We start from the raw sequence: 57671 nt of genomic DNA, 5'->3' as shown, positions 1-57671 counted from the left end.
GACCGGGGTCACCCGAACGGGCTGTGCCCGGCACCCATCGGCGCCGGGCACAACCCGTCGGTCATTCGCGTCGCAGCGGCTCACTCAGGCGGCGCGGGCTCCTTCCGGTTCCCTTCCGACGGTCCTCTTGTCCTTGCCCTTACCCTTGTCCTTCGGCTTGACCTTGCCGCTGGTGGTGCAGCGGGGGTCGTCGCTGTCCGACGGGCAGTTGTTGCCGGGGGTGTCGGAGACCACGGTGTTGATCAGCTTCAGGTCGCCGAACGTACGGCTGTAGACGGTGACGGAGAAGGTGATCGTCGCGGTCTGGCCGGGAGCGAGTGCGCCGCTCCAGCTGAGGACGGGTTCGTTGTAGGTGACGGTCCCTCGGTTGGCGGCGGCGTCACCGTTGTAGGCGGCGTCGTCCAGCAGACCGCTCAGGTCGTCGGTGAAGGACGCCGGATCCGCGGCGGTGTAGGCGACGGTGCCGGTGTTGGTCACCGTGATGGTGTAGTCGACGGTGTCTCCGGGCCGCACGGTCGAGGGGCCGTTCTGCCTCTTGGTGATGGTCAGCTCCGGGCGACCGTTGACGGGGGTGTTGGTGGTGTCGGTGTTGTTGCCGGGGTCCGGGTCGGGGTCGTCGCCGTCCACGGTGACGGTGTTGGCGATGGAGCCGGTGGCGTCGGCCGCCACCGTGCCGGACACCGTCACCGTCACACTCGCGCCCACGGCCAGCGGTCCGCCCGTGCAGGTGAGCCGTCCGGACCCGATGCCGCATCCGTCACTGGTGGTGGACGGGTTCTGGATCTGGGTGGGCAGGGTGTCGGTGACCGTCCAGCCGGTGGAGGCGTCCGGCCCGTTGTTCGTGATGGTGATGGTGTACGAGATCCGCCCGCCCGCGTCCACGGACGCCGGCCCGGTCTTGGTGACGGCGAGGTCGGCCGAGATGACGACGGGGGTGACGGTCGTGGTCGTCGAGTCCCGGTTGTTGTCGGGGTTCGGGTCGGGGTCGTCGCCGTCGACCGTGGCGGTGTTGGTGATGCTGGTGGCGTTCGGCGATGCCGTGCCGGTGAGGGTGATGGTGGTGCTGTCACCCGCCGCGAGTGCACCGCCGGTGCAGGTCAGCGTCCCGGCGCTGACGGAGCAGCCGGCCGTGGTGGTGGCCGCGTTCGTCAGCCCCGCCGGAATCGGGTCGGTCAGGGTCCAGCCCGTCGAATCGTCCGGCCCGTTGTTCGTGACCGTGATCGTGTAACTGACCGTGCCACCGGCCGACACCGATGCCGGGCCGGTCTTGGCGACCGCCAGGTCCACTTCCACGGGCAGCGGCGTCACCGTCGTGTTGGTGGTGTCGCTGTTGTTGCCGGGGTCCGGGTCGGGGTCGTTCCCGTCGACCGTGGCGGTGTTGGTAATGCTGGTGGCGTTCGGCGATGCCGTGCCCGTAAGGGTGATGGTGGTGCTACCGCCCACGGCCAGTGCGCCGCCCGTGCAGGTCAGCGTCCCGGCACTGACGGAGCAGCCGGCCGTGGTGGTGGCCGCGTTCGTCAACCCCGCCGGGATCGGGTCGGTGACCGTCCAGCCCGTCGAATCGTCCGGCCCGTTGTTCGTGACCGTGATCGTGTACGAGACCTGACCGCCCGCCGACACCGACGCCGGGCCGGACTTGGTGACCGCCAGGTCCACGGACCGGCCCACCGTGGTGGTGGTCGAGTCCTGGTTGTTGTTCGGGTCGGGGTCCGGGTCGTCGCCGTCGACGATGGCGGTGTTCACGATGCTGCCCGCGTTCGGAGCGGCGGTCCCGGTGAGGGTGATGGTGGTACTGCCGCCCACGGCGAGTGCGCCGCCGGTGCAGGTCAGCGTCCCGCCACTGATGGAGCAACCCGCCGTGGTGGTGGCCGCGTTCGTCAACCCCGCCGGAATCGCGTCGGTCAGGGTCCAGCCCGTCGAATCGTCCGGCCCGTTGTTCGTGACCGTGATCGTGTACGAGACCTGACCGCCCGCCGACACCGACGCCGGGCCGGACTTGGTGACCGCCAGGTCGACCTCCGGCACGGGCAGCGGCGTCACCGTCGTGTTGGTGGTGTCGCTGTTGTTGCCGGGGTCCGGGTCGGGGTCGTTTCCGTCGACCGTGGCGGTGTTGGTGATCGTGCCCGCGTTCGGCGCTGTGCCGGTGAGGGCGATGGTGGTGCTGTCACCCACGGCGAGCGGGCCGCCGGTGCAGGTCAGCGTCCCTGCGGCGATGGAACAGCCGGGGGTGGTGGTGGCCGCGTTCGTCAGCCCCGCCGGGATCGGGTCGGTGACCGTCCAGCCGGTGGAGTCGGAGGGACCGTTGTTCGTCACGACGATCGCGTACGACACCGTGCCGCCGACGGTTACCGCGCTGGGGCCGGTCTTGTTCAGGGCCAGATCGGCCGACGGGTTGACCGTGGTGTTGGTGGTGTCGGTGTTGTTGTTCGGGTTGGGGTCCGGGTCGTCGCCGTCCACGGTGGCGGTGTTGGTGATGCTGGTGGCGTTCGGCGATGCCGTGCCCGTAAGGCTGATCGTGGTGCTGTCGCCCGCCGCGAGTGCGCCGCCGGTGCAGGTCAGCGTCCCGGCGGCGATGGAACAGCCCGCCGTGGTGGTGGCCGCGTTCGTCAGCCCCGCCGGAATCGCGTCGACCACCGTCCAGCCCGTCGAGTCCGACGGTCCGTTGTTGGTGACGGTGATGGTGTACGTGACCTCGCCACCGGCTGTGACCGACGCGGGGCCGGTCTTGTTCAGGGCCAGATCGACGGACAGGTTGACCGTGGTGTTGGTGGTGTCGGTGTTGTTGTTCGGGTTCGGATCCGGGTCGTCGCCGTCCACGGTGGCCGTGTTCACGATGCTGGTGGCGTTCACGTCGGCGGTGCCGGTGAGGGCGATGGTGGTACTGCCGCCGACGGCGAGCGCACCGCCGGTGCAGGTCAGCGTTCCGGCACTGATGGAACAGCCGGGGGTGGTGGTGGCCGCGTTCGTCAGCCCCGCCGGAATCGGGTCGGTGACCGTCCAGCCGGTGGAGGCGTCCGGCCCGTTGTTCGTCACGGTGATCGTGTACGAGACCTGACCGCCCGCCGTCACGGATGCCGGGCCGGTCTTCGTCAGCGCGAGGTCCACCGAGGCCGGGGTGACGGTCGTGGTCGTGGTGTCGGTGTTGTTGTCCGGGTTCGGATCGTTGTCGTCGCCGGTGACCGTCGCCGTGTTGGTGACGCCGGTGGCTCCGGGAGCCGCCGTCCCGGTGAGGGCGATGGTGGTGCTGTCTCCCACGGCGAGTGCGCCACCGGTGCAGGTCAGCGTCCCGGCGGTGATGGAACAGCCGGGGGTGGTGGTGGCCGCGTTGGCCAGTCCGGCGGGGATCGGGTCGGTGACCGTCCAGCCGCTGGAGTCGTCCGGTCCGTTGTTGGTCACCGTCAGCTCGTAGTCGATCTCCCCGCCGGGGTTGACGGCCGCGGGGCCGGTCTTCGTCAGCGCGAGATCGGCCTCGGGGGCGACGAACGGGATGGTGACCGTGTTGCTGGTGTCCCTGGCCAGCTCGCCGTCCGGGGCCGTGCCCGTGGCCTGGGCCGTGTCCGTGACGCTTCCCGCCGTGACATCGGCTGCCGTGGTCGTATAAATGGCGGTGCAGTTGACCGTGGAACCGGGGGGCAGCGGGGCGCTCGGGCAGCTGACCGCGGGGCTGCCGGGGCCGTTGTCGATGACGTTGAGGTTGGTGAGCGGGACCTGGCCGGTGTTGGTCACCTGGAAGACGTAGGAGATGGTCTGCCCGGCCGCGGTGAACTGGTCGCGGTCGGCGGACTTGGTGACCGTCAGGGCGCGGAGCGGGATGACCACCTCGTTGCTGGTCCCGTTGACCGTGTTGCCGTTGACGGTGCCCGTCACGGACGCGGTGTCGGTGATCGTCCCGGTCGCCGCGTCCGATGCCGTGGCCGTGTAGGTCGCCGTACAGGTCATGAAGGCGCCGGCGGCCAGGGTGGTGGAGGGGCAGGAGACGCTGGGGGTGCCCGGACCGTTGTCGGTGACCTGGATGCCGGAGAGCGGGGCCTGGGCGGTGTTGGTCACGACGAACGAGTACATGATGGCGTCACCGGTCGCGAAGGTCTCCGCGTCCGCCGACTTCGTGATCGTCGGCGAGCCCGGGACCGTGACGATCAGTGTGGCCGGCCCCGGCGGGTTGACTCCTGAGGGGGTCACGTTCGCCGGCTGGTTCACATAGGTGCCGGGAGTGTTGGACGTGACGTCGACCGTGAAGGTGCAGGACTGCGTACCGGCGGCGAGGACACCGCCGGACAGGCCGACCACTCCGGTGCCGGGCACCGCCGTCAGCGAGGCGGAGCCGCAGGTCGTGGCCGCGTTCGGGACGGCTGCCACCGTCACTCCGGACGGCAGGTTGTCGGAGAACGAGAAGCCGTTCTTCTCCGCCAGCTCGGAGGTGTTGGTGACGGTGAAGGTCAGGGTGGAGATGCCGCCCTGCGGGACCGACGCGGGGTTGAATCCCTTGTCGAGCTGGGGGGTGACGTCCAGGATCCGGAGGTTGTCGTAGGCGTGGTCGTTGCCCAGCCCGCTGCCGTTGGCGTTCGTCATCTTGATGCCGACGGCCGACCCCGTGAAGAACACGGACGAGTCGGAGGCGAAGGAGCCGGCCTGGATGGGACGCGCTCCCACGTTGTAGGTGCTGGAGCGCGGGTCGGTGCACGGGTTGATCGCCTGGTCATTGGCGGGGATGTCCGGCCCCGAGCCGGTGAGGAAGAAGTTCAGCAGGGGCGCCGACACATTGCAGTTCACGGCCGCCACATCCACCGAGAAGGTGATGAAGCGGTTCGACGTGGACAGCGGAACCGGATTGACCGTCTGGATCTCGACCTTGTTCGCCCCCGGGTTCGCCCCGTCGGTATAGGCGGAGACGGCGTGGTTGTTCGCGGGCGTCGCCGAGCCCGCCACCTGGCCCAGGACATTGGCCATGGCCTTCAGCTCGGCCATCGCGGTGGCGCTCTGGTTCTGGCAGGCCGCGTTGTTCGCCCCCGACTGGTCGAGGATGATCCCGTTGCAGTTGGCCGCGCTGATCCACGCGGGTGCCGCCGTGTACTTGGCGCTGACCGGAGGAGCGCCCGTGTACGCGCTCAGCAGGATCGGTGTCTGGCCGGTCCCGTTCTCGAAGCCCTCGGCATAGACCACGGGCGGGCCCTGCGGCAGGCCGGGAGCGCCGGGGGCCGCGGCGGCATGGGCGGCGCCCGCTGCCGGAAGGGCGACGCCCAGGGCCACCAGGTGGGCCCCGAGGACGAAGCCCGCGGAGAAGAGGGCGCCGAAGCGGCGCCCTCTCCGGGGGGAACCATGCATATCGAAATGCACTCCTTATTCGATTCACGGCCCCCCAACGGCACACGAATACCTCACGCGGGCGGTGACCACGCGAAAATTCGAGGCCAGGGCGGTGAACCTCACTCCAGAGGCGTCGACACCATCAGCTACCCGGCGCATCCACCGCACCCGTTCGGATGCGCGTCCCCTGGCTGCCAACCAGGTCACGGCGCCGAGCACAGCCCGGCGCCGAACGTACGCACGGCGGTGGTCCCCGGGACATCGCCCCGGAAATGCGAAAAACCCCAGGTCACGGCGAGTGAGTCCTGGGGTCCTTCAGAGCCGCCTTCGGGATTCGAACCCGAGACCTACGCATTACGAGTGCGTTGCTCTGGCCAACTGAGCTAAGGCGGCAAGCTGCGGATGGCCCGTACGTCCGATACGGCGTTCGGATCAGCAGCGGCGCTAAGTCTACAGGGTGGATCAGGATGCCCCGAACCACCTGCGGATCAGTGGAGGGAGAGGCCTCGACTTGCGGGGCACAGGGTGAGGGCATCAATACTGGGCGAAATGCATTAAAGCGATCATTCGGGACTCCGACCGCGAAGGGACGGGGCTGTGGGCCGAGCGGGGAGTGCCGAAGCGCCGGGTGCCGGAGCAGGGGGTGCCGGAGCAGGGGGTGCCGGAGCAGGGGGTGCCGGAGCCGGGGGTGCCGGAGCCGGGCGGTGGGGGATGCTGGCCGTCCTCTGCGCCAGCCTGCTGCTCGTCGCGATGGACGCCACCATCCTCAATGTGGCGCTCCCCTCGCTCATCGAGGATCTCCAGCCCGGCGCCATCGCCCAGCTGTGGATCATCGATGTCTACGGTCTGGTGCTCGGCGGGCTCCTGGTCACCACGGGGGCCATCGGCGACCGGTACGGACGGAAGCGGCTGTTCCTCTGGGGGATCGTGGTCTTCGGCCTGGCCTCCGTGGTCGCCGCGACCTCGGCGACGACCTGGCAGCTCATCGCGGGGCGGGTGCTCCTCGGCATCGGCGGCGCCATGATCATGCCGTCCACGCTCTCGCTGATCCGGAACATCTTCACCGACGCCCGCGAGCGGGCCCGCGCGATCGGGATCTGGGCCGCCGTCGCCGGCGCCGGCGCCGCCATCGGGCCGCTGGTCGGCGGGGTACTGGTGGAGGAGTACGGCTGGTCCGCCGCCTTCTGGGTCAATCTGCCGGTCGTCGTCGTGACCGTGGCCGCCGGGCTCTGGCTGCTGCCCGAGGTCAAGGACCTGGGGCACGACCGTCTCGACTGGTTCGGAGCGGTGCTCTCCGTCGTCGGCATCGTGGCGCTCGCCTGGGGTATCAAGCACGTCGCCAAGGGCAGCCCCACCGCGGTGGACTTCCTGGTGCTGATCGGCGGACTGCTGGTGCTCGCCCTGTTCGCGCGCCGCCAGCTCGGGCTGCGGGACCCCCTCCTGGACGTACGGCTCTTCCGGAACCGCGCCTTCACCGCCGCCGCCCTCGCGATCCTGATGGCCATGCTCGCGATCGGCGCGGCGCTCTTCCTGCTCTCGCTCTGGCTCCAGTACGTCCACGGCTACTCGCCCTCCGAAGCCGGGCTGCGCACCCTGCCCGCCGCCCTCGCCATGCTCGCCGGAGCGCTGCTGGCGCCCTGGCTGATGGAGCGGATCGGCGTGCGCGCGATCATGGCCCTCGGGCTCGGCGGTGTCGTCACCGGCTTCCTGGTGCTCGCGCTGTCGCCGGAGCCCACCACGTACGGCTATGTGGCCGTCGTCCTCGTCACCCTCGGTCTCGGCGACGGGGTCGCGATCACCACGGCCTCCTCCGTGCTGGTCTCCTCCGTACCCGCCGAACGCGCGGGCCAGGCCGGGGCCGTCTCCGAGACCAGTTACGAACTCGGGGTCGGCCTCGGGGTCGCGCTGCTCGGCTCCGTCCACGGCGCGGTGTACGCGAGCCACATGGCCGGGCAGCCGGCGCAGGCCGGGGAGTCGATCGGTGGCGCGTACGAGCTGGCGCAGGCGGTCGGCGGCAGCACGGGCCGTGCGGTGCTCGCCGCCGGGCGGGCCGCCTTCGACAGTGCGCTGACCACGACCGCGTACGTCTCGGTCGGCATCGTCGCCGTCGTGACCCTGCTGGTCGTCGCGCTCGTGCCGCGCGGATTCCACGCCACCGGCGGCCAGCACTGAACAATCGGCTGGTACGGAGACGGCCGGTGCTGAGACGGCCGGTGCTGAATCAGGCGGCACTGAATCGGCCGGCACTGCGACGGCCCGCCGCGCGTTCAGCGGCAGCGCGTGCCCTCGCGCGGAACCGTGCCCTCCAGCAGATAGCGGTTGACCGCCGTGTCGACGCAGTCGCTCCCCCGCCCGTACGCGGTGTGCCCGTCGCCCTCATAGGTGAGCAGCGTCCCCGACGCCAGCTGTCCGGCCAGCGCCCGCGCCCACTTGTACGGGGTCGCCGGATCGCGGGTGGTGCCCACGACCAGGATCGGAGGGGCCCCCTCCGCCGTGATGCGGTGCGGGGTGCCGGTCGCCCGCGCCGGCCAGTACGCGCAGTTCATCGCGGCCCAGGCGAAGCCCCGGCCGAAGACCGGCGACGCCTTCTCGAAGGCGTCGGACGCCTTTTCCACCGCCGCCGGACCCGTGAAGGCGGGCGGCAGGTCCAGGCAGTTCACGGCGGCGTTGGCGAACATGAGGTTCGAGTACGAGCCGTCCCCCGCGCGCTCGTAGTAGCTGTCCGCGAGGGCGAGCAGCGGCGCCCCGTCGCCCCGCAGCGCACCGGTCAGGGCCTCGCGCAGCTGCGGCCAGGCCCCCTCGTCGTACATCGCGGCCAGGACCCCGGTGGTCGCCAGCGCCTCCCCCAGCCGCCGGGGCTCCCCGGTGGGCAGCGGCCGGGCGTCGAGCCGCGCGAAGAGATCCGTGAGCCGGGCGCCCGCCGCCGCCGGGGAACCGCTGCCCAGCGGGCATCCCGCCCGCCGGACGCAGTCCGCCGCGAACGACCGGAACGCGGTGTCGAAACCGGCCGTCTGGTCCCGGTTGACCTCGCGCGCCGGCAGGGACGGGTCGAGCGCCCCGTCCAGCACCAGCCGCCCGGTGCGGCGCGGGAACAGCTCCGCGTAGGTCGCGCCCAGGAAGGTCCCGTACGAGGCACCCGCGTACGTCAGCCGCTCGTCGCCGAGCACCGCCCGCACCACGTCCATGTCCCGGGCCGCGTCCACGGTCGAGACATGGGGCAGCACGGCCGCCGAACGCCGCTCGCAGCCCTTCGCGAAGCCCCGGAAGGCGGCGGCGAGCCGGCGCTCCTCGGCCACGTCGTCGGGGGTCTGGTCGATCTGCGTGTACGTGTCCATCTCCGGGCCGCTGAGACAGGTCACGGGCTCGCTGCCGGCCACGCCCCGGGGGTCGACGGCCACCATGTCGTAGCGGGCGCGGACCGGGGCCGGGTATCCGGTGCCCGCGAACAGCTCCAGGTACTCGATGGCCGAGCCCCCCGGACCACCCGGGTTGACCAGCAGCGAACCGAGCCGCTTCCCCGGGCCGGTGGCCTTCTTCCGCGCGAGGGCCAGCTCGATCGTCCGCCCGTCGCCCGGCCGCTCGTAGTCCAGCGGCACGGTGAGCCGCGCGCACTGGAAGCCGGGGGTGTCGCACGCCCGCCAGCGCGGCTTCTGCGCGTAGTACGGGCGCAGTTCGGCGGCGGGCGCGGCGGGCCCGGCGTCCGGGGACTTCCCCGCGGCGGACCCCCGGGCCGGAGGTCCCTCGCCCCCGCCCGCACAGCCCGAGGCCACCAGGCCGGTGACCACCACCAGCGCGAGAACGGAACTGCGGAGCATCCGCCGTGGGTCCATTCCCGGAGCGTAGGGGAGGACGCCCGAAAGATTCCCGTCCGGGCACGAACGAGTGAATCGCTCCGGGAATGTCCCCCGATGGGCCTGGTCCACCGCTCATGGCGGCCACACCAGGGGCAGCGGGGGGGGCAGACTCCGTCAGCCCGCGCGCAGGGCCATCGCCATCGCCTCCACCGCCAGCAGCGGAGCGACATTCGCGTCCAGCGCCTCCCGGCAGGCGATCACCGCGTCGATCCGGCGCAGGGTGTGCTCCGGGGTCGAGGCGCGGGCGACCCGGTCGAGGGCGTCCCGCACGTCCTCGTTGGCGATGGCGATGCCGGAGCCCAGCTGGAGCGCCAGGACATCGCGGTAGAACCCGGTGAGATCGCTGAGCGCGACTTCCAGACTGTCCCGCTGGGTACGGGTACGGCGGCGCTTCTGGCGGTCCTCCAGGTCCTTCATCACCCCGGCCGTGCCGCGCGGCATCCGACCGCCCTGGACCGCGCCCAGCGCCGCCTTCAGCTCCTCGGTCTCCTTGGTGTCGATCTCCTCGGCGACCTGCTTGGCGTCCTCGCCCGCGGCGTCGATCAGCTCCTGCGCGCCCCTGAGGGCGGCCCCGATGTCGTCGACGCGCAGCGGCAGCTTGAGGACGGCGGCCCGCCGCTGCCGGGCGCCCTGGTCCGTGGCGAGGCGCCGGGCCCGTTCGATGTGGCCCTGGGTGGCACGGGCGGCGGCAGCGGCGGCGGCCGGTTCGACACCGTCCCGGCGGACGAGGAAGTCGGCGACCGCCCCCACCGGCGGGGTGCGCAGCGTCAGATGGCGGCAGCGGGAGCGGATCGTCGGCAGGACGTCCTCGATGGAGGGCGCGCAGAGCAGCCAGACCGTACGCGGCGCGGGCTCCTCGACCGCCTTCAGCACCGCGTTGGCCGACTTCTCGTTCAGCCGCTCGGCGTCCTCGACGAGGATCACCTGCCAGCGCCCGTTCGCGGGCGACGTGAACGACTTGCGGACGGTGTCCCGCATGTCGTCCGCGAGGATCTGGGCGCCGATCGCGGCGACCGAGGTGATGTCCGCGTGCGTCCCCGCGAGGACGGTGTGGCAGCCGTCGCAGAAGCCACAGCCGGGAACGCCGCCCAGGGCCCGGTCGGGGCTGACGCACTGGAGCGCGGCGGCGAAGGCACGGGCGGTGGTGACCCGTCCGGCTCCCGGCGGGCCGGTGAACAGCCAGGCGTGCGTCATCTTCGACGCCTCGGGCGGGCTGCCGCCCTGCCCGACGGCGGTCACGAAGGCGTCGGCGTCCCGGGCGGCGGCGGTGAGCTGCTCCGCCACCCGCTCCTGACCCACGAGGTCGTCCCACACGGCCATTGCCGTCACCTGTCCCAACGTCCCTGGCCGACGGGCCTGCGCCCGGCCCGCCGCCTGTGTCCTGCCCTGCTGTGTTGCTCTGCTGCTGTGCTTGCTGGTTACTGATTACTGGTTGCTGCCTGCTGTGTGCGGTGCCGCCGTGCCGTGCCGTCCTGTGCCCGGCCGGGACCCCGGCTCCCATTGTGGGGCAGGGGTACGACAACGCCTCCCGCCCAGCGGACCCGGCGCCCGGACTCGGCCGGTCCCTGCGCCCCGGCGCCACGCTCCCGCCGCATCCGGCAGCCCTGCCGGCCACCCGGCTCAGACCTGGACGAGCGACCCACGGGCGGCGCCACCGGTCACGGTCCGGGCCGGTCCAGGCCCGCCGGGCCCCCGCGCCGCGCTCCCGCCCGACCGGTGCGGACCCTCCTCGCCGGTTTCGCTGTTCCGGACGGAAGACCGTACGGCCTCTCCTTCGGACCTCGCCGGGCTCACATACCTCACTCCGCCGGGCCGACGCCTCGGGTGGTCGGGCGCCCCCGGCGAAACCTGGGACGTAGAACCTCCGCCGCCCGAGCCGTCCCGCTCGGTCCCGAGGGACGGATCACAAAGCGGAGGATGGGCCGCCCCCGCACGGGTCGCCAGGCCCCGGCGGAGTACGACACCAGGGCACGCGAACCCCGCACGATCGGGAACAGGGCGCTTGGGGTCTTTCGTTTGGATCAGGCTGGGTGAGGGAGCAGGTCTGGTGCAGGGAGTCTCCCCAGGCCCGCAGTGGACGAGGGGTGGGGTCTCCCCAGGCCCGCAGTGGACGAGGAGTGGGGTCTCCCCAGGCCCCCAGGGCCGAGGGGACGGATCGCAAGCCCGGAGGATGGGAGCACCTCCCGGGCCGCCAGGCCCAGGGGGAGAGTCCCTGCGGTGAGAGGTACTCCCCCTGGCTCCGCCGGGGGCACCCCACCCGGACCGCCGGCCCCAGCGGGAGCGCGGCAGGGCACGCGAGCCCCGGCAAGATCCAGACGAGAGGCCTCAGCCCCTGCCCTCCGGGCCCTTGCCCCGGCCGGAGCCGTCGTCGTACCCGCCGAGCAGTTCGTCGGCGAGCGTCGGCAGATCGTCCAGCGGTGTCTCCTCCGCCCACGCCGGGCGGCGGCGCGGACGGCCGGTCTCCGCGTCGAGCTGCGGCAGTTCCCGCGTACGGTCCTCGCCCCGGGATCCGCCGTCGACGGAACCGGACGCAGACCCACCGGACGCAGACCCACCGGACCCACCCGACCGGCCGGCCGGACCGGACTGCCCCGGCTCGTCACGGAAGAAGCCCGGCGGCACCTTGTCCACCGGCCGCTCGTCCCACTCGTCCCGCCCGTCCCAGTGCCCCCGGGGGCCCCGGTCGGTACGCGGGTCGTCCCCGTCGCGCACGGCCGGCAGCACGGCCGTCTCGTCCGCCGCACCCCCGCCCCCGCCTCCGTCCCTGTCCTCGTCCTCGTCCTCGTCCCGGATCGGCCGCAGCACCGCCGTCTCGTCCATCGCGCCCGCCGGACCGCCGGGCGCCGTCCTCGGCACCTCCTGCGTCTCGTCGTCGAGCCGCACCACCGGCGTGACGACGGTGATCTCGTCGTCATCCGCACCACCGGCCCCGGAACCGGCCGACGGCGGCAGCGGCGTCTCCACGGTCTCCTCACGCGCGGACGCCTCAGCGGCACGGGCCGCCGCAGCTGCGGCGGCCGCCGCCTCAGCAGCCCGCTGTTCCTCGGCAGCGCGCCGGGCCTCCTCGGCCCGCAGCAGCGCCTCCTCCGCCTTGCGCTGCCGCTCCAGACGGCGTTCCTCCGCCTCCGCCCGGAGCCTGGCCTGCTCCGCCGCGAGCGCGCGCAGCCGCTCCTGCTCCTCGCGGCGTGCCCGCTCCTCGGCCTCGCGCTTGAGGCGCTCCTCCTCGGCGAGCCGGCGGGCTTCCTCGGCGCGCTGCCGGGCCTCCTCCGCGAGCCGTTCGGCCTCGCGCCGCCTGGCCTCCTCTTCCTCCGCCGCCCGGCGGGCCTCCTCCTCGGCGCGCAGCCGGGCGAGCTGCTCCTGGCGCTCGCGCTCCAGCCGCTCTTCCTCGGCCTTGCGGGCGGCTTCCTCCTCCGCCTTGAGCCGGGCCTCCTCCGCGATCCGCTCGGCCTCCCGCCGCCGGGCCTCCTCGCGGGCCTGCACCTCGGCCTCCGACAGCGGCAGCATCCGGTCGAGCCGGTGGCGTACCACCGTGGTGACGGCCTCCGGCTCCTGGCCGGCGTCCACCACCAGATAGCGCGCCGGGTCCCCGGCGGCCAGCGTCAGGAAGCCGGACCGCACCCGCTGGTGGAACTCGGCGGGCTCCGACTCCAGCCGGTCCGGGGCCTCCGTGAACCGCTCCCGCGCGGTCTCCGGCGAGACGTCCAGCAGCACGGTGAGATTCGGAACGAGGCCGTCCGTGGCCCAGCGCGAGATCCGGGCGATCTCCGTCGGGGACAGATCGCGGCCCGCGCCCTGGTAGGCGACGGACGAGTCGATGTACCGGTCCGTGATCACTACGGCGCCGCGCTCCAGGGCGGGCCGGACGACCGAGTCGACGTGCTCGGCACGGTCCGCCGCGTACAGCAGCGCCTCGGCGCGGTTCGACAGACCGGCGGAGGCCACGTCGAGGAGGATCGACCGCAGCCGCTTCCCGATCGGGGTGGCACCCGGCTCGCGGGTGACGACGACCTCGTGGCCCTTGTTGCGGATCCACTCGGCCAGCGCCTGGACCTGGGTCGACTTCCCGGCGCCGTCGCCGCCCTCCAGGGCGATGAAGAAACCGGTGGGGGCGGTGGCCTGGGCCGGGTCCGCGCCGCCGCGCAGCGCCTCGCCCAGGTCGCGCCGGAGCGGGACGCCGGCCCGGTCGTCGGTCCGGGCGAGCACCACGGCCGCGACGGGCAGCAGCAGCGCGCCCACGAGCATCAGGACGAAGGCGGCGCCGCCGTCGGCGAGCACCGCGTCCCCGATGGCCAGCTGGTGGGGGCCGATCGCGGCGGCCAGCAGCGGGGCGGCGATCGCTCCCAGGCCCACGGCGACGCGGGCGGACGCCTGGAGGTGCTCGGTCATCCGGGCCCGCCGGGGGGCCTCCGACTCCTGGTCGAGCAGGTCGTGGCCGATGCCCGCCACCACGCCCGCGGAGAACCCGGCGCCGATGGCGAGGAAGAAGACGGTCGCGGTGTCCGGAACGAGCCCCATCGCCAGCAGCGCGAGCCCGGTCAGGGTGAGCGCGAGGGGGAGCAGCCGCCGCCGCGAGAGCGTGGGCAGGACGGACCGGCCGCCCCGGATGCCGAGGAGGGTCCCGCCGGTCAGGGCGAGCACCAGCAGCGCGAAGGCGGTGGGGCCGCCGCCGAGGTCGACGGCGTGCAGAACGGAGACGGAGGCGGCCGCGGCGATCGCGCCGGCGACAGCCGTACAGGCCAGGACGAGATACGGAACGGCTCCGGTGCGCCCCCGGTCCGGACCGGGCTCAGCGACAGCGGCAGCGGCAGCGGCAGCGGCAGCGTCGGCGGCACCAGCGCCGGCCGCGTCCGGCGACCCGTCGGCCGCCCCCGCCCTCGCCGTCTGCGCAGTCTTCGCCGAGTCGTTCTTCGCCGCCGGGTTCTCCGCGGACGGGGTGGTCTTCGCAGACGGGGTGGTCTTCGCCGCAGCGGCGGACCTCGGCGCCCGCAGCGGCCGCCGCAGCCCTTCCAGCGGCGAACGCGGCCGCTCCGTCCGGCCCCCGGGCAGCGTCAGGAACCAGAGCAGCACGGCGGACGCCGCGAACAGCCCGGCGGCGACATACGAGCCCAGGGCCGCCTGGTGCGCCGAGAACCAGTCGATGCCGACCCCCAGCGCCCGGCCGATCAGGGTCGCGACGAGCAGCACCGCCGCACCCGCCGGAACGGCCGCGAACGACGTACGCAGCCACAGCCGCCGCAGCGCGCCGAGGTGGTCGGGGAGCGGCCGTACCGCGGTCCCTTCCAGCGGCGCGGCGGGCAGCAGCGCGGGCGCGGCCCCGTCCCGGGCGATGGTCCACAGGCGTTCGGCGGCGCCGCTGACGAAGACGGTGCCGAGCAGGATCCCGAGCGCCGCGGCAGGCGTCCAGTCGAGCCACAGCGGCGCGAGCACGAGCAGGACGATCCGTACGCCGTCCGCACCGATCATGGTCCAGCGCCGGTCGAGCGGCCCCTTGGAGCCGGTGAGCGTGGTCAGCGGTCCCAGCAGCACCGCTCCGAACACCACGGTCGCCAGGGCACGCGCGCCGAGCACGGCGGCCACGGAGAGGGCGGCGCCCCGGTAGCCGTCGCCGAAGGTGCCCTCCGTGACGGCGGCCTGGAGGGTGAGGAGCAGCAGGACGAGGACGGTGAGCACATCGCCGACGCCGCCGAGCGCCTGCGCGTTCCACATCCCGCGGAGCGTGGGTACGCGCAGGAGGGCGCGCAGTGCCCGCTCGCGGGATTCCGCGGCGAGGGCGTCGGAGTCGTCGGGACCGGGGGCGGTACCGGAGACGGGGCCCACCGCCGCCTGCTGCTCGGCCGGCTGCTCGGATCGCGTCATCCGCCCAGCCTATCCGGACAGCACAACTCCTCGCGGAGTCCGGTCGAACCTGTGGACGACGGGAGCGGGACGGTACGGACCCTCCGTGTCCGGTACGCGACAGGGGGCAGCGCCACCGTCTCCGGGCGGGTCCCCCGGGTACGGCCATGGCCTGGGCGAATGCCCCCGGCGGGTCCGGCCGGCCGGACCCGGGACCGCCTCGGAAGCCTCCCGTCCACCACCGGAACATTTGTACGACAAAGCGCTCCGGAGCCCACCCGCACCCCGCCTGCCACCACAACCGGAGCCGACGCCTGAGCCGGGTCGAACACCGAAGCCGGACACCGACGCCCGCGCCGAAGCCGGACGCCGACTCCGGCCGGAGCGCTCCTAGTCCTCGGCGCCCGGAGCGGCGGCCGTGGTCTTCTTCGCCGCCGTCCTGGCCGTGGCCGTGGCCGTCTTCTTCGCCGCGGTCTTCGCCGTCGTCGTCTTCTTCGCGGCCGTCTTGGCCGCCGTCGCCGTCGTCTTCTTGGCCGCCGTGGCCTTCTTCGTCGCCGTCGCCTTCTTGGCCGGTGCCTTCTTGGCGGGCGCCTTCTTCGCCGTCTTCTTGGCAGGGCCCTTGGCGCGCTTCTCCGCGAGCAGCTCGTAACCGCGTTCCGGAGTGATCGTCTCCACGCTGTCGTCGGTCCGCAGGGTCGCGTTGGTCTCGCCGTCGGTGACGTACGGACCGAACCGGCCGTCCTTGACGACCACCGGACGCTCGCTGACCGGGTCCGTGCCCAGCTCCTTCAGCGGCGGCTTGGCCGCGGCCCGCCCCCGCTGCTTGGGCTGCGCGTAGATGGCCAGCGCCTCGTCCAGGGTGATCGAGAAGAGCTGCTCCTCGTTCTCCAGGGACCGCGAGTCGGTGCCCTTCTTCAGATACGGGCCGTACCGGCCGTTCTGCGCGGTGATCTCCACCCCTTCGGCGTCGGTGCCGACGACCCGGGGCAGGGACATCAGCCGGAGCGCGTCCGCCAGGGTGACCGTGTCCAGCGACATGGACTTGAAGAGGGAGGCCGTGCGCGGCTTGACGGCGTTCTTGCCGGTCTTCGGGGTGCCCTCGGGCAGCACCTCGGTGACGTACGGGCCGTAGCGGCCGTCCTTGGCGACGATCTCGTGGCCGGAGTCCGGGTCGGTGCCCAGCATGAAGTCGCCGCTCGGCTTGGCCAGCAGCTCCTCCGCGTGCTCCACGGTCAGCTCGTCGGGCGCGAGATCGTCGGGGACGTCCGCGCGCTGGTGGCCCTCGGTGTCCTTCTCGCCGCGCTCGATGTACGGGCCGTAGCGGCCGACGCGCAGCACGATGCCGTTGCCGACGGGGAAGCTGGAGATCTCCCGGGCGTCGATCGCGCCGAGGTCGGTCACCAGCGCCTTCAGCCCGCCGAGGTGGTCACCGGCGGCGCCCTCGCCGAAGTAGAACCGCTTCAGCCACGGCACGGCCTGGGCCTCGCCGCGGGCGATGCAGTCGAGGTCGTCCTCCATCTTCGCGGTGAAGTCGTAGTCGACGAGCTGCCCGAAGTGCTTCTCCAGCAGATTGACCACGGCGAAGCTCAGGAAGGACGGCACGAGCGCCGTCCCCTTCTTGAAGACATAGCCGCGGTCGAGGATGGTGCCGATGATCGAGGCGTACGTGGAGGGGCGGCCGATCTCCCGCTCCTCCAGCTCCTTGACGAGGGACGCCTCGGTGTAGCGGGCGGGCGGCTTCGTGGCGTGCCCGTCGACCGAGATCTCCTCGGCGGCGAGCCTGTCGCCCTCGCTGACCTGCGGCAGCCTGCGCTCCCGGTCGTCCAGCTCCGCGTTGGGGTCGTCGGCCCCCTCCACATACGCCTTCATGAAGCCGTGGAACGTGATCGTCTTGCCGGAGGCGGTGAACTCGGCGTCCCGGCCGTCGGAGGCGGTGCCACCGATCCGCACGGTGACGGAGTTCCCGGTCGCGTCCTTCATCTGGGAGGCGACGGTCCGCTTCCAGATCAGCTCGTAGAGCCGGAACTGGTCACCGGTGAGCCCGGTCTCCGCCGGAGTGCGGAAACGATCACCCGAGGGGCGGATCGCCTCGTGCGCCTCCTGCGCGTTCTTGACCTTCCCCGCGTAGACCCGGGGCTTGTCGGGCAGATAGCTCGCGCCGTAGAGCTGGGTCACCTGCGCCCGCGCCGCCGTCACGGCGGTCTCGGAGAGCGTGGTGGAGTCCGTACGCATATAGGTGATGAAGCCGTTCTCGTACAGCTTCTGCGCCACCTGCATGGTCGCCTTGGCCCCGAAGCCCAGCTTCCGGGACGCCTCCTGCTGGAGCGTGGTGGTACGGAACGGCGCGTACGGGGAGCGGCGGTACGGCTTCGACTCGACCGCGCGCACCGCGAACACCGTGTGCTCCAGGGCGGCGGCCAGGGCGCGGGCGTTCGCCTCGTCCAGGTGCAGCACCTGGCTCTGGGCGGACTTCAGCCGGCCGTCGGAGCCGAAGTCGCGGCCCTGGGCGACGCGCTGTCCCGCGACGGTGTTCAGCCGGGCGGTGAAGGAGGACGGGTCGGAGGAGTCCCCGGCCCGGCCGGTGGAGAACGTGCCCGTCAGATCCCAGTACTCGGCCGAGGTGAAGGCGCGGCGCTCGCGCTCCCGCTCGACCACCAGCCGGGTGGCGACGGACTGGACCCGGCCCGCCGAGAGCCGGGGCATGACCTTCTTCCACAGGACCGGCGAGACCTCGTAGCCGTAGAGACGGTCGAGGATGCGGCGGGTCTCCTGGGCGTCGACCATCCGCTGGTTCAGCTCGCGCGGATTGGCGACAGCGTCCCGGATCGCGTCCTTGGTGATCTCGTGGAAGACCATCCGGTGGACGGGGACCTTGGGCTTGAGGACTTCGAGCAGATGCCAGGCAATGGCCTCGCCCTCGCGGTCCTCATCGGTGGCGAGGTACAGCTCGTCCGACTCGGCGAGCTGCTCCTTGAGCTTGCGGACCTGCGCCTTCTTGTCCGCGTTGACGACGTAGACCGGCTGGAAGTCGTGCTCGACGTCGACACCGAGACGGCGCACCTCGCCGGTGTACTTCTCCGGCACCTCCGCCGCGCCGTTCGGGAGGTCGCGGATGTGCCCGACGCTCGCCTCGACGACATAGCCGGGGCCGAGGTAACCCTTGATCGTCTTCGCCTTGGCTGGCGACTCGACGATCACGAGGCGTCGGCCGCCCTGTGCGGTCTCGCTGGTCGGGGACAACTTCGCTCTTCTCTCCGGTCGGCACTCGGGTGGGCGGTCACGGCGTCCGGCCCGGTGGCCCGGCCGCTGTGGCGCTGGCGTGCTGCTGCATGGTCCTGCGTGGCGCTGCTGCCGCTGCGGAGTGTGACGGTACAACCCGCCCCCGTGTCAAACGGCGAAAGCCCGCAACGGCCACTCGAACGGTAACCCGAGTCCGGCCATTCCTGCCGCCCGGACCGGCACGACGGTGTCCGATGGCTGTCTCCGACCCTGCCAGGACCCGGCCCGGACCCGGCCCGGATCCGACTCAGATCCGGCTCAGATCCGGCTCAGATCCGGCCGAAGCACCACACCCCGAGCAGCAGACAGACCGCGCCGGAGACGGCGGTCAGCACGGCGGCACGGCCCGGACGCACCCCGTGGGCGACCGGCGCCCCCTGCCCCACCCTTACCCCGGTCCACAGCAGCAGACCCGTCCCGAACAGCGCGAACGCCGTTCCGGCAAAGATCGCCGGCCCGCTTTCCATGCCCGTACCCCGATTCCTGTCCCGTCCTGCCCCGATGCCGGGGCGACGCCCGGATGGTCCGGGGGACGTCCCCGGGGGCCATCGGGCACCACCGGGCCGAGGCTGACACTTTCGGACATCGACGGCGCGAATTCGGGGTGAACGACGCGTGGGTTCACCCGCGCGGGGGCCGGTCCCGGGCCGATTCCACCCGGCGGACCGGGGCACCGGGGGATCTCCCCGGGACGCTCCCGGGGAGATCGGCGGGGGTCGCTGCGCACCATGAGCTGTGCACCATTACAGGACAGGAATCGAGGTACTGGCCTGTATGCATCGGTACGGGTCGGTACCCCGGTGCGCCGGTGCGCCGGTACGGGTCGGTACGGCCGGGCCCGCGCCTCGCCCGCCGACCGGTCGGGTGGTCGGGGTGTTCCGGGTGGCCGGGTGGTCAGCCGGCCGGGGAGTGCTCCGGCCCGCCGGCCGCACCGGCCGCCGGCTCCAGGAACCCCTCCTCCACCAGCAGCCGGAGTGCCTGCGGGGTACGGTCCCGCAGCAGCACCGGGTCCTCGCCGATGAGGTGGGCGATCGCGTCCAGGATCCGGCCCGCGCTCAGTGTGCCGTCGCACGACCCCGCGAAACCCGCGCCGACCGTGTCGACCTTGGTGGCCCGGCGCATCCCCCGGTTCTGCCGCAGCACCAGATGCTCGGGGTGCTCGTCGCCGGGCAGCCCGGTCTGCTCCTGGACGACCTCGGGGACCAGCCGGAAACGGTCCGCGAGCAGCGCCGCGTCGTCGTGCGTCCGCAGATAGTCCTGCCGGTCGAAGTGGGCCCGCACGGCCTCGCCGAGGGGCTGCTCGACCGGGTGCGGCCACTCCTCGGCCACCACGGAGGGGCGCTCGGAGCCCGATTTGCGCAGGGTGATCCAGCCGAAGCCGACGGCCCGGGTGCCGCGCGCGTCGAACTCGTCCAGCCACTCCTCGTACCGGCGGCGATAGCGTTCCGGATCGCCCCGGTGATCACCGCTGTCCCGCAGCCACAGCTCCGCGTACTGCGCGACGTCCTGCACCTCGCGCTGCACGATCCAGGCATCGCAGCCGCTCGGTACCCAGGAGCGCAGCCGCTCCTGCCACTGCTCCCCGTCGACATGCTGCCAATTGGCGAGGAACTGCGCGTACCCCCCGTCGTTCAGCCGGTCGCCGGCCTGCTGGACCAGGGAGCGGCAGAGGTCGTCCCCGGCCATGCCGCCGTCGCGGTAGGTCAGCCGGGCCCCGGGGGAGATCACGAACGGCGGGTTGGACACGATGAGGTCGAAGGTGTCCTGGGCGACCGGCTCGAAGAGCGAGCCCTCGCGCAGATCGGCGGCGGGCGCGGCGGAGAGCGCCAGGGTGAGCCGGGTGAAGTGGAGGGCTCGCGGGTTGAGGTCGGTGGCGGTGACCCGGGTGGCGTGCTGGGCCGCGTGCAGGGCCTGGATCCCGGAGCCGGTGCCCAGGTCGAGCGCGGAGGCCACCGGGGTGCGCACGGTGATCCCGGCGAGCGTGGTGGAGGCACCGCCGACACCGAGGACGACCTGCTCGTCCTGGCCTGCGGAGCCTCCGGCGCCGCCGACCGCGCAGCCCAGGTCGGAGACGATGTACCAGTCCTCACCCTCGGGTCCCCCGTAGGGGCGGATGTCCACGGCGGCGCGCACCTCGTCGCCGTCACGGACCACCCAGCCGCCGGCCAGGGCCTCCGTGAGCGGGAGGACAGCGCGCGCCCGCTCGTACGGGACGGGGCGCTGGAGCAGGAAGAGCCGTATCAGCGTGGCGAGGGGGCCGCCGTCCCGGGTGGCCCGCAGGGCGGGGACGGTCTCACTGCGGGCGAGGGCCGCGTACGCGGGGGCACCGAGCAGTTCGAGCAGGCCGTCGGCGGTGAACGCGGCGGACAGCAGCGCGTCCCGGAGCCGGAGGGCCGGATCGGGGGACGGAAGGGCGGGGACAACAGGGGGCGTACTCACAGGGACATTGTGGCCGCCGGGCCCGGGGGTCGCCGTCGCGGCGCCCCGGAAGCCACTGCTCCGGCCGGGCCGTGCGCCGGATCCCGGGCCGGCCCGGAACAGCCCGGGCCGGGGGACCGGAGCGCCCCTCGGGCCTCCTCATCCACATATACGCATATATGTGGATGAGGACAGGTCGGCCAGCCAGCCGATCAGCCGATCAGGAGGGCGACCCCGAGCTGGGCGCCACCGGCTTGCAGCCGGGCTGCTTGGTCATCGCCTTGCCGGTCTCGCCCGCCCGCAGCCGGTCCCGGGCGCTCTGGTTCTGCTCGATCTTCGCGAGCCCGTCGGCGACCGGAACCAGTCCGTCCGCGAACTCCTGCTGATCGCCGGTGTCCAACTCGTCGACCTGCTGCTTCAGGTCCAGATACGCCTTCGCATTGACGTCCAGCTCGGCGGCGGCGGCCTTGACCAGCTGCTCGCCGTTCTCGACCGGCGGGGTGCCCGCCGCCCGGAAGGCGCCCGCGTACCCCTTGTAGACGTCGGCGAGATCCTGGAAGGCCCGGGAGTCGGCGGTCTGGATGTCACCGGGCTTGCCGTCCGAAGCGGTCGAGCGGATCAGCTGCTCCGCCGCCGCCTGCTTGCCGAGCTGGGGCTTGGCGGCGTCGCAGTACTTCTTCGCCCAGTCGTCGACCGTGAATTTGTCCTCTTCCTCACTGCACCCCGTCAGCGCCAGGACGACTACCGCACCGCCGGCCAACGCGGCCGCGAGCTTCTTGTTCACCTTCACCGGATCGGTCCCTTCCAAGGCTCCTCGGCCCCGGAACATACACGTCGGACGGGCGGCGTCCGGCTGCGGTTCATGAGGTTCGTACGGTATTGCAACCATTTGCACCACACGAGATAAGGCTCACCACCGAGGGAAACGGGACCCGCCCGGACGCACGGACGGGCGGGCAGCGCGCCAACGCACCCTGCCCGCCCGCTCCTTGGAACGCCCCTGGATCCCGGGTGGTTACGAAACCACCGCGGGATCGGGTGACGTCGCCCCGTGCTCGGCCGCGACGGGCGTGTCCTCGCCCACCGTGACACCGCGGCGCTTGGACACGTACACCGCGCCGATGATGATCGCCACGGAGAGCACGGCCACCACCGCACGGATCGTGGGACTGGCGTCGTCCCCGTAGCTGAACTGGACCACCGCGGGCGCGATCAGCAGCGCCACCAGGTTCATCACCTTCAGCAGCGGGTTGATGGCGGGGCCCGCCGTGTCCTTGAACGGGTCGCCGACGGTGTCGCCGATCACGGTCGCCGCGTGGGCCTCGCTGCCCTTGCCGCCATGGTGACCGTCCTCGACCAGCTTCTTGGCGTTGTCCCAGGCACCGCCGGAATTGGCCAGGAAGACGGCCATCAGCGTGCCGGTGCCGATCGCGCCCGCCAGGAACGCGCCGAGCGCCCCGACGCCGAGCGAGAAGCCGACGGCGATCGGCGTGAGCACGGCGAGCAGGCCGGGGGTGGCCAGCTCCCGCAGGGCGTCCTTGGTGCAGATGTCGACGACCCGCCCGTACTCGGGCTTCTCGGTGTAGTCCATGATCCCGGGGTGCTCGCGGAACTGCCGCCGCACCTCGTAGACCACGGCGCCGGCCGACCGGGAGACGGCGTTGATGGCCAGCCCCGAGAAGAGGAAGACGACCGCCGCCCCGAGGATCAGCCCCACCAGGTTGTTGGGCTGGGAGATGTCCATGACGAGGTTCATCGGCGCACCGTCGCCGAGTTTCTCGCCGACGTCCCTGGCCGCGGTCGCGATGGCGTCGCGATACGAGCCGAAGAGGGCGGCGGCCGCCAGGACGGCGGTGGCGATGGCGATTCCCTTCGTGATCGCCTTGGTGGTGTTGCCGACGGCGTCCAGGTCGGTGAGGACCTGCGCGCCCGCGCCCGTCACATCGCCGGACATCTCGGCGATGCCCTGCGCGTTGTCGGAGACGGGGCCGAAGGTGTCCATGGCGACGATGACACCGACGGTGGTGAGCAGCCCGGTGCCGGCCAGCGCCACCGCGAAGAGCGCGAGCATGATCGAGGTGCCGCCGAGCAGGAAGGCGCCGTAGACACCGAGGCCGATCAGCAGCGCGGTGTAGACGGCGGACTCCAGACCGATGGAGATGCCGGCGAGCACGACGGTGGCGGGACCGGTCAGCGAGGACTTGCCGATGTCCCTGACGGGGCGGCGGTTGGTCTCGGTGAAGTACCCGGTCAGCTGCTGGATCAGGGCCGCGAGCACGATGCCGATGGCGACGGCGACGAGGGCGAGGACCCGCGGGTCGCCCGCGTGGTTGCTGATGGCGGCCTCGGTGACCCCCTCCAGATCGGCGTACGAGGACGGCAGATAGAGGTAGACCGCGACGGCCACCAGGGCGAGCGAGATCAGCGCGGAGATGAAGAATCCCCGGTTGATGGCGGTCATCCCGCTGCGATCGGCGCGCCGCGGGGCGACCGCGAAGATGCCGATCATCGCGGTGACCACGCCGATCGCCGGAACGATCAGCGGAAAGGCGAGCCCGGCGTCACCGAACGCCGCCTTGCCGAGGATGAGCGCCGCCACCAGGGTGACCGCGTAGGACTCGAAGAGGTCGGCCGCCATGCCCGCGCAGTCGCCGACGTTGTCGCCCACGTTGTCGGCGATGGTCGCCGCGTTGCGCGGGTCGTCCTCGGGGATGCCCTGCTCGACCTTGCCGACGAGGTCGGCGCCGACATCGGCGGCCTTGGTGAAGATGCCGCCGCCGACCCGCATGAACATCGCGATCAGCGCGGCGCCGAGACCGAAGCCCTCCAGGACCTTGGGGGCGTCGGCGGCATAGACGAGGACGACACAGGACGCCCCCAGCAGGCCGAGGCCCACGGTGAACATGCCGACCACGCCGCCGGTACGAAAAGCGATCTTCATGGCTTTGTGCGCGACGGCGGTGAGATCCTTTTCGGGTTCGCCTTCGGCCGGGGTGGCCTCACGGGCGGCCGCGGCCACCCGCACATTCGCCCGTACGGCCAGCCGCATGCCGATGTACCCGGTGGCCGCCGAGAAAAGCGCACCCACCAGGAAGAACACGGAACGTCCGGCACGTTCGGACCAGTCGTCGGCCGGGAGAAGCAGCAGCAGGAAGAAGACCACGACGGCGAACACGCCGAGGGTGCGCAGCTGACGGGCGAGATAGGCATTCGCGCCCTCCTGCACCGCCGCCGCGATCTTCTTCATGGAATCCGTGCCCTCGTCGGCCGCGAGCACTTGGCGCACCAGCACCTGGGCGACGACCAGCGCGGCCAGCGCCACAGCGGCGATGACCATGACGATCAGCCGATTGTCGTCCGTGAGTACCGCGGCTGCGAGAGAAGTGGAAAGATCGGTCGGTTCTGAGGTGAAGAGCCCCGCCATTCGTCCTCCTTGACGTCGTATCAGAGCTCAAGATGTGGACGGATTGTAGGGAGCCGGACCGGATCAAAACAGGGCGCTGCAAATGCAATTGACCTTCAACGGCTACTCAGCAAATGATCGAGTTCCGAAAATGCGCCCGAAAGCGGTAATGGGGCGAACTCATTGACGCTTGATCGATGATCTAGATAAATGATCTCGCGAACGGAAAAGAGGCCCGGTCGAAGGGGGTGCTATGCCCTGATGATTGCTTTACCGAACCACCCGGCGCGCCCCCTGACCCCGTCACCCGAATGGATGCCGGGGCGTTTTCCGGCCCGCTCGAGGTGTGGCCGGGAGCCGCCCTCGACCACCCCCGCGAGTGGCCCGGCGACAGCGGCCCGATGGACGGACACCGGGTGTCCGTAAATTCCTTACGCACGGATACACACCGGTATGCCCATCTGCGGGCAGCGGGCATACGGGTACCGGGCATCGGCCGGTGGCAGGTCGTGGAGGACGGCCACCGAGGGCGTAGGCCGGCCACGGGGCACCCGAGGGCCGGGACAGGTCCGTCCGGCCGCACGGGATCGGTCAGGACCCCGGCATGCCCGGAGAACGCCGGCACCCCCGCGGGGCACTGGCAGAGTCACGCGACGGGCTTGCGGCAGAGAACGGGCCGTCCCGGGAAAGGGACGGCGGACTCAGGGCCGAAACAGGGTTCAGGGCCGAACGGGCTCAGGCCGAACGGTGGCCTGAGGGCGGGACGGGCTCAGGGCCGGGCGGTGGGCTCAGGGAACGATGGAGACGGGCGCCACGGGCCAGCTCATGCGGATGACGCCGCCGCGCTCTCCGGCGGTGACCTCCATGTCGTCCACGAGGCCGCTGATGACGGCGAGACCCATCTCGTCCTCGCCCTCCGCCTCGTCCTCGGTGCCCGCCGCGGCCGCGGCCCGGACGCCCTCGGCGGCGAGCGCGGGGACCTCGTCCCCGACCTCGATGGAGAACAGCTTGTCCTCGTCGGTCAGCACGACATGGACGGGCGCGGTGATGCCATGGGTGTGGTGGAGCCCGACGGCTCTGCTGCATGCCTCGCCGACGGCGAGCCGGACCTCGTCCAGCACCGCCTCGTCCACCCCCGCCCTGCGCGCCACGGCAGCGGCCACCAAGCGGGCGGTCCTGACATGCTCGGGCTGGGCGCTGAAGCGAAGTTCGACGGTGGCCATGCGATCCCCCTCGGACGTACGGGTGCATCTCGGGGCCCGGACCGGATGCTCCGGTACCCCTTCCTCGATCGGCGGTCCGCCCACGGTCCCCGGCGGACCCCCGAACGGCCGGTTGACCGCCCATGGGCGGAGATGGGCATGCCTGACCTGCGGGACGGCCCATCGGCCGGTCCTGCGGCAACGGACCGGCCTGGGCCGCACCCGTCGCGAGATCCGGCCCGTGTCGGGGCGCGGCCGGGCGGGCCACGCCCCGGCACCGGCCGGTGACCGTCTCCTGCGGTCCGGGCTCAGTCGGCGGCCGAGACCGCCTCGTCGACCGTGGTGTGGATCGGGAACACCTTGGTCAGACCGGTGATCCGAAAAATCTTCAAAATGCGCTCCTGGTTGCAGACCAGACGCAGCGAGCCCTCATGGGCACGTACCCGCTTCAGGCCACCCACGAGCACGCCGAGCCCGGTGGAGTCGAGGAAGTCCACGCCCTCCATGTCGACAACCAGGTGGTAGCTGCCGTCATTCACCAGCTCGACCAACTGCTCGCGCAGCTTGGGCGCGGTATACACATCAATCTCGCCACCGACCTCGACGACCGTACGGTCGCCGGCGGGGCCGGTCACATTGCGAGTCGACAGGGACAGGTCCACGGATCCTCCAGCACCTTGCTATCGGGCGGCCGCCCCCACAGGTCTCCCCGGCGGAGCCGGAGGACGGTCGCCAGCCGCGATGGCATTCAATCACTTACCAGCAGCCATGCACGACGCCTTGGGACCATTGTCCGTCACACCAGTGACACACTCGGTGCCGATGGCCAAGAATCTGCGTCCCCGACGACCCCCCGAGAGCGGGGCCGCCCGCCCCTCCCCCGGTGAGGTCCTCGACCGGCTCGCCACGGGGGCGGGCCGGGCCGCGCGCATCACTCATACGGAGCACTTGCCCCCGCGACCGGGCCGCCATGCCGTCTGGCCGCACCGCATCCGCCCAGAAGTGATCAACGCCATGCGGGACGCCGGCGCCGAGCACCCCTGGACCCACCAGGCGACCGCCGCCGGGCACGCGCTGGACGGCGAGTCCGTGGTGATCGCCACAGGCACCGCGTCGGGCAAGTCCCTGGCCTATCTCGCCCCCGTCCTGACCACCCTCCTCGACGGCTCCGAGGCACCCAACGGCCGGGGCGCGACCGCGCTCTACCTCGCCCCCACCAAGGCGCTGGCGGCCGACCAGTGCCGGGCCGTGAAGGAACTGGCGGCCCCGCTGGGCCATCGCATCCGCCCCGCCGTCTACGACGGCGACACCCCCGTCGAGGAGCGCGAGTGGGTGCGCCAGTACGCCACCTATGTGCTCACCAATCCCGACATGCTCCACCGGGGGATCCTTCCCTCCCATCCGCGCTGGGCCTCCTTCCTGCGCTCGCTGCGCTACGTCGTCATCGACGAGTGCCACACCTACCGGGGCGTCTTCGGCTCCCACGTCGCCCAGGTCCTGCGGCGACTGCGCCGGATATGCGCCCGCTACGGCTCGGACCCCGTCTTCCTGCTGGCGTCCGCGACCGCCGCCGAACCCGCCGTCGCGGCCGAGCGGCTCACCGGAGTGCCGGTGGTGGAGGTCTCCGACGACGCCTCGCCCCGCGGCGAACTGGTCTTCGCGCTCTGGGAGCCGCCGCTCACCGAACTCCGCGGCGAACGGGGCGCCCCCGTGCGCCGCACCGCCACGGCCGAGACCGCCGATCTCCTCACCGATCTGACCGTGCAGGGCGTCCGCACGGTGGCCTTCGTCCGGTCCCGCCGGGGGGCCGAGCTGATCTCCGTGATCGCCAAGGAACGGCTGGCGGAGGTCGACTCCTCGCTGCCCCGGCGGGTGGCCGCGTACCGGGGCGGCTATCTCCCCGAGGAGCGCCGGGCCCTGGAGAGCGCCCTGCACTCCGGGGAACTGCTGGGCCTCGCCGCCACCACCGCCCTGGAGCTGGGTGTCGACGTCTCCGGGCTGGACGCGGTGGTGATCTGCGGCTATCCGGGCACCCGGGCCTCGCTCTGGCAGCAGGCCGGCCGCGCGGGCCGCACCGGCCGGGGTGCCCTGGCCGTCCTGGTCGCCCGGGACGACCCGCTGGACACCTTCCTGGTCCACCACCCCGAGGCGCTCTTCCGGCAGCCGGTGGAGTCCACCGTGCTCGATCCCGACAATCCGTACGTCCTCACCCCCCATCTGTGCGCGGCCGCCGCCGAGCTGCCGCTCACCGAAGCCGACCTGGAACTCTTCGGACCGGCCGCCGCCGGGCTGATGCCCCAGCTGGAGGCCGCCCGGCTGCTGCGCCGCCGCGCCACCGGCTGGCACTGGACCCGGCGGGAGCGGGCCGTCGACCTCACCGACATCCGGGGCGAGGGCGGCCGCCCGGTGCAGATCGTGGAGGAGTCCACGGGCCGCCTCCTCGGCACCGTCGACGAGTCGGCCGCCCACACCAGCGTCCACGAGGGCGCGGTCCATCTCCACCAGGGCCGCACTTATCTGGTGCGGCGGCTGGACCTGGAGGACTCGGTGGCGCTCGTGGAGGACGCCGTACCGCCGTACTCCACCACCGCCCGGGACACCACCACCGTCTCCGTGCTCGACACCGAGACCGAGATCCCCTGGGGCGAGGGCCGTCTCTGCTTCGGCTCCGTCGAGGTCACCAACCAGGTCGTCTCCTTCCTCCGCCGCAAGCTCGTCACCGGGGAGGTGCTGGGCGAGACCAAGCTGGACCTCCCCCCGCGCACCCTGCGCACCCGGGCCGTGTGGTGGACCGTCACCGAGTCCCAGCTGGACGCCGCCCGGGTCCTGCCGGAGCAGCTCGGCGGCGCCCTGCACGCCGCCGAACACGCCGCCATCGGCATGCTGCCGCTCTTCGCCACCTGCGACCGCTGGGACATCGGCGGCGTGTCGGTCCCGGAGCATCCCGACACCGGGCTGCCGACCGTCTTCGTGTACGACGGCCACCCGGGCGGCGCGGGCTTCGCCGAACGGGCCTTCCACACCGCCCGGGCCTGGCTGGACGCGACCCGGGAGGCCATCGCGGCCTGCGAGTGCACGGCGGGCTGCCCGTCCTGCATCCAGTCCCCGAAGTGCGGCAACGGCAACGACCCCCTGGACAAGCGGGCCGCTGTCCGCCTGCTGTCGGAACTGCTGCGCGACGCCGCTCCCCAGCCCTGACCCGCACCACGCCCTGCCGCGCACCGCGCCCGGGGCGGAAACGGGCCGGTGGGACCGGCCGGCCTCCCGGCTCCGTCCGGACAGCGGCGCCCTTCCGGGCCCGCCCGGATCGCCGGTCCGGCGGCGGGTGGGGGCGGGTGGACGGCCGCCGCCGGTCCGGCACGGGCCCGGGACTCCAGGGCGTAGGGCCCGAAGCGGAACCGCGCGGACACCTCCGCCAGCTCGCCGTGGACCGTGCAGCGGACCACCTCCGCGCCCTGTGCCCGGGCGACCCTCCGAGCGTGTCCACAGGCGGTGGACGACCCCGCGAGGGCGTGGTCGGCGGCGGCCAGGGCGGCCAGATCGGCCGCCGCTCCGGCGCGGTGCCGGGCCGCGACGACCTGTCCCAGCGCCAGCACCGCGGCGAAGATCACGCACAGCGCCGACGCCGTCATCGCCGTCCAGACGCTCGCGACTCCCCGGTCCGCGCCCGGTCCCCGGCATCGCCGGACCAGGCGGGCGGGCGCCCCGCACCCGGGCCGGGGCCAGCCGACGGCCGCCGCCGCCGAACCGCTCACCGGCGCGGGCGCGGCGCCGACGGCACCCGTCCGGCCGCTCACGGGGGCCCTCCGGAGCCGGACCGGATCGTGTCCTCGGCCAGGGCCACCGCCTCCGCACGGAGGGTCAGCGCCCATCTCCCGGGCCCGGGCGCCGGAGCGGAGACCCTGACCCGCCACAGCCCTCCCTCCCGCGCCACCGCGACCCGGGCGTCCGCCGGGGCCGCCGCACGGGCGGCGGCGACCACCACGGCGTACGGCTCGGAGCGCGCGGCGGCCCGGGCCCCGGTCCGGGCGGCGTCGACGCACTGGATCTGCGCCGACGCCGCCATCAGCGCCCACACCAGCCCCATCGCGAAGATCACCAGGGCGGGCATCGCCACGGCCGCCTCGGCCGTCACCATCCCGTCCTCGCCGCCGCGCCCCCGCTCCCCCCGCTCTCCCCGGGCCACCCGCCGGCGCCTCCGCACCGGGCCCGGCGCACCACCTGCCCGGGCACCACGGCCACCGCGGTCAGAACTGCGCATCGAGCGCCTTCCCGATCAGCGACTCCAGCGCCCCGGCGACGGCACCACTGGTCACGATCTTGTACAGGACGGCCGCGAAGGCACAGGCCGCGATCGTCCCCATCGCGTACTCGGACGTGGTCATCCCGGCATCCCCGAACCGGCCGGAACGTGGCCGCCTGCCGCGCCGGACAGCGCCATCCGCGACCGGTCGGCGCCCCCGCCCGAGCCACCACCGCAGCGTGATCGTCTTCACCATCGTGCGAACCCCCAGGACTTCTCGTTCCATGACCGTTTCCCATGACCGTTCAATGACCGCTCAGCAGCCCGTCCGCCAGGCCGATGACCACGGGGGCCACTCCGACGGCCAGGAAGGCGGGCAGAAAGCACAGCCCCACCGGGGCGGTGATCAGGACCTGGGCCCGGCGGGCGCGGGCCGTCGTGGCACGGGCGGCGTCGGCGCGCAGCCGCCCGGCGATCCGGGAGACCGGCTCCGCCGCCGGGGAGCCGCCGACGTGGGCGCGCTCCAGACAGCGGGCCAGCCCGGCCGCCCCGGCCAGCGCGGCGAGGGCGCCCCACGCCCGGCCCGGTTCGCCGCCGAGGCGGAGCGCCGCGCAGGCCCGGAGCAGCCGGTCCCCGACCGGGCCGCCCAGGGAGTCCCCGACCGCCTCCGCCGCCTCGTGCGGTGCGGCCCCGGCCGTCAGGCACGCGGCCAGCAGATCGGCCGCCAGCGGCAGCCTGGGGTCCACGACGGGCTCCCTGGCCGCCACGGGCGCCCGCGGGCCCGTCCGCCACCGCCGTACCCCGCCGGCGGCCACAAGCCCCAGCAGCAGACCGGGAACGCCCTCGACGAGGACCCAGAGCGCGATGAGCGCCCCCGCCGGGGCCACCCAGGGCCGGGCCCTGCGCCGGAGGTCCGGCCGGGGCCGTCGCAGGACCGGCAGTCCCAGCAGAGCCGCACCCCGGCGGCGGGCCGTCCGTCTCCGGCGCACCGCCGCTGCCGTGAACGCCAGCCAGAGAACGGCGGCGAGCAGCGCGCACACCGCCGCCCCGGCCCTCACCGGACCGCTCCCGCCGGAGGCTTCGGCACCGCGCGGACGATCCGCGCGGCCCACCAGAGCCCGGCCGCCTCCAGAGCCCCGCCGACCGCCAGGCAGAACAGGCCCGCCGGGGTCCGCAGCAGCACCCGCAGCGGCTCGGCCCCCAGGGCCCAGCCCATGGCGAGGGCGAACGCCGGGAGGAGGGCCAGCAGCCCGATGGTGGAGCGGGCGCCCGCGAGCTGCGCCCGCAGCTCCTCGTGCTGGTCCCGCTCGGCCCGCAGGGCCGCCTCCAGCCGGTCGAGCGCGGCCGCCAGGCCGGCTCCGCCGTCGACGGTCACCCGCCAGCAGGCGGCCAGCCCCACGAGGCCGTCGGCGCCGGGCGCCCGGGCCGCCTCCCGCAGCGCTTCGGGGACATTCCCGCCGAAGCGGGCCGCCGCGGCCACCGTCGTCCCGCCGGGGCCGAGGGCGTCCACCGTCGCGGCGGCGGCCAGCAGCGCCTGCCCCGGCTGGAGCCCGGCCCGCAGCTCGGCGGCGACGGCACCGACCAGCGCGATCACCGCTTCGGCACGGCGCCCGCGCTCCGCGCTCCGCCGCGCGGCCCGCAGCCGGCGCCGCACCAAAGGCACGGCGGCGGCCCCCGCGAGCAGCGGCAGCGGCGACCGGGCCGCCACCGCGAGGACGAGCCCGGCCGGCAGGCAGATCCACTCCCGGCCGGGCCGGGCCAGGTGCGCGGGCCACCGGGGCGGCCGCCAGGGGGTGGGCCGGACCGCTTCCGCGCCGGCCAGCAGCAGCCGGGCCCGCCCGGGACCGGTGTCCCCTCCCGCCAGCAGCAGGGCCGCCACCGCCAGGCACAGCGCCGTCACATGGAGCGGCTCCACCGCGTTCACAGGGCGGCCCCGAGGAGGCCCCTCAGCCGCTCCCAGCCCTGCTGCCGGGTGAATTCCTCCGCGCCCCAGCGCAGCGCCGGGACGGTCCGCACCCATCCGGCCGGGTCCCGCTCCAGGGTGTGCACCTCGGCGACCCGCCGCCGGCCGTCCCGGTCCCGCACGAGATGGATCACCAGCGAGAGCGCGGCGGCCAGCTGGCTGTGGAGGGCCGCCCGGTCCAGTCCCGCGGCGGTCGCCAGGGCCTCCAGCCGGGCCGGTACGTCCGCCGCGGCGTTGGCGTGGACGGTGCCGCAGCCCCCGTCGTGGCCGGTGTTGAGGGCGCTCAGCAGCTCGGTGACCTCGGCGCCCCGGACCTCCCCCACCACCAGACGGTCCGGCCGCATCCGCAGGGCCTGCCGGACGAGATCCCGCAGGGTGACCAGGCCCGCGCCCTCCTGGTTCGGCGTGCGGGACTGGAGGCGGACCGTGTGGGGGTGGCCGGGCCGCAGCTCGGCGGAGTCCTCCGCGACGACGATCCGCTCGCGGTCGCCCACCAGTCCGAGCAGGCCGGCGAGGAGGGTCGTCTTCCCGGTGCCGGTGCCGCCGCTGATCAGGAACGAGAGCCGGGCGTCGACGACGGCCCGCAGCAGCCGGTCGCCGCCCGGCGGCAGGGTCCCGGCGGCCACCAGCTCCGCCATCGAGAACGCCCTGGGCCGCACCACCCGCAGCGACAGGCAGGTCGATCCGACGGCGACCGGCGGGATGACGGCGTGCATCCTGGTCCCGTCGGGGAGCCGGGCGTCCACCCACGGCCGGGCGTCGTCCAGCCGGCGCCCGGCGACGGCGGCGAGGCGCTGGGCCAGCCTGCGCACCGACGCCGCGTCGGCGAAGGTCACCTCCGTCCGCTCCAGCCCGCGGCCCCGGTCCACCCAGACCCGGTCGGGCGCGGAGACCAGGACGTCGGTGACCGAAGGATCCGCCAGCAGCGGTTCCAGCGGGCCGCTGCCCACCAGCTCGCACCGCAGCTCCTCGGTGCCGCCGAGGATCTCCGCCGTGCCCAGCAGACGGCCCTGGGCGCGCAGGGCGGCCGCGACCCGGGCCGGGGTGGGTTCCTCGCCGCTCTCCGCGAGCCTTTGGCGCACGGCGTCGAGCAGTCGCGCGCTGTCGAGCAGTCCCGCGCTCATGACGGCGTCCCCGGGGCGAGGGCCCGCTCCCAGAAGACGGAGCAGAACCGGGCGAGCGGGGTACCGGGGCGGCCCGGGAGGGTCTCCTCGGGCGGGCCGGTGGGCACGCGGCTCTCCCAGGGCACCTCGCCCACCAACGGCAGCCCCAGCGACGCGGCAACCCAGCCGTCGTCGAGCCCCGGGCCGTAGGGGCGGCGGGTGACGATCCGCAGATCCCGCAGGACCATGCCCACGGTCGAGGCGACCCGGTTGGCGGCGGCGACGGACCGCAGCTCGCCCGGCACCATCAGCAGCCCCAGATCGAGCTGGGCCAGCGCCTCGGCCACCCCTTCGTCCACCCGGCGCGGCAGATCCACCACGACCACCCCGCCGCCCCGGCGGGCCGCCGACAGCACCGATCGCAGGGCATCGGGCGGGACCACGACCGAGTCGCCCCGGTCCCAGCTCAGCACCCGCAGCCGGTGCAACCGGGGCAGCGACTCCTCCAGCGCTCCACCCGCGACCCGGCCCCTCGCAGAGGCGAAATCCGGCCACCTTCTGCCCTCGGCGCGCTCACCGCCGAGCAGCACGTCGATGCCCCCGCCGAGCGGGTCGCCGTCGACGAGGACGGTGCGGCGGCCCTCCCGCGCGGCTGTCACGGCCAGGGCGCAGGCCAGGGTGGACGCCCCGGCCCCGCCGCAGCCGCCGATGACCCCGATGGTCGCCGCGGGGTCGCCGACGCCCTCGGCCGCGTCGGCGATCCGGTCCACGAGCAGGCGCTCGGCGTCGGGGAGCCGCAGGACCTCGTCGGCCCCGATCTCGACGGCGAGCCGCCAGACACCGGGGTCGTCCTGCTCCCGCCCCACCAGCAGCACCCCCTCGCGGCGGGCGGCGCCCCGGCAGCGCGCCGCCGCGTCGTCGCCCACGAGGACCAGCGGCGCCTCCTCCCAGGCGCCCCGCCGCTCGGGCACCGCGTGATGGACCTCCGGCTCGGTCCCCGCCGCGGCGCACAGCCGCAGCAGATCGTCGAGCAGTTCCATGTCCTCGGTCACGATCAGAGGCACGGGCCGCCGTTCTCCGGCGGCCGGTGTCCCCTTCGGCGAGTTGGATCCAGCCACGATCTCCACCCCCTGATTGCCCCGACCCCGCCGTGATACGGGATCGGTGATTCCCGGACCCCGCGGACTTCGCGGGTGGAATCACGGTGCAGCGCACTCGGAAATCGTGTGGATCTTGCTGAAAAGCTGTGGACGGACCGCCGGTTGTGAATATCTCCGTAGCCCATACCGGTGACTCCCGGCCGCACCTCTTCCGCTACGGACAGTGACCATGCAGAGTGGTATGGGCCCTGTCGCAAGAAGCTCGTCGAGGAGAGGTGGGAGCAGAAGTGGATCTGAAGCACATCCGAAAAACGCGTCCGGACATGCGACGACCCCCGCCGGGGGGGAGAGCGGGGGTCGTCTCTCCGGTCGGCTCGGGGGGGGAGGAGCCGATCCGGGTTAGCACGGTCGCGAACGATCCGTGACTTCCATGGTGTACCCGAAGCCCTTCTCAGGCAAACCCACACGCCCTCGGGGTACGCCGAATGGCGGGCACCTATGCTCAGCTCGTGGAAAACCACTCGTTGCCTCGCACAGCTGCGTTCTTTGACCTGGACAAGACGGTCATTGCGAAGTCTTCGGCGCTGACCTTCAGCAAGTCCTTCTACCACGGCGGCCTGATCAACCGGCGAGCCGTCCTGCGCACCGCCTATGCCCAGTTCGTTTTTCTCGCGGGCGGCGCCGACCACGACCAGATGGAGCGGATGCGGGAGTACCTCTCCGCGCTCTGCAAAGGCTGGAACGTCCAGCAGGTGAAGGAGATCGTCGCCGAGACCCTGCACGATCTCATCGATCCGATCATCTACGACGAGGCGGCGTCCCTCATCGAGGAACACCACACCGCCGGGCGCGATGTGGTGATCGTCTCCACCTCGGGATCCGAGGTCGTCGAGCCGATCGGCGAGCTGCTGGGCGCCGATCGGGTGGTCGCCACCCGGATGGTCGTCGGCGACGACGGCTGCTTCACCGGCGAAGTGGAGTACTACGCGTACGGGCCCACCAAGGCGGAGGCCATCCGCGAGCTGGCCGAGTCGGAGGGATACGACCTCGACCGCTGTTACGCGTACAGCGACTCCGTCACCGACATACCGATGCTGGAATCGGTGGGTCACCCCTACGCGGTCAATCCCGATCGCGGGCTTCGCCGGGAAGCGGCCGCGCGAGACTGGCCGGTTCTCGTCTTCAACCGCCCGGTCCGGCTGAAGCAGCGGCTGCCGGCGCTCTCCCTGCCGCCGCGCCCGGCCCTGGTGGCCGCGGCCGCGGTGGGCGCCGCGGCGGCCACCGCGGGGCTGGTCTGGTACGCGAGCCGCCGGCGCGGTGCGGCGGCGCGGGCGGCAGCGGCGGCCCTGCGCCACCCGGCCCTCCGCCCTGCCGTGGCCGACGCCGTCCTCAAGAGTGTCGACGCCATCGGCGGCACGAGCGGCGTCGGCGGCCCGGGAACGATCACCACGGGCATCGCCGGGGGTATCGCCGGCATCGGCGCCCTGGGCAGCCTGGGCCGCTCGGGCGGCTCCACCCGGGCGGCCGCCCGTTTCACCCGAATTTGAACACAAAAGTAAAGAACTGGAGCTGGGGCTTCCGCTTCCCGGCGGGCTGGAGTACAAAGGAGTCAACGGCCCGCGAGACCACGGATATCCGAGAGGATCACCTGTAACGCATCAAGGCCCCACGGACCGACGTATGAAAACCGAGCACCCACGCGACGTCGACCCGTCGAATACGGGCCAGCCGCACCAGGCCACGGGCAACAGTTCCCGGCTTGATGGGCGCAGCACATCGAGGACGCTTGGTAACTCGGCGGACATGCAGCGGCGGTACCGAACCGGTACCGCCGCAACCCTGTCCGGGCCGTTTCACTCTTTCAGGCGGCTCCGCGCTGGAGCGCCTCGCACACCGCCGTCGACTCCCGGGCCCCCAGCTCGACCGCCCGGCCGCAGTGTGCGATCCACGCCGCCATCCCCTCCGGCGTACCGGACAGATAGCCGTCAAAGGCCGCCGCGTAGGCCGCCCGGCCCTGCTCCGCGTGGCCGACCTCGGCGGGGCAGATCCCCTTGGGGTCGAGCCCGGAGCCGATGAGGACGATCCGCTGGGCGGCCCGCGCCACCAGTCCGTTGTCCGAGGCGAACGGGCGCAGCGCCAGCAGTTCCCCGTGCGCCACCGCCGCCGTCACCAGCGCGGGGGCCTCACCACCCGCGACGATCAGGCCGGACAACCCCTCCAACCGCCCGCTCATCTCGGCGGCGGCCGGCAGCGGGGCCTCGATCAACGGCTCGTCGACCGGCTCGCCCGCCAGCCGGGGGCGGCCCACCGCACCGTCGTCGGCCGCCCCGCCGGCGGCGAGCAGATGCAGCCGGGCCAGCACCCGAAGCGGTGACTGCCGCCAGACGGAGAGAAGTTGACCCGACTCGGCGGCGAGCCGGAGCGCCGCGCCGACCGTACGCCCCTCGGGGTCCCGGCCGAAGTCGCTGCGCCTGCGGACCTCCTCCAGCGCCCAGTCGGCCCCGGACAGCGCGGCGGAACCCCGCGCTCCGCGCAGCGCCGCCTCGGCCGTGACCTCGGCACTTCTGCGGCGCATGATCCGGTGCCCGTAGACCCGGTCGACGGCCTTGCGCACCCCGGCCACGGAGTCCGCGACCCCCGGCAGCACGGCCAGGGCGGCGAGCGGATCCCCCGGCGCGGCGGCGGAGGAGGCGGGCGGCGACGCATGCGTACTCATAGCCGCGAGGCTACGCGCCGTCGACCCACGTCCCCCCTTGGAGTGGTCTTCTTCACTTCACTTGACAGCACCGGGCGAGCAGACCACTACCCTAGGTGAACATGAAGATCGCTTTCGTAGGCAAGGGCGGCAGCGGCAAGACGACGCTGTCCTCGCTCTTCATCCGCCAACTGGCCGCCCAGGGTGCTCCCGTCGTCGCGGTGGACGCGGACATCAACCAGCATCTGGGGGTCGCGCTCGGCCTCGACGAGGAGCAGGCGGGCGCCCTGCCCGCGATGGGCGCCCACCTACCGCTGATCAAGGAGTATCTGCGGGGCTCGAACCCCCGGATCACCTCGGCCGACACCATGATCAAGACGACTCCCCCGGGCGAGGGCTCCCGGCTGCTGCGGGTCGCCGAGGACAACCCCGTCTACGACGCCTGCGCCCGTACGGTCCTGCTGGACGGCGGGGAGAACGGGGAGATCCGCCTGATGGCGACCGGCCCGTTCACCGAGTCGGACCTCGGGGTGGCCTGCTACCACTCCAAGGTGGGCGCCGTGGAGCTGTGCCTGAACCATCTGGTGGACGGGCAGGACGAGTACGTGGTGGTCGACATGACCGCCGGCTCGGACTCCTTCGCCTCGGGCATGTTCACCCGTTTCGACATGACGTTCCTGGTGGTCGAGCCGACCCGCAAGGGGGTGTCGGTCTACCGCCAGTACACCGAGTACGCACGGGACTTCGGCGTCGCCCTGAAGGTCGTCGGCAACAAGATCCAGGGCCAGGACGACATCGACTTCCTGCGGGCGGAGGTCGGCGACGACCTGCTGGTGACGGTCGGCCAGTCCGACTGGGTGCGGGCGATGGAGAAGGGCCGGCCCCGGGGTCTCGCGGCGCTGGAGCCGGAGAACCAGCGGGCGCTGACGGCCCTGCGCGCCGCCGCCGACGGCTCGTACGCGCGCCGGGACTGGGAGCGCTACACCCGTCAGATGGTCCACTTCCATCTGAAGAACGCGGAGAGCTGGGGGAACGCCAAGACCGGGGCCGACCTGGCAGCCCAGGTCGACCCCGGATTCGTCCTCGGGGAGAACGCAGAGCACACAGGGAACGCGGACCGGATCAGCTCCCCACTGCCGGCGTGATCACGTCGGGCAGGTCGGCCGCCCTGCCCTCGTCGTCCTCGCCGTCCTCCCCGTCGTCGTCATCGTCATCGTCGTCATCGTCGTCGTCATCGCCGGTGCCGACGAGGGCGGGCGGCTGCGCGGCCGTCACGGACCGGTCCTGCTGAGCGGGCCGGTCCACCGCTCCCGGCGCCGCCGCTGATCTCTGCACAGCGGGCCGGGCGGCGAGGAAGTCCGCCCAGCCGCCCTGCGGCCGCTCACCGACCTCCAGGGTCCTCAGCTTGCGCAGCACTTCGGGATCCTGGACGTCGAGCCAGTCCGCGAGCTGCTTGAAGGAGACGCACCGCACCTCCTTCTGTACGCAGACCGTGGCGATGGCCTCCTCGATGGCGCGCATGTAGGTGCCGCCGTTCCAGGACTCGAAGTGGTTGCCGATGATCAGCGGCGCGCGGTTGCCCTGGTAGGAGCGGTCGAAGGCGCCGATCAGCCCGTCGCGCATCTGGTCGCCCCAGAGCCGGTGCAGGGCCTGCTCGCCGTGGACCGTGCCGGACTGGTTGATCATGAAGTTGTAGTCCATCGACAGCGTCTCGTAGGAGTGCCCGGGGAACGGGACGAGCTGCATCGACAGATCCCACAGCCCGTGGTCCCTCTCCGGCCAGACCTGGTCGTTGACGCCGCTGGTGTCATAGCGGAAGCCCAGCTCGCTCGCCGCCCGGACGAAGTTCTTCCGGCCCTCCAGGCAGGGGGTGCGCGCGCCGACCAGCTCCTTGTCGTAGTCGAAGGGCAGCGGCTGCTCGGACCTCAGCCCCGCGTTCGTCCGCCAGTTCTTCACAAAGGACTTGGCCTGGCTGATCTCGCTCTTCCACTCGTCCACCGACCAGGTGCCGACCCCGCCGTCCGCACCGCAGAAGTGGCCGTTGAAGTGCGTACCGACCTCGTTGCCCTCCTGCCAGGCGCCGCGCAGCTCGCGCACGGTGTCCCTGATGCCCTGGACGTCGTTGAAACCGATGTCGGAGCGGCCGGCGTCGTGCTGCGGCGGCAGATACAGGTCCGCCTTCTCCTCCGGCAGCAGATAGACGCCGCTGAGGAAGTACGTCATCGTGGCGCCGTACTTCCGGCCCACCGAGCGGAAGTGGGAGAAGAGCTTCTGACTGTCCTCCCCCGCCCCGTCCCAGGAGAACACCACGAACTGCGGCGGCCGCTGGCCGGGCTTCAGCCGCTCGGGCCGCAGCTGGCGGGGCTGGACGCCGGTGAAGGCGGTGGAGCCGTCGCCGATGAGCCGTGGGGCGCGGGGGGCCGGGGCCACCTTCCGCGCACCCGGAGCACCCTCCTTCCCCCCGTCCGGGCCGGAGCCGCCGCAGCCCGCGATCCCCGCGACCAGCGCCGTGGTGGCCACGCCGACGGCGAACCTCTGTGCGGTGACCTTCATCCGCCCGACCTCTTTCATGTGGCTCATGCGATTCGTACGACTTTGTGGTTATCCGACTTAAGTCAAGGACGCCGACAAGGTCGCATCGGACACATGGGACGAGAGGGTCGACGGGCCGCGTTAACCGGATTAATCACTGAATCGAGTGAAATGCTGACCCATTTGCTTAAAAAATCATGCCGGACTCTTTACTCTGCATTACGATCCATTTACTGAGCGTTGAGTATCCCGCTGCTGCACGCCGTGACCCACGGCCGCGTCCCCCACATTCCGCGACCGCGCTGCCCCGGAGGAGACGGGAACATGTCTGCCTGCGTCCCCACCCGCACCGACGACGACCCGCCCGAGCCGACCCGATCCACCGAATCGACCAAATCCGCCGGAACGGCCGGATCCGCCGAGCCGACCGGCCCTACCGGCCCCGCCGGAGCCGCCGGACCGGCCACGGCCGCACCACCCCCCGCACACCGTCCCGGCCACGCCCCCGGCAAGGGCCCCGCCCGCTTCCGGTCGCTGTCGTCCGACCTGTCCGCGTCCATCTCCGTCTTCCTGATCGCGCTGCCGCTCTCCCTCGGCATCGCGCTCGCCACCGGAGCCCCCCTCCAGGCCGGACTGGTGGCCGCAGCCGTCGGCGGCATCGTCGTCGGCCGCTTCGGCGGCGCTCCGCTCCAGGTGAGCGGGCCGGCGGCCGGGCTGACCGTCGTCACCGCCGATCTGATCCAGCAGTACGGCTGGCGCGTCACCTGCGCCATCACCGTCCTCGCCGGCTTCGCGCAACTCGTCCTGTCCGCCGTGCGCGTGGCCCGGTCCGCGCTCGCCGTGAGCCCGGCGATCGTCCACGGCATGCTCGCGGGCATCGGCGTCACCATCGCCCTCGCCCAGCTCCACATCGTGCTCGGCGGCACCCCCCAGAGTTCCGCCGTCGCCAATGTCCGGGCGCTCCCCGCCCAGCTCGCCGCCCTCCACCCGGCCGCCATCTCGGTCAGCCTGCTGACCGTCACCCTCCTGCTGGCCTGGCCCCGGATCCCCGGCCGGACCGGCCGGATCCTGCGCACCGTGCCCGCCGCGCTCGCCGCCGTCGCGGGCGCCACCGCCCTCGCCGTGGTGGCCGGGCTGCGGCTCCCCCTCGTCGACCTCCCCTCCTGGTCCAGCCACGCCCTGCCCGCGATGCCCGAGGGCCCGGTGCTCGGCCTGATCGCCGCCGTCCTCACCATCACCCTGGTCGGCAGCGTCGAATCGCTGCTGTCGGCCGTCGCCGTCGACAAGCTGGCCGCCGCCCGCAAAGTGCCGGACGTCCGGATCCCGCGCGCCGACCTCGACCGCGAGCTGGCCGGTCAGGGCGCGGCCAACGTGGTCTCCGGCGCGCTGGGCGGACTGCCCGTCACCGGCGTCGCCGTCCGCAGCTCCGCGAATGTCTCGGCCGGTGCCGTCAGCCGGAACTCGACCATGTTCCACGGCCTGTGGATCGTGCTCGCCGCCCTGCTGCTGGTCCCCGTCCTCGACCTGATCCCGCTGGCGGCCCTCGCCGCGCTCGTCATGGTCGTCGGCGTCCAGATGGTCAACATCACCCACCTCCGCAACGTGAAGCGGAACCGCGAGATCCTGGTGTACGCGGCGACCCTGGCCTCCGTCGTCATCACGGGTGTCCTGGAGGGCGTGGCCATCGGGATCGCGGTCGCGGTGGCCGTCGCCCTGCACCGGCTGACCCGTACGCGGATCACCCAGGAGCAGCACGGGGACGGCCACCGGGTCCGGGTGCGCGGGCAGTTGACCTTCCTCGCCGTGCCCCGGCTGAGCCGGACGCTGAGTCAGGTGCCCCAGGGCACCGCCTGCGTGGTCGAGCTGGACGGCTCCTTCATGGACCACGCCGCGTACGAGGCGCTCCACGACTGGCAGCTCTCGCACACCGCCCAGGGCGGTACGGTCGAGTTCACCGGCCGGGCCGGCAGCCGGATCAGCGAGCCCGCCTCCGAGACCCACGGCTGCTGCCGCCCCTGGACCCCCTGGCGCAACCACCACTGCGGCAGCCGGCCGGGGCCCGGATCGGCCCATCCGCTGGCGAAGGGCGTCAGCTCCTTCCAGCGGGACACCGCACCCCTGGTCCGCGACGAGCTGGCCCGGCTGGAGCGCGAGGGCCAGCGGCCCTCCCAGCTCTTCCTGACCTGCGCCGACTCCCGCGTGGTGACCAGCATGATCACCGCCAGCGGGCCGGGCGACCTCTTCACCGTCCGCAATATGGGCAATCTCGTGCCCCTGCCCGGGGCGGAGAGCGACGCCTCGGTGGCGGCGGCGATCGAGTACGCCGTCGATGTGCTGCGCGTCGACTCGATCACCGTCTGCGGGCACTCCGGCTGCGCCGCCATGCACGCCCTGCTCGCCGCGCCGCCCGTCGGCGCGCAGACGCCGCTGCGGCGGTGGCTGCACCACGGCCAGCCGAGTCTGGAGCGGATGCGCAGCCCGCACCGGCCATGGGCCCGGATCGCGGGGCGGCTGCCCTCCGACGCGGTGGAGCAGCTCTCCCTGACCAATGTGGTGCAGCAGTTGGAGCATCTGCGGTCCTACGAGTCCGTCGCCCGGCGGCTCGCCGACGGCAGTCTGCGCCTCCAGGGCATGTACTTCCATGTCGGCGAGGCCCAGGCGTATCTGCTCGCGGGCACCGACGACCGGACCGGACCGACAGAACCGACCGGACCGACCGACCTGGCCGGGCACCCGGAGCAGCCCGTACCGGACCTGTACGACGAAGGGAACGCGCAGGACCGGGAGCGCGCGGCGGTCTTCGACCGGGTGGCCCCCGCCTCGTCCGCCCTGGTGAAGGCCCGCGCCTGAGGCCGCACCCGGGGCGGCCGGGCCCGTACCTGAGGCCGCACCCGGGGCGGCCGGGCCCCTACCCGAGGCGGCTCCGGGGCACGGCGGCGGAAATCTCCGTACCCACCGTTGAACCGGATCCGCCCCCCGTCCGTACCTATGAGTGGCCCCTCCTTTCCGCCGCCCGGGAAGGAGGGGCCACCTCGTGCCCCCGGCCCGACGGCAACACGACACGCCGGACCGGATGGGGGAATTCCACTTCTCGGAGCCGAATCTCCGGGGTGGGCACGACAGGTCTAAACCAATAGCCGGAAAGCCTTGTCACCCGGGCCCTTCGGCTGATGAGCTATGCCCTCGGAATCCATAGCCGCAGAGGACGCCCTGGGAAAGGGAGATGTCGTGAGCAACGAGAGCCTGGCCAACCTTCTGAAAGAGGAGCGCCGCTTCGCGCCGCCGGCCGAGCTGGCCGCGAACGCCAATGTCACAGCGGAGGCGTACGAGCAGGCCAGTGCGGACCGGCTCGCCTTCTGGGCCGAGCAGGCGCGCAGGCTCTCGTGGGCCACCGAGCCGACCGAGACCCTGGACTGGAGCAACCCCCCGTTCGCCAAGTGGTTCGCGGACGGCGCGCTCAACGTCGCGTACAACTGCGTGGACCGCCATGTCGAGGCCGGGAACGGCGACCGGGTCGCCATCCACTTCGAGGGCGAGCCCGGGGACAGCCGCGCCGTCACCTACGCCGAGCTCAAGGACGAGGTCTCGCGGGCCGCGAACGCCCTGACCGAGCTGGGTGTCCGCAAGGGCGACCGGGTCGCCGTCTATCTGCCGATGATCCCCGAGGCCGTGGTGGCGATGCTGGCCTGCGCCCGCATCGGCGCGGCCCACTCGGTGGTCTTCGGCGGCTTCTCCGCCGACGCCGTGGCCTCCCGCATCCAGGACGCCGACGCCAAGCTGGTCATCACCGCCGACGGCGGCTACCGCCGGGGCAAGCCCAGCGCGCTCAAGCCCGCCATCGACCAGGCCGTGGCCAAGTGTCCTCAGGTCGAGCACGTCCTCGTGGTCCGGCGCACCGGCGAGGACACCGCCTTCACCGAGGGCCGTGACGTCTGGTGGCACGAGATCGTGGAGCGCCAGTCCGCCGAGCACACCCCCGAGGCGTTCGAGGCGGAGCACCCGCTCTTCATCCTCTACACCTCCGGCACCACCGGTAAGCCCAAGGGCATCCTGCACACCTCCGGTGGCTATCTGACCCAGGCGGCCTACACCCACCACGCGGTCTTCGACCTCAAGCCGGAGTCGGACGTCTACTGGTGCACCGCCGACATCGGCTGGGTCACCGGACACTCGTACATCGTCTACGGGCCGCTCGCCAACGGCGCCACGCAGGTGATGTACGAGGGCACCCCCGACACCCCCCACCAGGGCCGGTTCTGGGAGATCGTGCAGAAGTACGGCGTGACCATCCTCTACACCGCGCCGACCGCGATCCGTACGTTCATGAAGTGGGGCGACGACATCCCCGCCAAGTTCGACCTGTCCAGCCTGCGGGTGCTGGGCTCGGTCGGCGAGCCGATCAACCCCGAGGCGTGGATCTGGTACCGCAAGCACATCGGCGCCGACCGCACCCCGATCGTGGACACCTGGTGGCAGACGGAGACCGGCGCGATGATGATCTCGCCGCTGCCGGGCGTCACCGAGACCAAGCCCGGTTCGGCCCAGCGCGCGCTGCCCGGGATCGCCGCCACGGTCGTGGACGACGAGGGCCGCGAGGTGCCGGACGGGGGCGGCGGCTATCTCGTACTCACCGAGCCGTGGCCGTCGATGCTCCGCACCATCTGGGGCGACGACCAGCGGTTCATCGACACGTACTGGTCCCGTTTCGAGGGCAAGTACTTCGCCGGCGACGGCGCCAAGAAGGACGACGACGGCGATATCTGGCTGCTCGGCCGGGTGGACGACGTCATGCTGGTGTCCGGCCACAACATCTCCACCACCGAGGTCGAGTCCGCCCTCGTCTCGCACCCGAGGGTCGCGGAGGCCGCCGTCGTGGGCGCCGCCGACAAGACCACCGGGCAGGCCATCGTGGCCTTTGTGATCCTTCGCGGTACGGCTGCCGAGTCGGCCGATGACACCGACCTGGTCGCGGAGTTGCGCAACCATGTCGGTGCCACGCTCGGCCCGATCGCGAAGCCCCAGCGGGTCCTGCCGGTGGCGGAGCTGCCGAAGACCCGTTCCGGCAAGATCATGCGCCGGCTGCTGCGGGATGTGGCGGAGAACCGTCAGCTGGGCGATGTCACCACGCTGACCGACTCGTCGGTCATGGATCTGATCCAGGCCAAGCTCCCGAGCGCCGCATCGGAGGACTGACCCCGCCGTCCGCCCGCGCGGACACCACGACCTGATCGGGCACCCGGTGGTTCACCGGGTGCCCGATCCGTTGTGCCTGCCTAGAGTGAGGGGCAACAACCGCAGAAGTCAGGACTTCATCCCTTACGGACCCGTCCACCCCCTCTGTTCCCCGCCCCCTTGCACCCTTAGGTAAAGTAAGAAAAGCGTCAAAGACGCAACAAGAAAACCTAGGTGCGCCGGGAAGTCTGGTCGGCATGTGCTCTGCCCTGCCCGACCTACCGGAGGTTCACCCCGATGGCCCGTACGCCCGCCCCCCGCCGCGTCCTCGGACGGCTCCCGCTGCCCGAGCGCACCTTCGTCGCGGACGCCCTGCGCACCGAGACCGTCGGCGGCGTACTGCTCCTGATCGCCGCGATCGCCGCACTCGTCTGGGCGAACACCCCCCTCGCCGGCGGCTACGACGCGCTGCGCGACTTCCACATAGGCCCTGCCTCCCTCGGCCTCGACCTCTCCCTCCAGCACTGGGCGGCCGACGGCCTCCTCGCGATCTTCTTCTTCGTCGCCGGTATCGAGCTGAAGCGGGAGCTGGTCGCCGGAGAGCTGCGCGACCCCAAGGCCGCCGCCCTCCCCGTCATCGCGGCCGTCTGCGGCATGGCCGTACCCGCACTGGTCTACGTCCTCGTCACCACACTCGGCGGCGGCTCCCTCGACGGCTGGGCCGTCCCCACCGCCACCGACATCGCCTTCGCGCTCGCCGTCCTCGCGGTCATCGGCACCTCGCTGCCCTCCGCGCTGCGGGCGTTCCTGCTCACGCTCGCCGTCGTGGACGACCTCTTCGCGATCATCATCATCGCGATCTTCTTCACCAGTGAGCTGAACTTCGCCGCGCTCGGCGGCGCCTTCCTGGGCCTCGCGGTCTTCTGGCTGCTGCTCCGCAAGGGCGTGCGCGGCTGGTACGTGTACGTCCCGCTGGCCCTGGTGATCTGGGGGCTGATGTACAACAGCGGCGTCCACGCCACCATCGCCGGTGTCGCCATGGGCCTGATGCTCCGCTGCACCCGGCGCGAGGGCGAGGAGCACTCCCCCGGCGAGCACATCGAGCATCTGGTGCGCCCGCTGTCGGCGGGGTTCGCCGTACCGCTGTTCGCGCTCTTCTCGGCGGGTGTCTCCCTCTCCGGCGGGGCGATCGGCGAGGTCTTCACCCGGCCCGAGACCCTGGGCGTGGTGCTCGGCCTGGTGGTCGGCAAGGCCGTCGGCATCTTCGGCGGCACCTGGCTCGCGGCCCGCTTCACCAAGGCGGAGCTGAACGAGGACCTGGCCTGGCCGGACGTCTTCGCCGTCGCCACCCTCGCGGGCATCGGCTTCACCGTCTCCCTCCTCATCGGCGAACTCGCCTTCGCCGGCGACCCGGCACTGACCGACGAGATCAAGGCGGCGGTGCTGATCGGCTCCCTGATCGCCGCGATCTTCGCCACGGTCCTGCTCAAGCTGCGGGTACGCGTCTACCGGGCCCTCTACGAAGCGGAGGAGCGGGACGAGGACGAGGACGGCATCCCCGACGTGTACGAGGAGGGCAACCCGGAGTACCACCTGCGGATGGCCGCGATCCACGAGCGGAAGGCCGCCGAACACCGCAGGCTCGCCGAAGTGGCGGGGGCATCGCAGGGTGACGCCGACCGTCCGGCATGATCTGATGTCGGACCCGAAGCAATCGAGAGAGGGAGCGGAGATGAGCGACCCCGGCACCAGCGCCGAGCGCAGCCTCGGCCAACTGGTCGCCTCGGCGACCGCCGAGATGTCCGCACTTGTCCACGACGAGATCGCCCTGGCCAAGGCGGAGCTGCGACAGGACGTCAAGCGCGGCGTCACCGGCTCGCTGGCCATAGGTATCGCGGGAGTCTTCCTGCTGTTCTCGCTGCCGGTGTTCAGCTTCGCGGCGGCGTACGGGATCCACCATCTGGGTCTTGGCCTGGCCTGGTCGTTCCTGATCGTGGGCGGCGCCTATGTGGTGCTGGCCGCCCTGCTCGCACTGCTGGCGATCTCCAAGTTCAAGAAGGTCAAGCCGCCGGAGCGGTCCATCGCCTCGGCGAAGGAGACGGCCGCCGTGCTCCAGAACGTCAAGCCGCACCCACGGACGCCGGAGCGCGGGATCGCCGCCTGAACCCGCCGCCTGAACCTGCGGTCCGAACCGGGCCCCGAGCCGCGCCGCCACGCCCGGGGCGCCGGACCCGGCTCGGGCTCCGGACGCCCGGCCCGCACCACGGGACGCCCCCGCCGGGGCAACCGGGGAGAACACGGGCGCTCCGGTTGTGGCACGCTCATCAGCATGACGGCCCGTGACACCGGTAAGGGAAGCCCCGTACACATCGAGGGTCCCTGGACCCACCGCGATGTGGCCGCCAATGGTGCCCGCTTCCACATCGCCGAGCTGGGTGACGGCCCGCTGGTCCTGCTCCTCCACGGCTTTCCGCAGTTCTGGTGGACCTGGCGGCATCAGCTGACCGCGCTCGCCGACGCGGGGTACCGCGCGGTCGCCATGGATCTGCGGGGCGTGGGCGGCAGCGACCGCACACCCCGGGGGTACGACCCCGCCAACCTCGCCCTCGACATCACCGGCGTGGTGCGCTCGCTCGGTGAGCCCGATGCCGCGCTCGTCGGCCATGACCTGGGCGGATATCTGGCCTGGACGGCGGCGGTGATGCGGCCGAAGCTGGTGCGGCGGCTCGTCGTCTCCTCGATGCCGCACCCCCGGCGCTGGCGGTCGGCGATGCTGTCGGACTTCTCCCAGACCCGCGCCGGCTCCTCCATCTGGGGCTTCCAGCGGCCCTGGCTGCCGGAGCGGCGGCTCGTCGCGGACGAGGGGGCCCTCGTGGCCGAACTGATCCGGGACTGGTCCGGGCCGGGGGCCTGCGACGAACGGGCGCTGGACGTCTACCGGCGCGCGATGTGCATCCCGTCCACCGCGCACTGCTCGATCGAGCCCTACCGCTGGCTGGTGCGGTCACTGGCCCGGCCGGACGGCATCCAGTTCAACCGGCGGATGAAGCGTCCCGTCCGGGTGCCGACGCTGCATCTGCACGGCTCGATGGACCCGGTGATGCGGACGCGGAGCGCGGCCGGCTCGGGCGAGTACGTGGAGGCGCCCTACCGGTGGCGGCTCTTCGACGGTCTGGGGCACTTCCCCCATGAGGAGGATCCGGTCGCCTTCTCCGCCGAGCTGGTCAACTGGCTCAAGGACCCGGAACCGGACCGTCCGTAGCCGACCGGCCCACGACCCGGACGGGATATCTGAACATCTGTCCATCGAACTGCCAATTGCCCGGCGCATACGCCAATTGGGCGCCCCTGACACGGTTACGGACCTTGGGGCACGGGCACACGTCCCGGTATGGGCTGGACGTACGACTACGGTGACGCGGCACGCGACCGTCGCTCGGCCAATGGACCGGGCGCGCACAACGGGGAGGGCCCACAGGGCCGGGCCCACGACGAACCCGGGCAGGACATCGGGATCCCGCGCATCCTGCGGCGCCGGGCCCGCTGGATGTCCGCGAGACTGCGGCACGGACGCCACTGAGCGGACCCGGGGGCTGACCGGGGGCAGGCGGGCGGGGGCCGCACAGCGTCACAGGAACCGGATCGCCGGGGTCAGAGCGCGCACCCCTGGCTGTCCACCTGCTGGTTGGCGGCCAGGCCCTCCCTGATGTCGTCGGCGATCTCGTCCACCGTCAGGGCGTAACCCGTGTCCGGGTCGTCCAGCGACCGGGCGAAGATGACCCCGTACACCTTGCCGTCCGGGGTGAGCAGCGGCCCGCCGGAGTTGCCCTGACGGACCGTGGTGAAGAGCGAGTACACATCGCGGCGGACGGTGCCCCGGTGGTAGATGTCGGGTCCGTTGGCGTTGATCCGGTTGCGTACGCGGGCGGAGCGGACGTCGTACGCCCCGTTCTCCGGGAAGCCGGCGACGATGGCGCCGTCCCCCGAGTTGGCGTCACCGTCGGCGAACTCCAGCGGTGTGGCCCGCAGGTCGGGCACGTCGAGGACGGCGATGTCCCGCTCCCAGTCGTAGAGCACGACCTTGGCGTCGTACCGCCGGCCCTCGCCGCCGATCTGCACGGTCGGCTCGTCGACACCGCCCACGACATGGGCGTTGGTCATCACCCGGCGCTCGCCGAAGACGAAGCCGGTGCCCTCCAGGGACTTGTTGCAGCTCTGGGCGGTGCCGGTCACCTTGACGATGGACTTCTTGGCACGGGCCGCCACCGGGCTGCCGACGAGGGCCGGGTCGGGGGGCCTGACCTCGGTGATGGGCTCGTTGGAGAAGGGGCTGAAGACCTGCGGCAGCCCGTTCTGCGCGAGGACCGAGGAGAAGTCGTTGAACCAGGTGAACGCCTGCTCGGGCATGACCCGGGAGACCCCGAGGAGCACCTTGGAGCTGCGGACCTCCTTGCCCAGGGTGGGCAGGGCCGTGCCGGCGAGCGCGGAGCCGATCAGCCAGGCGACGAGCAGCATCGCGACCACGTTGACCAGCGCCCCGCCGGTGGCGTCCAGGGCGCGGGCGGGGCTCCAGGTGATGTGCCGGCGCAGCTTGTTGCCGAGGTGGGTGGTGAACGCCTGACCGACGGAGGCGCAGATGATCACGACGACGACGGCGGCGACAGCGGCGGCGGTGGACACCTCGGACTTGTTCGTCAGCTCGTCCCAGATCACCGGGAGCAGATAGACCGCGACCAGGCCGCCGCCGAGGAAGCCGATCACGGACAGGATGCCGACGACGAATCCCTGGCGGTATCCGACGACCGCGAACCAGACGGCGGCGAGCAGCAGCAGGATGTCCAGCACGTTCACCGTCGTTTGCCTCGCAGCTTCATCGCCGTCGTTCGTCGCCGTGGTCGGTCACCGTGGCCGGTCACCGTCGTTGGTCGCCTTCACCGGACGGTCGGTCCGGCTCCGCACCGGTGCTCGTGCCCGGCGTCCGCGCCGGTCAGCCGCCCCGGCGTGGATTTCCGGAGGTCAGCCTGTCATGCGTGCCAGTCCAGCGGGAGTCGGCGGTCCTGGTCCCAGGGGCGCTCCCAGCCCGCGAAGTGCAGCAGCCGGTCGATCACGCCGGCGGTGAAACCCCAGACCAGAGCCCCTTCGACGGTGAAGGCGGGGCCGAGGTGGCCGCGGGGGTGGACTGCCGTGCCCCGGTTGGCGGGGTCCGTGAGATCCGCCACGGGGACGGTGAAGACCCGGGCGGTCTCGGCGGGGTCGACCGCGCCGACGGGGGTGGGCTCCCGCCACCAGCCGAGGACGGGGGCCACGACGAAGCCGCTGACGGGGATGTAGAGCCGGGGCAGCGTCCCGAAGAGCTGGACGCCGGCCGGGTCGAGCCCGGTCTCCTCCTGGGCCTCGCGCAGCGCGGCGCGCAGGGGGCCGGTGGTGGCGGGGTCGCCGTCGCCGGGGTCGAGCGCGCCGCCGGGGAAGGCGGGCTGGCCGGCGTGGGAGCGAAGACTTCCGGCGCGCTCCATGAGCAGCAGCTCGGGGCCCGCGCGGCCCTCGCCGAAGAGGATCAGCACGGCGGCCTGACGGCCTCCGCCGTCGCTCGGCGGGAGGAACGCGTTGAGCTGGCGGGGCCGGGCGGCCTGGGCGAACCGGACGACGGGATCCAGCCAGCGGGGCAGCCCCTCGGCGCTGACCAGGACGTCCGGGGCGCCGAAAGGCGTGTCGGGGCCGCCGCGGACGCCCTGGACGCCCCGGCCGCCCTGTTCGGTGTCGGTCCCGGCCTCACCGGTGGTCCTGTCGTACATCCCGTACGTCTCTTCTCCCGCGCGCATGGGCACCCCCTCCGTCACAACGCACCGGGGGCCCGGGATCGTTCCGTCATCCGGCCTCCCGCGCGGCCGGCGCGAGCGGCCTGGCGGGGCTGCCCGGATAGTCCGGCGGCGGGTTGAGCCGCTGGCCCGGCTGGCCGCCCTTCTCGTACTTGAGCAGCTTGGCGGCCTTCTCCGGGTCGGTCTCACCCTCCCCGTAGGAAGGGCAGAGGTGGGCGATGGGGCAGGCTCCGCAGGCGGGCTTGCGGGCGTGGCAGATCCGGCGGCCGTGGAAGATCACCCGGTGGGAGAGCATCGTCCACTCCGACTTGGGGAAGATCGTCGCGATCTCCGCCTCGACCTTCTCCGGGTCTTCCTGCTCGGTCCACTTCCAGCGGCGCACGAGCCGGCCGAAGTGGGTGTCGACGGTGATCCCGGGGACGCCGAAGGCATTGCCCAGGACGACGAAGGCCGTCTTCCGCCCGACTCCGGGCAGGGAGACCAGGTCCTCCAGGCGGCCGGGCACCTCCCCGCCGAAGCGGTCCCGCAGCCCGGCGGAGAGGCCCAGCAGGGACCGGGCCTTGGCACGGAAGAAGCCGGTGGGGCGGATGATCTCCTCCAGCTCCTCGGGGACGGCGGCGGCCAGGTCCTCGGGAGTGGGGTACGCGGCGAAGAGCGCCGGCGTGGTCTGATTCACCCGGAGATCGGTTGTCTGGGCCGACAGGACGGTGGCGACCAGCAGCTCGAACGGATTGCGGAAGTCCAGCTCCGGGTGGGCGTAGGGGTAGACGTCGGCCAGCTCCCGGTTGATCCGGCGGGCACGGCGGATCATGGCCAGACGTGATTCCGGTTTAGTGCGATTCGCCGCTTTTCGCACACCGTTCGGCGCCTGTTCGCCCACAGCGGAATTCTCCTTGGCGGACACTCGTCCAGCCCCCTTGGCCTGCGCTCTCACCGGCGAATTGGACACCCGGCAAGCCTACGGCCCGACACTGACATCCGCCCCGACCACCGGGATTCCGGACCCAATCGGGCCCCTGCCGTACGAACAGACGCTCCAGTGCGTCAGACTTGTTGTGATTGATCGCACGAATATTTACTTGCCCCGGATCCCCGGGGGGACGGCCGTCCCACGCGGTGTCCACCGGACCGTCGTCGTGCGGTCCGGCATCATGGGGGCCACGGTCCCTGAGCAGGTCGACAAGGAGAGAACTCGTGGACGACGTTCTGCGGCGCGCTCCGCTCTTCGCGGCGCTCGATGACGAGCAGGCCGCGGAGCTTCGCGGCTCGATGAGTGAGGTGACGCTCGCCCGCGGCGACGCGCTCTTCCACGAGGGCGACCCCGGAGACCGCCTCTACGTGGTCACCGAGGGCAAGGTCAAGCTGCACCGCACCTCCCCCGACGGCCGCGAGAACATGCTCGCCGTCCTCGGCCCCGGCGAGCTGATCGGCGAGCTGTCCCTCTTCGACCCGGGCCCGCGCACGGCGACCGCCACCGCGCTGACCGAGGTCAAGCTGCTCGGCCTGGGCCACGGTGACCTCCAGCCCTGGCTGAACGCCCGGCCCGAGGTCGCCACCGCGCTGCTGCGCGCGGTCGCCCGCCGGCTGCGCAAGACCAACGACCAGATGTCCGACCTGGTCTTCTCCGATGTCCCCGGGCGGGTCGCCCGTGCCCTTCTCGATCTGTCGCGCCGCTTCGGCGTCCAGTCCGAGGAAGGCATCCACGTCGTCCACGACCTGACCCAGGAGGAGCTGGCCCAGCTGGTCGGCGCCTCCCGCGAGACCGTGAACAAGGCGCTGGCCGACTTCGCGCAGCGCGGCTGGCTGCGGCTGGAGGCCCGTGCCGTGATCCTGCTGGACGTGGAGCGGCTGGCCAAGCGCTCCCGCTGACCGCGCGGCCCCGCCATGCGGGGCGCCGAACGCCGGCCGAGGGCCGCCCGGGGACTCCGGGCGGCCCTCGGCCGTTGGATCCGGTCCGCGGGCGGGGGTGCGACCCCGCCCGGGGGTGCGGACCGGCCCGGGGGTTCGGACCGGCCGCTCTCAGATCAGGCCGTGCTCCGTCAGATACTCCAGCTGGGCCAGGACCGACAGCTCCGCCGCGGGCCACAGCCTCCGGTCCACGTCCGCGTAGACGTGTGCCACCACCTCCGGGGCCGTCCGGTGGCCCGCCTCGACCGCCGTCTCCACCTGGGCGAGCCGGTGGGCCCGGTGGGCGAGATAGAACTCGACGGCGCCCTGGGCGTCCTCCAGGACGGGCCCGTGGCCCGGCAGCACCGTCCGTACCCCGTCGTCGACCGTCAGCGAGCGCAGCCGCCGCAGCGAGTCGAGATAGTCACCGAGCCGCCCGTCCGGGTGGGCGACCATCGTGGTGCCCCGGCCGAGGACGGTGTCCCCGGTGAGCACCGCCCGGTCGGCGGGCAGATGGAAGCAGAGCGAGTCGGCGGTGTGCCCGGGGGCGCCGACGACCCGCAGCTCCAGGCCGCCGACCTCGATCACCTCGCCGGACGTGAGCCCCTCCCCGCCGAGCCGCTGCCGGGGATCGAGCGCCCGGACCGGGGTACGGGTCAGCTCGGCGAAGCGCGCGGCGCCCCCGGAGTGGTCGGCGTGGCCGTGGGTGAGGAGGGTCAGGACGATCCGCTTGCCCGCCCGCCCGGCGGTGTCGACGACCGCGCGCAGATGGCCCTCGTCCGGCGGACCGGGGTCGACGACCACCGCCTCCCGCGCGCCCGGCTCGGAGAGGATCCAGGTGTTGGTGCCGTCCAGGGTCATCGCGGACGGGTTGGGCGCGAGGACGTTGACCGCCCGTTCGGTGGCGGGTCCCGAGACCACCCGGTCCCGGGGCCGGCCGGGCGGGGGCGCTGCCGCTGTGCTCATGAGGCACCTCCTCGGTTGGTTCCTCGGGTGGTGCTCGTCCGCGTGACGCGCGCGGTGAACTCGGTGTGTCCGGGCCAGCTGAGCACGAGTTCGTCCCCCACGACCCGTGCGGTGGCCAGCACGGGCGCGAGGTCCTGGGCGGGCGCGGCGGCGAAGGCCTCGGCCGCGCTGGTGTACGGGGCGAGCGCGCGCAGGGTGGCGACCGTGGGCGGCATCATCAGCAGTTCACCGCGGTCGTAGCCCCCGGTCGCCTCGGCGGGGGTGATCCACACCGTGCGGTCGGCCTCGGTCGAGACGTTCCGGGTGCGCTGGCCCGTGGGGAGCGCGGCGACGAAGAACCAGGTGTCGTAGCGGCGGGCCTCGAACTCGGGGGTGATCCAGCGGGCCCAGGCCGCGAGCAGATCCGACCGCAGCACCAGGCCGCGCCGGTCCAGGAAGTCGGCGAAGGAGAGCTTCCGGTCGACCAGCGCCTGCCGGTCGGTCTCCCAGTCGGCCCCGGTGGTGTCCCCGACCACCGTGTCGGGGGTGAGGCCCGCGAGCAGCACCCCGGCCTCCTCGTAGGTCTCCCGGACGGCGGCGCACACGATGGCCTGCGCCGATGCCTCGTCCACGCCGAGGCGGGCGGCCCACTCGGCACGGGTGGGACCCGTCCAGCGGACCGGCCGGGCGTCCCGGTCGTCCACCCCTCCGCCGGGGTACGCGTACATGCCCCCGGCGAAGGCCATGGAGACACGGCGGCGCAGCATATGGACGGCGGGGCGCGCGGTCGGTCCGCCGGCCGTGTCCCGCAGCAGCATCACGGTCGCCGCCCGCCGGGGCGGTACGGGGGTGAGTTCGCCGCGGGCGAGGGCGCGGATCCGGTCCGGCCACTCCGGTGGGTACCACTGACCTTGGGACATGGGCGGATGCTAGACGCTCACGCCCGGATGTTCGAGGGGTCACCGCCGACCGTGGGGCCGGTACGCGCGCCGGTACGGGGGCCGATGCGGGAGCCGGTGCGGGAGCCGGTGCGGGGCCGATGTTTCACGTGGAACATATGAACGACCACAGGAACCGGAACGTGGGAGGGGCGGCCGGTCCGGTCCCGGCCGCCCCTCCCCGCCCCCGGACGCGTCTCCGGACACGTCTTGGGAGGCGTTCCCCGTACCCCTCGTTCCCGCTCGTTCCTGCTCGTTGCCGCTCGTTCCTCGGCACGCACGGGCGTACGGTCACCCGCTTCTACGCACGGGCGTTGGAGTTGCCGCGCAGCCGGACAGCGGCCGTGGCGGCGGCCTTGATCGCCGTCTCGATCTGCGCCATGGACGAGCCGGAGCCGAGCCCCGGCACGGTCGCCGTGTTCAGCGCGTACAGCGTGAAGGTGTACGGGTGGGTCGAGCCGCCCGGGCAGGGGCCGAAGTACTTCTGGGCGTTGGCGCCGCTGCCCATGGCCTTCTGCTTGGCGCCGTCCTGACCGGGGACGGTGAACCCGGCGCCGAGCCCCTCGGGCAGGGTGAGCCGGGCCGCGGGGATGTCCCAGATCGCCCAGTGCAGCTTGTTGCCGTTGTTGGCGACGTCCGCGAAGACGACGGCGTACCCGCGTGCCCCGGTGTTCCCGGCGCCCCAGGACAGCGGCGGTGAGGGATCCTGTCCCGCCCCGCCGTCCCCGGCGCAGGTGAACCGGGCCGGAATGGTTCCGTTGTCGCCGAAGGCGCCGCTGCTCAGCACGAACTCGTTTCCCGGAGGCCCACCGGAGTAGACGATGTCGATCAGCAGGATCCGGTCGTTGCCGCTGGTGCCGTCCTTGTCGGTGGAGGTGGTGAGCCAGATGTCGCCGTCGTGGTCGACCTCGACCGTCCGCAGCCGGTCGTAGGTGCCCTGGAAGTAGGTCTTCTGCTCGACCAGGTTGCTGCTGGTGTCGATCCTCATGCGGTAGACGCGCTCACCACGGGTGGTGGCGACGAAGACATGGTCGTTGATGATGGTCAGGCCGCTGGGCGAGCCCGCGGAGGTCGGCCAGGTCTTCTTGGGGGCGAGATAGCCGGAGCAGCTGCCGTTCGTCCCCTCGCAGCTGGGCCAGCCGTAGTTGCCGCCGCGCTGGATCAGGTTGACCTCGTCCATGGTGCCGTCGCCGAACTCCGCCTGCCAGAGTCGGCCCCGGGAGTCGAAGTCGATGCCCTGCGGGTTGCGGTGGCCCATCGACCAGACGGCGTTGCCGAACGGGTTGTCCGACGGGATGCTGCCGTCCGGGTTGATCCGCAGGATCTTGCCGTTGAGGGAGTTGCGGTCCTGCGCCTTGCTGGGGCCCTGGGCGTCGCCCATGGACGCGTACAGCTTGCCGTCGGGGCCGAAGCGCAGCCGTCCGCCGTTGTGGAAGCGGCTCTTGTCCATGCCGCGCAGCAGCACGGTGTAGCCGCTGAGGGTGTTGTTGGTCTCCAGCTTCATCCGGGCGATGCGGTTGCCCTCGGAGGAGGTGTGGAGGAAGTAGAGATAGCGGTCGGTGGCGAAGTCCGGGCCGGCCTCGACGCCCATGAGGCCGCCCTCGCCGCCCGTGGTCTGCGAGTCGGGCACCTTGCCGAGGACGGTCTTCTGGCCCGACTTGGTGAGCCGGACGACGTTGAAGGTGTTGCGCTCGGTGTAGACGCCGGAGCCGTCCGGCAGGAAGGTCAGGCCCCAGGCGACGTCGACGCCGCTCGCGAGGGTGGAGACCGGGCCCGGGTCGGGGACGCCGCCGGGCTGGGAGCCGCCGGTGGTGACGGTGATCTCCGGGGAGAAGGCGGAGCGGTTGCCCTTGAGGTCGTAGGCCCGGACCTTGAAGGCGTACGGGGTGTTCGCCCGCAGTCCGGCGACCGTCGTGGCCGGGCCGTCGGAGGTCTCGGCGAGGGCGCCGTCGCGGAACACCTCGTACCCGGTGACCCGCACATTGTCGGTGGCGGCGGTCCAGACGAGGTCGACGCTGGTCGCGGTCCTCCCCGGGGAGCGCAGGCCGCCGGGTGCCGTCGGCGGCTCGGTGTCCGGCGGCGCGGGCAGGGTGGCGATGGTGACCGCGTTGCTGGCCTCGGAGACATTGCCGGCGGCGTCACGGGCGAAGACGGTCCAGTCGTAGGAGGTCTCCGGCTCCAGCCCGGTCACGGTGGCGGCGAGGGTGTTCCCGTCGACCGCCTTCATGTGCTGGCCGTGCTGGTAGATGTCGTACGCGACGACCCGCACATTGTCGGTGGCGGCGGCCCAGGCGAGGGAGACGGTGGAGACCGTCGGTTCACCGTCCTTGCGGAGGTTGCCGGGGGCGGTCGGCCGGACGCCGTCGGCGGGGCCGGTGGGGGTGACGGTGAGCTTGTCCAGGTTGGGGCCGTCGCCCGAGGACGTGGTCGCCCGGATCTTGTTGATGCCCGCCTGGAGGGTGGCCTGCGGGACGGGGACGCTCAGCCAGGTGGTCCAGGCGGCGGTGGACGGGAAGGAGAGGTCGTCGGCGACGGTCTGGCCGTTCACGCTGACGTCGAGGGCGCGGGACCCGGCGGCGCCGAGGGCGTAGCGGAGGTCCAGTTTCGCGTTGGTCGCCTGCGGGGAGTCGACGGTGAACTCGACGGAGGACCCGGTCACGGCCTGGAAGTTGACGAAGCCCCGGCCGGAGTAGCCGGTGTGGTTGGACTCGACGGCGCCCTGGGAGATGGCGGCGTCCTCGGCCTCGTGGTCCGTGGCCGCCTGTCCGTCGGAGGCGGTGACATCGAGGAAGTCCAGGTTGGGGCCGCCTTCGGCGGCGGTCGCGGTGGCGCGGACGGTGTTGGCGCCCGCCCGGAGGGTGAGGGTGGTGGTCATGGTGGACCAGGTGGTCCAGGCGCCGGTGGGGGCGAAGACGAGATTGCTGGGGGAGCCCCCGTTGGCCGAGATGTTCAGGGGGCGGTCGCCGGTCGTGCCGTTGGCGAAGCGGAGCGCCAGCGTCGCCGGTCCTGCGGCGGGGGCGTTCACGGTGAACTCCACATAGCCGCCGGCGACATTGGTGTAGTTGACGAAGCCGCTGCCGGAGAAGCCCGCGTGATTGGACTCGGTCACGCCCTGGGAGATGGCCGCTGATTCCGCTTCGTACCGTACGGGGGCGGCTCTGTCGCGATCGGAGACCGGTGCCGGTGCCGGTGCCGGTGCGGACACCTGACCGGACACCGGACCGGCGTGGCCGGGTGCGGGCAGGGCCACGGTCAGAGCTGCTGTGGCCACGGCCAGAAGGGCGCCGGTCGCTCTGCGCGAACGGCGGGGGTGGCGGCGGCGGGGGGTTGATGCCACGGATCCCTCCACGTTCTGGGACGACGACGTGCATGGGTGGTCCGTCGGCGTCCGCCGACGTGGGTGCGCGCTGTGTGCGTCGAGCAGGGGGGCGGGGGCCGGCGAGACCCCGGCGGTCGTACGGAGATGCCGTTCGAGGAGCCGCTCAGGTCGTTCAGGTCGTTCAGGTCGTTCAGGTCGTTCAGGTCGTTCAGGTCGTTCAGGTCGTTCAGGCTGTTCACATGGATAGGAAACGTTCCTAACCATGGACAGGTGACACCCGTTGGCACTTCCGCGTCAAGAGAGGTGCAGGCGATTGCCGAAGAGGCCCCGTCGGGCGACGACGGGCAACGGAAAGGCCCCGCGCCCACCGGGAGGCGGTGGGCGCGGGGCCAAGGGCTTGCTGACCGGGCGTTCAATGTCCCGGTGCGGGAAGTTCCGGTGGCTGTTCCGGTCGGTTCCGGTCGGTTCTGGCGACGGGCGCCGGCTGCCGGCTGCCGGGCGACGGCCCACGGGCGGGCTGTCCCGCCGACGGAACCGGTCCCGCCGGGCCGGGGCTCAGCCCTGGACCAGCTCGACCTGGATCTCGACCTCGACGGGCGCGTCCAGCGGAAGGACGGCGACGCCCACCGCGCTGCGCGCGTGGACACCCTTGTCGCCGAGCAC

At 72.5% G+C, this 57671-nt stretch carries 36 protein-coding genes, 1 tRNA gene and 2 pseudogenes (1 of these 39 only partly in view); 11 read left to right on the top strand and 28 right to left on the bottom strand.

Annotation, left to right across the window (positions count from 1 at the left end):
* Positions 1-84: 84 nt before the first annotated feature.
* Both SYYSPA8_RS17210 and SYYSPA8_RS17205 read right to left on the bottom strand, forming a co-directional pair.
* A complete protein-coding gene (locus tag SYYSPA8_RS17210; protein ID WP_323448062.1) occupies positions 85-5322 on the bottom strand; it encodes a beta strand repeat-containing protein in 5238 nt (1745 codons plus the stop codon).
* Between the two features lie 301 nt (positions 5323-5623).
* Positions 5624-5697, bottom strand: a tRNA-Thr gene (locus SYYSPA8_RS17205).
* A gap of 318 nt (positions 5698-6015) precedes the next feature.
* Here SYYSPA8_RS17205 and SYYSPA8_RS17200 point away from each other — a divergent pair.
* Positions 6016-7476 carry an MFS transporter gene (locus SYYSPA8_RS17200; RefSeq protein ID WP_323448061.1) on the top strand — a complete coding sequence of 487 codons (1461 nt, stop codon included), beginning with the start codon at positions 6016-6018 and terminating at the stop codon, positions 7474-7476.
* A gap of 95 nt (positions 7477-7571) precedes the next feature.
* Here SYYSPA8_RS17200 and SYYSPA8_RS17195 read toward each other — a convergent pair whose 3' ends face one another.
* The 10 genes from SYYSPA8_RS17195 to SYYSPA8_RS17150 form a co-directional block, all read right to left on the bottom strand.
* Positions 7572-9134 carry an alpha/beta hydrolase gene (locus SYYSPA8_RS17195; RefSeq protein ID WP_323448060.1) on the bottom strand — a complete coding sequence of 521 codons (1563 nt, stop codon included), beginning with the start codon at positions 9132-9134 and terminating at the stop codon, positions 7572-7574.
* A gap of 138 nt (positions 9135-9272) precedes the next feature.
* On the bottom strand, positions 9273-10478 hold the full coding sequence (locus SYYSPA8_RS17190; RefSeq protein WP_323448159.1) for a DNA polymerase III subunit delta': 1206 nt from the start codon (positions 10476-10478) through the stop codon (positions 9273-9275).
* Between the two features lie 1005 nt (positions 10479-11483).
* Positions 11484-15014 carry a dTMP kinase gene (gene tmk, locus SYYSPA8_RS17185; protein ID WP_323448059.1) on the bottom strand — a complete coding sequence of 1177 codons (3531 nt, stop codon included), beginning with the start codon at positions 15012-15014 and terminating at the stop codon, positions 11484-11486.
* A 369-nt stretch (positions 15015-15383) separates the two neighbouring features.
* Positions 15384-18233: a type I DNA topoisomerase gene (gene topA, locus SYYSPA8_RS17180; RefSeq protein WP_323448058.1), complete on the bottom strand. Its 2850-nt coding sequence runs from the start codon at positions 18231-18233 to the stop codon at positions 15384-15386.
* A 308-nt stretch (positions 18234-18541) separates the two neighbouring features.
* Complete coding sequence (locus tag SYYSPA8_RS17175; protein WP_323448057.1) at positions 18542-18739, bottom strand: hypothetical protein; 198 nt, start codon at positions 18737-18739, stop codon at positions 18542-18544.
* Between the two features lie 427 nt (positions 18740-19166).
* Complete coding sequence (locus SYYSPA8_RS17170) at positions 19167-20711, bottom strand: DUF7059 domain-containing protein (protein WP_323448056.1); 1545 nt, start codon at positions 20709-20711, stop codon at positions 19167-19169.
* Between the two features lie 199 nt (positions 20712-20910).
* Complete coding sequence (locus SYYSPA8_RS17165; RefSeq protein WP_323448055.1) at positions 20911-21498, bottom strand: small secreted protein; 588 nt, start codon at positions 21496-21498, stop codon at positions 20911-20913.
* 207 nt (positions 21499-21705) lie between these two features.
* Positions 21706-24114 (bottom strand): sodium-translocating pyrophosphatase, encoded by a 2409-nt coding sequence (locus SYYSPA8_RS17160; protein ID WP_323448054.1) that lies wholly within the window; start codon positions 24112-24114, stop codon positions 21706-21708.
* Positions 24115-24881: 767 nt separating this feature from the next.
* Positions 24882-25316 carry an ATP-binding protein gene (locus tag SYYSPA8_RS17155; RefSeq protein WP_323448053.1) on the bottom strand — a complete coding sequence of 145 codons (435 nt, stop codon included), beginning with the start codon at positions 25314-25316 and terminating at the stop codon, positions 24882-24884.
* A 287-nt stretch (positions 25317-25603) separates the two neighbouring features.
* Positions 25604-25957 carry an STAS domain-containing protein gene (locus tag SYYSPA8_RS17150; RefSeq protein WP_323448052.1) on the bottom strand — a complete coding sequence of 118 codons (354 nt, stop codon included), beginning with the start codon at positions 25955-25957 and terminating at the stop codon, positions 25604-25606.
* 79 nt (positions 25958-26036) lie between these two features.
* Between SYYSPA8_RS17150 and SYYSPA8_RS17145 the strand changes: the two genes are divergently transcribed.
* Positions 26037-28493: a DEAD/DEAH box helicase gene (locus tag SYYSPA8_RS17145; protein WP_323448051.1), complete on the top strand. Its 2457-nt coding sequence runs from the start codon at positions 26037-26039 to the stop codon at positions 28491-28493.
* Between the two features lie 212 nt (positions 28494-28705).
* On the opposite strand, the pseudogene SYYSPA8_RS38400 reads toward SYYSPA8_RS17145, so the two are convergent.
* The 7 genes and pseudogenes from SYYSPA8_RS38400 to ssd form a co-directional block, all read right to left on the bottom strand.
* Positions 28706-28927, bottom strand: a pseudogene (locus SYYSPA8_RS38400) (Rv3654c family TadE-like protein); the annotation flags it as partial.
* A 161-nt stretch (positions 28928-29088) separates the two neighbouring features.
* Positions 29089-29433, bottom strand: a complete 345-nt coding sequence (locus SYYSPA8_RS17135; RefSeq protein ID WP_323448158.1) for a TadE family type IV pilus minor pilin — start codon at positions 29431-29433, stop codon at positions 29089-29091.
* 109 nt (positions 29434-29542) lie between these two features.
* Positions 29543-29794 carry a DUF4244 domain-containing protein gene (locus tag SYYSPA8_RS38395; RefSeq protein ID WP_407706021.1) on the bottom strand — a complete coding sequence of 84 codons (252 nt, stop codon included), beginning with the start codon at positions 29792-29794 and terminating at the stop codon, positions 29543-29545.
* Between the two features lie 49 nt (positions 29795-29843).
* A complete protein-coding gene (locus SYYSPA8_RS17125; protein ID WP_323448049.1) occupies positions 29844-30596 on the bottom strand; it encodes a type II secretion system F family protein in 753 nt (250 codons plus the stop codon).
* Entirely contained in the window at positions 30593-31462 is an 870-nt protein-coding gene (locus SYYSPA8_RS17120; protein ID WP_323448048.1) for a type II secretion system F family protein, read from the bottom strand. The genes SYYSPA8_RS17125 and SYYSPA8_RS17120 overlap by 4 nt, the downstream gene beginning before the upstream one ends.
* Positions 31459-32625, bottom strand: coding sequence for a TadA family conjugal transfer-associated ATPase (locus SYYSPA8_RS17115; RefSeq protein ID WP_323448047.1), 1167 nt, complete (start codon positions 32623-32625; stop codon positions 31459-31461). The genes SYYSPA8_RS17120 and SYYSPA8_RS17115 overlap by 4 nt, the downstream gene beginning before the upstream one ends.
* Positions 32622-33731 carry a septum site-determining protein Ssd gene (gene ssd, locus SYYSPA8_RS17110; protein WP_323448046.1) on the bottom strand — a complete coding sequence of 370 codons (1110 nt, stop codon included), beginning with the start codon at positions 33729-33731 and terminating at the stop codon, positions 32622-32624. The genes SYYSPA8_RS17115 and ssd overlap by 4 nt, the downstream gene beginning before the upstream one ends.
* Positions 33732-34189: 458 nt before the next feature.
* Here ssd and SYYSPA8_RS17105 point away from each other — a divergent pair.
* Positions 34190-35044, top strand: a pseudogene (locus SYYSPA8_RS17105) (HAD family hydrolase); the annotation flags it as partial.
* Positions 35045-35565: 521 nt separating this feature from the next.
* Here SYYSPA8_RS17105 and SYYSPA8_RS17100 read toward each other — a convergent pair.
* A complete protein-coding gene (locus SYYSPA8_RS17100; RefSeq protein ID WP_323448045.1) occupies positions 35566-36420 on the bottom strand; it encodes a Fic family protein in 855 nt (284 codons plus the stop codon).
* Positions 36421-36521: 101 nt separating this feature from the next.
* Here SYYSPA8_RS17100 and SYYSPA8_RS17095 point away from each other — a divergent pair, with 101 nt between their 5' ends.
* Positions 36522-37544 carry an ATP-binding protein gene (locus tag SYYSPA8_RS17095; protein ID WP_323448044.1) on the top strand — a complete coding sequence of 341 codons (1023 nt, stop codon included), beginning with the start codon at positions 36522-36524 and terminating at the stop codon, positions 37542-37544.
* On the opposite strand, the gene SYYSPA8_RS17090 is transcribed toward SYYSPA8_RS17095, so the two are convergent.
* Complete coding sequence (locus SYYSPA8_RS17090; RefSeq protein WP_407706020.1) at positions 37522-38970, bottom strand: polysaccharide deacetylase family protein; 1449 nt, start codon at positions 38968-38970, stop codon at positions 37522-37524. The genes SYYSPA8_RS17095 and SYYSPA8_RS17090 overlap by 23 nt on opposite strands.
* Before the next feature lie 285 nt (positions 38971-39255).
* Between SYYSPA8_RS17090 and SYYSPA8_RS17085 the strand changes: the two genes are divergently transcribed.
* The 6 genes from SYYSPA8_RS17085 to SYYSPA8_RS17060 all read left to right on the top strand — a co-directional run bounded on the left by SYYSPA8_RS17085 (position 39256) and on the right by SYYSPA8_RS17060 (position 47683).
* Positions 39256-41781 carry a bifunctional SulP family inorganic anion transporter/carbonic anhydrase gene (locus SYYSPA8_RS17085; RefSeq protein ID WP_323448043.1) on the top strand — a complete coding sequence of 842 codons (2526 nt, stop codon included), beginning with the start codon at positions 39256-39258 and terminating at the stop codon, positions 41779-41781.
* 378 nt (positions 41782-42159) lie between these two features.
* Positions 42160-44124: an acetate--CoA ligase gene (acs, locus tag SYYSPA8_RS17080; RefSeq protein WP_323448042.1), complete on the top strand. Its 1965-nt coding sequence runs from the start codon at positions 42160-42162 to the stop codon at positions 44122-44124.
* Positions 44125-44400: 276 nt separating this feature from the next.
* Positions 44401-45795 (top strand): Na+/H+ antiporter NhaA, encoded by a 1395-nt coding sequence (gene nhaA, locus SYYSPA8_RS17075; RefSeq protein WP_323448041.1) that lies wholly within the window; start codon positions 44401-44403, stop codon positions 45793-45795.
* Positions 45796-45835: 40 nt separating this feature from the next.
* Positions 45836-46267, top strand: coding sequence for a phage holin family protein (locus SYYSPA8_RS17070; RefSeq protein WP_323448040.1), 432 nt, complete (start codon positions 45836-45838; stop codon positions 46265-46267).
* Between the two features lie 165 nt (positions 46268-46432).
* Positions 46433-47365, top strand: coding sequence for an alpha/beta fold hydrolase (locus SYYSPA8_RS17065; RefSeq protein ID WP_323448039.1), 933 nt, complete (start codon positions 46433-46435; stop codon positions 47363-47365).
* A gap of 129 nt (positions 47366-47494) precedes the next feature.
* Positions 47495-47683 (top strand): hypothetical protein, encoded by a 189-nt coding sequence (locus tag SYYSPA8_RS17060; RefSeq protein WP_323448038.1) that lies wholly within the window; start codon positions 47495-47497, stop codon positions 47681-47683.
* 71 nt (positions 47684-47754) lie between these two features.
* Here SYYSPA8_RS17060 and SYYSPA8_RS17055 read toward each other — a convergent pair whose 3' ends face one another.
* From SYYSPA8_RS17055 to nth, 3 genes are all read right to left on the bottom strand, one after another.
* Positions 47755-48954, bottom strand: coding sequence for a MarP family serine protease (locus SYYSPA8_RS17055; protein WP_323448037.1), 1200 nt, complete (start codon positions 48952-48954; stop codon positions 47755-47757).
* 173 nt (positions 48955-49127) lie between these two features.
* The gene (locus SYYSPA8_RS17050) at positions 49128-49922 is read right to left on the bottom strand and encodes an NUDIX hydrolase (RefSeq protein ID WP_323448036.1); all 795 of its coding nucleotides are present in this window, start codon (positions 49920-49922) and stop codon (positions 49128-49130) included.
* 46 nt (positions 49923-49968) lie between these two features.
* A complete protein-coding gene (gene nth, locus SYYSPA8_RS17045; protein WP_323448035.1) occupies positions 49969-50799 on the bottom strand; it encodes an endonuclease III in 831 nt (276 codons plus the stop codon).
* Positions 50800-51113: 314 nt separating this feature from the next.
* On the opposite strand from nth, the gene SYYSPA8_RS17040 reads away from it, so the two are divergent.
* Positions 51114-51788: a Crp/Fnr family transcriptional regulator gene (locus tag SYYSPA8_RS17040; protein WP_003956804.1), complete on the top strand. Its 675-nt coding sequence runs from the start codon at positions 51114-51116 to the stop codon at positions 51786-51788.
* A gap of 150 nt (positions 51789-51938) precedes the next feature.
* On the opposite strand, the gene SYYSPA8_RS17035 is transcribed toward SYYSPA8_RS17040, so the two are convergent.
* The 4 genes from SYYSPA8_RS17035 to SYYSPA8_RS17020 all read right to left on the bottom strand — a co-directional run.
* The gene (locus tag SYYSPA8_RS17035) at positions 51939-52772 is read right to left on the bottom strand and encodes an MBL fold metallo-hydrolase (RefSeq protein WP_323448034.1); all 834 of its coding nucleotides are present in this window, start codon (positions 52770-52772) and stop codon (positions 51939-51941) included.
* Positions 52769-53671 (bottom strand): NUDIX hydrolase, encoded by a 903-nt coding sequence (locus SYYSPA8_RS17030; protein ID WP_323448033.1) that lies wholly within the window; start codon positions 53669-53671, stop codon positions 52769-52771. Before SYYSPA8_RS17030 ends, SYYSPA8_RS17035 begins: the two co-directional genes overlap by 4 nt.
* A gap of 319 nt (positions 53672-53990) precedes the next feature.
* On the bottom strand, positions 53991-56939 hold the full coding sequence (locus tag SYYSPA8_RS17025) for a PQQ-dependent sugar dehydrogenase (protein WP_407706019.1): 2949 nt from the start codon (positions 56937-56939) through the stop codon (positions 53991-53993).
* A gap of 624 nt (positions 56940-57563) precedes the next feature.
* A protein-coding gene (locus SYYSPA8_RS17020; protein WP_323448032.1) for a RidA family protein crosses the window boundary here: on the bottom strand, positions 57564-57671 show its 3' portion. It continues 363 nt past the right edge of the window; 108 of the gene's 471 nt are visible here — the last part of the coding sequence; its start codon lies off the right edge, out of view — the gene reads right to left on this strand; it ends in the stop codon at positions 57564-57566.

Source organism: Streptomyces yaizuensis (assembly GCF_034961445.1).
In the GTDB taxonomy this organism is placed as follows: Bacteria; Actinomycetota; Actinomycetes; order Streptomycetales; family Streptomycetaceae; genus Streptomyces; species Streptomyces yaizuensis.
The sequence above is the reverse complement of the archived record's forward strand: the minus strand, read 5'-3'. Positions and strand labels throughout refer to the sequence as shown.

What these genes read in the sequence shown, in the direction of transcription:
- SYYSPA8_RS17210 (WP_323448062.1), bottom strand. Translation starts at nt 5,322, where the DNA reads ATGCATGGTTCCCCCCGGAGAGGGCGCCGCTTCGGCGCCCTCTTCTCC.
- SYYSPA8_RS17200 (WP_323448061.1), top strand. Translation starts at nt 6,016, where the DNA reads ATGCTGGCCGTCCTCTGCGCCAGCCTGCTGCTCGTCGCGATGGACGCC.
- SYYSPA8_RS17195 (WP_323448060.1), bottom strand. Translation starts at nt 9,134, where the DNA reads ATGGACCCACGGCGGATGCTCCGCAGTTCCGTTCTCGCGCTGGTGGTG.
- SYYSPA8_RS17190 (WP_323448159.1), bottom strand. Translation starts at nt 10,478, where the DNA reads ATGGCCGTGTGGGACGACCTCGTGGGTCAGGAGCGGGTGGCGGAGCAG.
- tmk (WP_323448059.1), bottom strand. Translation starts at nt 15,014, where the DNA reads ATGACGCGATCCGAGCAGCCGGCCGAGCAGCAGGCGGCGGTGGGCCCC.
- SYYSPA8_RS17175 (WP_323448057.1), bottom strand. Translation starts at nt 18,739, where the DNA reads ATGGAAAGCGGGCCGGCGATCTTTGCCGGAACGGCGTTCGCGCTGTTC.
- SYYSPA8_RS17160 (WP_323448054.1), bottom strand. Translation starts at nt 24,114, where the DNA reads ATGGCGGGGCTCTTCACCTCAGAACCGACCGATCTTTCCACTTCTCTC.
- SYYSPA8_RS17155 (WP_323448053.1), bottom strand. Translation starts at nt 25,316, where the DNA reads ATGGCCACCGTCGAACTTCGCTTCAGCGCCCAGCCCGAGCATGTCAGG.
- SYYSPA8_RS17145 (WP_323448051.1), top strand. Translation starts at nt 26,037, where the DNA reads ATGGCATTCAATCACTTACCAGCAGCCATGCACGACGCCTTGGGACCA.
- SYYSPA8_RS17135 (WP_323448158.1), bottom strand. Translation starts at nt 29,433, where the DNA reads ATGGTGACGGCCGAGGCGGCCGTGGCGATGCCCGCCCTGGTGATCTTC.
- SYYSPA8_RS38395 (WP_407706021.1), bottom strand. Translation starts at nt 29,794, where the DNA reads ATGGTGAAGACGATCACGCTGCGGTGGTGGCTCGGGCGGGGGCGCCGA.
- SYYSPA8_RS17115 (WP_323448047.1), bottom strand. Translation starts at nt 32,625, where the DNA reads ATGAGCGCGGGACTGCTCGACAGCGCGCGACTGCTCGACGCCGTGCGC.
- SYYSPA8_RS17100 (WP_323448045.1), bottom strand. Translation starts at nt 36,420, where the DNA reads ATGAGTACGCATGCGTCGCCGCCCGCCTCCTCCGCCGCCGCGCCGGGG.
- SYYSPA8_RS17095 (WP_323448044.1), top strand. Translation starts at nt 36,522, where the DNA reads ATGAAGATCGCTTTCGTAGGCAAGGGCGGCAGCGGCAAGACGACGCTG.
- SYYSPA8_RS17090 (WP_407706020.1), bottom strand. Translation starts at nt 38,970, where the DNA reads ATGAAAGAGGTCGGGCGGATGAAGGTCACCGCACAGAGGTTCGCCGTC.
- SYYSPA8_RS17085 (WP_323448043.1), top strand. Translation starts at nt 39,256, where the DNA reads ATGTCTGCCTGCGTCCCCACCCGCACCGACGACGACCCGCCCGAGCCG.
- nhaA (WP_323448041.1), top strand. Translation starts at nt 44,401, where the DNA reads ATGGCCCGTACGCCCGCCCCCCGCCGCGTCCTCGGACGGCTCCCGCTG.
- SYYSPA8_RS17070 (WP_323448040.1), top strand. Translation starts at nt 45,836, where the DNA reads ATGAGCGACCCCGGCACCAGCGCCGAGCGCAGCCTCGGCCAACTGGTC.
- SYYSPA8_RS17065 (WP_323448039.1), top strand. Translation starts at nt 46,433, where the DNA reads ATGACGGCCCGTGACACCGGTAAGGGAAGCCCCGTACACATCGAGGGT.
- SYYSPA8_RS17060 (WP_323448038.1), top strand. Translation starts at nt 47,495, where the DNA reads ATGGGCTGGACGTACGACTACGGTGACGCGGCACGCGACCGTCGCTCG.
- SYYSPA8_RS17050 (WP_323448036.1), bottom strand. Translation starts at nt 49,922, where the DNA reads ATGCGCGCGGGAGAAGAGACGTACGGGATGTACGACAGGACCACCGGT.
- SYYSPA8_RS17035 (WP_323448034.1), bottom strand. Translation starts at nt 52,772, where the DNA reads ATGAGCACAGCGGCAGCGCCCCCGCCCGGCCGGCCCCGGGACCGGGTG.
- SYYSPA8_RS17030 (WP_323448033.1), bottom strand. Translation starts at nt 53,671, where the DNA reads ATGTCCCAAGGTCAGTGGTACCCACCGGAGTGGCCGGACCGGATCCGC.